Below are 40,780 nucleotides of genomic sequence, written 5' to 3' on the forward strand. Positions count from 1 at the left end.
GGGGGGGGGGGGGGGGGGGGGTTTCCCCCGCGAATGCGCTGAAGCCCCAAATTCAGCGTGGCAGTTTCCCCATCCTGTTTCCCCTTTTCATTCTGTGAATCCATGCAAAGCAGCAGCACCCTTTTTCCCGTGGCCCTGCTCAGTGCCGAGCGCCGTGGCGACCTCAGCGAAGATGTCTACCGAATCAAGGCCGGCAACAGCCCCGACGCCAGTGTCGAGCTGGCGCTGACCCGCCTCGGGCTGGCCGATCAGCCTTCCACTCCGGGCGTGCCGGTGATCCTCCTGCATGGCAGTTTCTCCAACCGCCGCTTCTGGTATTCGCCCAAGGGCATTGGCCTGGGGGCGTTCCTGGCGCGTGCCGGTTTCGATGTGTGGATCCCGGAAATGCGTGGCCACGGGCTGTCGCCGCGCAACCGCCAGTGGCGGCAGAACACCGTGGCGGACTATGCGCGTTTCGATCTGCCGGTGATCGGGGCCTTTGTCCAGGAAATGGCAGGGCAGGCACCGCACTGGATTGGCCATTCACTGGGTGGCACCACACTGGTGGCGGCGCTCGGCGGCGGCTACCTGGACAGTGTCGGTGTGGCCAGCGTGGCCTTGTTCGGCACTCAGGTCAGTCGTGTGTACTGGCCGCTGAAAGTGCCACCGGTTGCCTGGGGCGCACGTCTGCTGGTCAAGCGCTTCGCACAGCTCTCCGGGCCGCGCCTCAAGCGTGGGCCGGAAGACGAACCGATCGGGCTGGCGCTGGAAAGCCTGCGCTGGCATGGGCTGTTCGGGCGTTTCGGGGTCAAGGGCCAGGATTGGTGGGCTGGGCTGTCGCAGGTCGAGGCGCCGCTGCTGGCAGTGGCTGGCGCGGCAGATTTCCAGGATCCGGTATGGGCCTGTCGCAAACTGTTCGAACAGTGGGGCGGCGAGTGCAAGCAGTTCCTGCGCCTGGGCCGTGAAGAAGGCTTCGAGGCCTTTGGGCATGTCGACATGCTGGTGAGCAAGGCCGCGCAGGCGCAGGTCTGGCCGCTGGTGGCGCGCTGGTTGAGCGATCCCCAGGCGCCCGTCCAAGAAGGTTGAATGAGCGACCATTCGCGGGCAAGCCCGCTCCCACATGCTGTCAGTGGCCGGTTCTCCAGGGTTGTGGGAGGCCCGTAGGAGCGGGCTTGCCCGCGAATGCCGCACCACCGAACTCGCGGATGACTGCAACGGCCTTCAGGGTGTAGCCTTGCCCGATACCCGCTTTCGTTGTGACTGACAGGAGCTTCCCATGCAGCATTACGTAACGCCCGACCTGTGCGACGCCTACCCGGACCTGGTCCAGGTGCTGGAGCCGATGTTCAGCAATTTCGGCGGCCGCGACTCTTTCGGCGGCCAGATCGTCACCATCAAGTGCTTCGAAGACAATTCCCTGGTCAAGGAGCAGGTCGAGCTCGACGGCAAGGGCAAGGTCCTGGTGGTCGATGGCGGCGGATCGCTGCGCCGTGCGCTGCTGGGCGACATGCTCGCCGAGAAAGCAGCGAAGAATGGCTGGGAAGGCCTGGTGATCTACGGCTGTGTGCGTGACGTGGATGTTCTGGTGCAGACCGACGTCGGCGTGCAGGCCCTGGCCAGTCATCCGATGAAGACCGACAAGCGCGGCATTGGCGACCTCGATGTGGTGGTCAGCTTTGCCGGCGTCACTTTCCGTCCCGGCGAATACATCTACGCCGACAACAATGGCGTGATCGTCTCGCCAAGCCCCCTGAAGATGCCGGAGTGATGCGCCGCGCGCGCTGATGGAGCATTGATGTTCGAGGAAGACAACGCGCAGTGGGGGCTGGTCCATGCCCTGGTGCTCGACGGCAAGGGCGGCGCGCGCGCCATTGCCCGTACCGAGTTGGACAATCTGCAATTGCAGGCGCAAGAGAGCCTCTGGCTGCACTGGGATCGCAGTCATCCGCAAACCCGCACCTGGCTGCTGCACGACAGCGGCCTGAGCGAGTTCGCCTGCGATCTGCTGCTCGAGGAGAACACTCGCCCGCGCCTGCTGCCGCTGGCCAACGAGCAGTTGCTGCTGTTTTTGCGCGGGGTCAACCTCAACCCTGGCGCAGAGCCGGAAGACATGGTTTCGGTGCGCATCTTCGCCGAAGCGCGTCGCGTCATTTCGCTGCGCCTGAGGCCTTTGCGCGCGAGCGACGAGATCCTGCAGCAACTGGATGAGGGCAGGGGGCCGAAATCGGCCTCCGAGTTGCTGTTGCTGATGGGTGAACTGTTGACCGAAAAGGTCCAGGCACTGGTCAGCGACCTGTCCGAAGCGGTCGATCTCGAGGAAGAGAAGGTAGAATCCGACGAACGGTATAGTCCGGCCCAGGGCAATCTGCAGCAGATCCGCCGTCGTGCCGCCGGGCTGCGTCGCTTCCTGGCGCCACAGCGTGATATCTATGCCCAGCTTTCGCGCAACAAGTGGAGCTGGTTCGCCGACGCCGACGCCGATTACTGGAACGAGCTGAACAACAGCCTGATCCGTTATCTCGAGGAGCTGGAACTGGCGCGAGAGCGCGCTGCGCTGGTGCTGGAAGGCGAGGACCGGCGGCGCAGCGAGCGGATGAACCGGACCATGTACCGCTTCGGCATCATCACCTGCATCTTCCTGCCGATGAGCTTCATCACCGGCCTGCTCGGCATCAATGTCGGTGGTATTCCGGGGGCCGAGAACCCCTATGGCTTCCTGTTCGCCTGCCTGGTGGTGTTGGGCCTGGCCGCAGGGCAATGGTGGTTGTTGCGCAAGTTGCGCTGGGTCTGAGCGTCGAGCACGTATGTATTTTGAAACATTCGTCCCATATCCCTGTGTGACCCGTCGGCCAGAGCCCTCGTCTTTGACTGACATCACGCGAGGTGCCCATGCACGATCCGTTTGAAGAATCCCTGCGCGACCTGCTCAAGGCGTCGCCGTCCGGCCATGACCGAGACGACGACGCCTGCCTGGGGCGCGTGCTCAAAACCGCCAACCGTCAGGTTGGCGCGGGCGATCTGTTCAGCCTGCTGGGCCGCTGGAGCCAGGCGCTGCTGATCGCTGTCAACAATGGCTCGGCGCATGTCGCGCCGGTGCGCCGTACCCCTGCCGCAGGCAGACAGAAAGCTGATAAGGCCGATTGAATATGGAACTCGATCTCTGGACCCAGAGCCTGGTCACCGCCATGACTGCCCTTTGGACCAAGGTGGCGAACTTCATCCCCAACCTGTTCGGCGCGCTGGTCGTGGTGCTGCTCGGTTTCGTGGTGGCCAAGCTGCTCGACACACTGCTGTCCAAGCTGCTCGCCAAGTTCGGCCTCGACCGCCTGATGAGCGGGACTGGGCTGACCAAGATGCTCGGCCGGGTCGGTATCCAGGTACCGATCTCGACGCTGATCGGCAAGATCGTCTACTGGTTCATCCTGCTGATCTTCCTGGTTTCGGCCGCAGAATCGCTGGGCCTGGAGCGGGTCTCCGCCACCCTCGACATGCTTGCCCTGTACCTGCCCAAGGTGTTTGGCGCGGCGCTGGTACTGCTGGCCGGCGTATTGCTGGCACAGCTGGTCAACGGCCTGGTGCGCGGCGCTGCCGAAGGCATCGGCCTGGAGTACGCAGCGGGCGTCGGGCGCATCGCCCAGGGGCTGGTCATCATCATCGCGATCTCGGTGGCGATCAGCCAGCTCGAGGTCAAGACCGACCTGCTCAACCATGTGATCGTCATCGGGCTGATTACCGTTGGTCTGGCCGTGGCCCTGGCAATGGGCCTGGGCAGCCGGGAAATCGCCGGGCAGATCCTTGCCGGGATCTACGTGCGCGAGTTGTATCAGGTCGGCCAGCAGGTGCGGATTGGAGAGGTCGAAGGGCATATCGAAGAGATCGGAACGGTCAAGACGACGCTGCTGACCGATGATGGCGAACTGGTATCGCTGTCTAATCGAGTGCTGCTTGAGCAGCGTGTCAATAGCCGCTAACCGCACAAAAGCTGTTAATGTATGCCGCCGCAAAAATCGGCCCCAGGGGCTGAGCGGCGACATTGACCTGACTGTCGGCCAGATCCGTTTTGAATAAAGTCTATTCGCCGCCCATGCGTTACGACCCCCGCGAGCTCACCGACGAGGAGTTGGTGGCGCGTTCGCATGAGGAGCTGTTTCATGTTACCCGCGCCTATGAGGAGCTCATGCGGCGCTACCAACGGACCCTGTTCAACGTCTGTGCACGTTATCTGGGGAACGATCGGGATGCTGACGATGTCTGTCAGGAGGTCATGCTGAAAGTGTTGTACGGCCTGAAGAATTTCGAGGGCAAATCGAAGTTCAAGACCTGGCTCTACAGCATCACCTACAACGAATGTATCACCCAGTACCGCAAGGAGCGTCGCAAGAGAAGGTTGATGGATGCCCTGAGCCTGGACCCCGTCGAAGAGGCGTCCGAGGACAAGGCTCCGAAACCGGAAGAAAAAGGCGGGCTGGATAAATGGCTGGTGTATGTGAACCCGATCGACCGGGAAATTCTGGTGCTACGTTTTGTCGCAGAGCTGGAGTTTCAGGAGATCGCCGACATCATGCACATGGGCCTGAGCGCCACGAAAATGCGTTACAAGCGTGCGCTCGACAAGCTTCGTGAGAAATTTGCGGACTCGGCTGAAACTTAGTCCTACGCAAATGGCTCAAACGAATCGGCAAGGTCTGCTAGACTTGCCGTCGAGTTGTCCCCCGGTTTTTGGTGGGGCGGCTTAACTATCACCAGATGGGGATTTAACGGATGAAATTGAAAAACACCTTGGGCTTGGCCATTGGTTCGCTCGTAGCCGCCACCTCGATTGGCGCTATGGCACAAGGCCAAGGCGCCGTCGAAACCGAGATCTTCTACAAGAAGGAGTTCTTCGACAGCCAGCGCGACTTCAAGAACGACGGCAACCTGTTCGGCGGCTCGATCGGTTACTTCCTGACCGACGACGTTGAACTGCGTCTGGGCTACGACGAAGTTCACAACGCTCGTGGCGACGACGGCAAGAACATCAAGGGCTCGAACACTGCCCTGGATGCCGTTTACCACTTCAACAACCCATACGACGCTATCCGTCCGTACGTTTCGGCTGGTTTCTCCCACCAGTCGCTGGGCCAGACCGGCCGTGGCGGTCGTGACCACTCCACCTTCGCCAACGTTGGCGCTGGCGCCAAGTGGTACATCACCGACATGTTCTACGCCCGTGCCGGCGTTGAAGCCCAGTACAACATCGACAAAGGTGACACCGAGTGGGCACCGAGCGTCGGCGTTGGCCTGAACTTCGGCGGTAGCCCGAAGCAGTCCGCAGCTCCTGCTCCTGCTCCGGTTGCCGAAGTCTGCACCGACAGCGACAACGACGGCGTCTGCGACAACGTCGACAAGTGCCCTGACACCCCGGCCAACGTCACCGTTGACGCCGACGGCTGCCCGGCTGCCGCTGAAAACGTCCGCGTTGAGCTGGACGTGAAGTTCGACTTCGACAAGTCGGTCGTCAAGCCTAACAGCTACGGCGACATCAAGAACCTGGCTGACTTCATGAAGCAGTACCCACAAACCACCACCGTGGTTGAAGGTCACACTGACTCCGTAGGTCCAGACGCTTACAACCAGAAGCTGTCCGAGCGTCGTGCCAATGCTGTCAAGCAGGTTCTGACCCAGCAGTACGGCATCGAATCCAACCGTGTTGACTCGGTTGGCTACGGTGAGACCCGTCCAGTTGCTGATAACGCCACCGAAGCTGGCCGCGCCGTTAACCGTCGCGTAGAAGCTCAGGTAGAAGCCCAGGCCAAGTAATTGGTTTGATGCTTCACGAAAAACCCGGCCTCGGCCGGGTTTTTCTTTGCCTGGAATTTGGGTATGCCAAACGGGCCTGCATCTCGGTGCCCTGCATTTGCAGGAGCGGGCTTGCCCGCGAAGAATCCCGCCCAGGCTTACCCTTTAAGCACGATGTACAGCAGCACCAGGTTCAACACCATCGACAGCAGCGCCAAGGTTCGCCAGACTTTCAGCGGCTCGCGCTCCAGCAGGGGACGAGGGCGCATGGCCAACTCCTGGCGGTCACCGCGTTCGAGCAGCAGCAACCATTGTTCGGCGGTCTCGAAACGTTGTGCAGGGTCCACCGAGACAGCCTTTTCCAGGCTACGCTGCAACCATTCAGGCAAGTCGGGGCGATAGCGCGCAGCATTGACCGGCGTACTGAAGCGTGGGCGCTGGAACGCCTCGATTTCACCGTAGGGGTAGTGCCCGGTCAGCAGGTAGTAAAACGTCACGCCAGCGGCGTAGAGATCCTGGCGGGCTGTCGGCGGCTCGCCATCGAAGGCTTCCGGGGCAATGAACGAGGGGGTGCCGGGCAGATCGTGCGGCTGATCCTCTGACAGGCCCGGGCAGTACGCCAGGCCGAAATCCAGCACGCGTAGTTGGCCATCCGCCCCTAGATGCAGGTTTTCCGGCTTGATGTCGCGGTGCAGCAGGTTGCGCCGGTGCAGCACGCCCACTGCCTGCAGCAGTTGGCGTGTCAGCTCCAGCCATTGGGGCAGTGGCAAGGGCCCATGTTCGGCGAACAGGCTGGCAAGCGTCTGGCCCGGATACTGGCGCATGAGGTAGTACAGGTGCTGGCGCTGGCTGGCGGCATGCACCTCAGGGAAGTGTCGGCCAGCGACCCGGCGCAGAAACCACTCTTCGAGCAGCAGCCGCTGAGCAGCGCCCTGATCGGTTTCGCGCGCCGGTGGAAGGGTCTTGAGCAGCCATGCCTGGCCCTGGGTATCCTTGACCCGGTAGAGCAGTGATTGCCGGCTCTGGGCGAGCAGCCCTTCGACACACCAGCCATCGATGCGCTGGCCCGTACGCAGGGCGTTCGGTATCGGCCATTCCTGCAACTGCGCAAGGGTATCGCCCAGATTCGCCGAGCCCGGCTGTTCGACCCTGACCAGCAACGCGCTGGCGTTGTCCTGGCTGCCGCAAAGGTGCGCGCTGGCGACCAGGGTATCGGCGGCCACCTGCAGGTCAGGCTGCTCGCGCAGGATCGACTGGATCTGCTGATCGCTCAGGCTCGACCAGACACCATCGCTGAGCAGCACGAAGCACTCGCCCGGCTGCAGTTCGCCTTCCCGGTAATCGACCAACAGGTGCTGGTCCAGACCCAAGGCGCGCTTGAGCACATGATGCATTCCTGGCTGGTCCCAGACATGGTCATCGCTCAGGCACGACAGGCGACCGTCGTGCCAGCGGTAGGCGCGGCAGTCGCCGACATGGGCGAGGGTGAACCGCTTGCCGCGCAGCACCAGGGCGGTCAGCGTGGTCATCAGCGGCTGGCCGTTGCCCTGGGCGCGCAGCCAGCGGTTCTGCGCCAGCAGCAGGCGATCCAGGGCCTGGGCCACACACCAGGTGGCGGGAGTGGAATAGTAGTCCAGTGCCAAGGCCTGCAGGCTGGCCCTGGCCGCCAGGCCACCATCGGCGCACTGGCTGACGCCATCGGCGAGGGCGAACAGGTAGCCCTTGCTGGCGGCCAGCTCTGCAGCCGGGGTGACCAGGCGCAGAGCGTCCTGGTTTTCCGGGCGCGGGCCGGTGGCGCTGGCCTGGGCGAACGCCAGTTGCAAGCTCACGGGGTCAGACCCGCGCGGCCGTCACGGCAGCCGAACCCCAGGTGGTGCGCCAGCGACGCTTGACCCCATACAGGCCGAACCAGGCCAGCAACCCCAGGCTGGCGAACAGCCACAGGCCAAGTTGATAGTCGCCGGTGTGCTGCTTGATTGCACCCAGGCCTGCCGCCAGCAGGAAGCCGCCGATGCCACCGGCCATGCCGATCAGGCCGGTCATGACACCGATTTCCTGGCGGAAGCGTTGCGGCACCAACTGGAACACCGCGCCATTGCCAGCGCCCAGGCCAAGCATGGCGCTGACGAACAGGGCCAGGGCTGCTGCGGCGCTGGGCAGGTTGAAGCCGACTGCAGCGATGCACACCGCTGCCACACTGTACATCCCGAGCAAGGTGCGGATGCCACCGAAACGGTCGGCGAGGGCACCACCCAGCGGACGCATGAGGCTGCCGGCGAACACGCAGGCTGCCGTGTAGTAGCCTGCGGTGATCGGGCTCAGGCCATACTGGTCGCTGAAGTAGCCCGGCAGGGCGCTGGCCAGGCCGATGAATCCACCGAAGGTGACACTGTAGAAAAACATGAACCACCAGCTGTCACGGTCGCCCAAGGCCTTGAAATAGTCGGCCATGGCCTTGGGCTTGGGGCGCTGCGGGGCATTGCGTGCCAGCAGTGCAAAGGCCACGAGGGTGATCACCAGCGGGATGACGGCGAAACCGAACACGTTGTTCCAGCCAAAGCTTGCGGCCAGCACCGGGGCGAGCAGGGCGGCGAACACCGTCCCGGAGTTGCCCGCACCGGCGATGCCCATGGCCTTGCCTTGGTGCTGGGGCGGGTACCACTGCGACGCCAACGGTAGCGACACGGCGAACGAGGCGCCTGCAACGCCAAGGAACACGCCCAGCAGCAACGCTTGTTCGTAACTGTGAACGCCCATGAACCAGGCACAGGCCAGGGCGACGATCACGACCACCTGCCCAATCAGGCCGGCAGTCTTGGGTGACAGGCGGTCGACCAGCATGCCCATGATAAAGCGCAATACGGCACCGGCCAGAATGGGCGTTGCGACCATCAGGCCCCGTTGCTGCGCACTCAGTTGCAGGTCGGCGGAGATCTGCACCGCCAAGGGACCCAGCAGGTACCAGACCATGAAGCTCAGGTCGAAGTAGAGGAAGGCGGCAAACAGCGTAGGCACATGCCCGGATTTCCAGAAGCTCGTATTCATTGAACACCTCGCGCAGCTTGCAACGGTTGTCATGCCCTGCCTGGCAGGGCGGAAACGAAAAAGACGTCGCTACCCGATCCACCAGGGTGGAGGGGAGAGCGACGTCTTTGTCGGGATGATGTGGCAACCGCCGTTGGCTACCTGTGGTATTGGCTGAGCAAGAGCCGGGCCAACATCGACTCAGCCAAGCATTTCGGACATGGCGATGATCTGCTCTGCCACCTGAATCAACTTCTGCTGGCGGCTCATGGCCTGGCGACGCATCAGGGTGTAGGCCTGCTCTTCATTGCAGTCTTTCATCTTCATCAGCAGGCCCTTGGCCTGTTCGATGCGCTTGCGTTCGGCCAGTTGCTGGTCGCGAGCCAGCAGTTGCGCCTTGAGCGCCTGGTCGCTCTCGAAGCGAGCCATGGCCACGTCGAGAATCGGCTGCAGGCGCGCCGCATGGATGCCTTCGACGATGTAGGCGCTGACGCCGGCCTGGATCGCCTGGCGCATCACCCCCGGATCATGCTCGTCGGTAAACAGTACGATTGGCCGTGGCTGATCCCGGCTGACCAGCACCACCTGCTCCATCACATCGCGACCCGGTGACTCGGTATCGATCAGCACAACATCCGGACGCACCGTTTCGACGCAGCTGGGCAGGTCGATGGTCAGCCCCGGCGCCTCGATCACATCGAAGCCAGATTCGATCAAGGCAGCCTTGAGGCGGCCAACCTTCTTCTCGGTATCATCGATCAGCAGAACACGCAGCATGGTGGCCACCTTCACGAACCAACCCGCACGTGCGGGGCATCATCCAGAGCGTGCAGGCGGAAACTGCGGGCATAGGCATGGGGATCGCTGCCGTCCCAGCGGATGCCGTCGATCAGCAGGCTGCTGCGCATCGGTGCGTCGGCGCAGGACACGCCCACGGCCTGGGCTGCTTCGCGGTACAGCGTCAGTTGCTGTACGCGAGAGGCCACTGCCAGGTAGTCCGGGTCCTCGCGCAGCAGGCCCCAGCGGCGGAATTGGGTCATGAACCACATGCCGTCGGACAGATAGGGCAGGTTCGCCCGACCTTGGTCATGCACGCGCAGGGCGTGACGATCCTGCCATCGATTGCCCAGCCCGTCGTGGTAGTCGCCGAGCAGGCGCGGCTCGATGTTGCTGGCTGGCGTATCCAGGTAGGCCCTGCCGCTGAGCAGTTGCGCCGTGCCCCGGCGATTTTCCGGGCTTTGCTCGATGAAGCGGCTGGCGGCGAGTATCGCCTTGACCAGCGCGCGGGCGCTGTTGGGGTAGTGCTCGACGAAGGCGCGGGTGCTGGCCAGGACCTTTTCCGGATGGTCCGGCCAGATCGATTGACTGGTGGCCAGGGTGAAGCCCTGGTCCTGTGCCACGGCGTCTGCCGACCAGGGTTCGCCAGCACAGAAGCCGTCAATGCGCCCGGCCTGCAGGTGCGCGACCATCTGTGCCGGTGGCACCACCACGCTATCGACATCGTGCAGCGGGTGGATGCCCTGGCTGGCCAGCCAGTAGTACAGCCACATGGCATGGGTGCCAGTGGGAAACGTCTGGGCGAAGGTCAGGCGTGCGCCATGCTGGTGCACCAGTCGCGCCAGTGCTTCAGGGCTGGTCACGCCCTTGCGCTGCAACGCGGGGGAAAGGTTGATCGCCTGGGCATTCTGGTTCAGGCCCATGAGCACTGCCATATCGTTGGCCGCGACACCGCCCATGCCCAGGTGCATGGCGTAGACCAGCCCATACAGGCAGTGGGCAGCATCCAGTTCGCCGCTGGCGAGTTTGTCTCGGGTGCCGGCCCAGGAAGCCTGACGCTGCAGATTGAGGGTCAGACCCTGGAGTTGTGCGAAGCCCTGCGTGGCCGCGACCACCACCGAGGCGCAGTCGGTCAGGGCCATGAAACCGATGTTCAGGCTGGGTTTCTCGGGTGCATCGCTGCCGTTGACCCAGGCCAAGGGTGTTGTCGGAGGGGCTGTGTTCACGAAATATCCTCACCCGTACCGATCGGGTTGCCAGCGCTTCGAAGCAACCCATGTGCCAAGGCCCTGTCGCGCGGACGGCGCGCTGGCTATAATCGCATCCCTCACTCACCCCCGAGTCCTGCCTGCCCATGTATACCCTGGCCCGCCAGCTGCTGTTCAAGCTCTCCCCGGAAACCTCCCACGACCTGTCGCTCGACCTCATCGGCGCCGGTGGCCGCCTTGGTCTCAATGGCCTGCTGTGCAAGCGTCCGGCCTCGGTGCCGGTGACCGTCATGGGCTTGAACTTTGCCAACCCCGTGGGCCTTGCCGCAGGCCTGGACAAGAACGGCGCGGCCATCGATGGCTTCGCCCAGCTGGGCTTCGGCTTCGTCGAGATCGGCACTGTCACCCCGCGACCACAGCCTGGCAATCCGAAGCCACGGTTGTTCCGCCTGCCGGAAGCGACTGCGATCATCAACCGCATGGGCTTCAACAACCTGGGTGTGGATCACCTGCTGGAACGGGTGCGCGCGGCGCGTTATGACGGTGTGCTGGGCATCAACATCGGCAAGAATTTCGACACGCCGGTCGAGCGTGCCCAGGACGACTACCTGATCTGCCTCGAAAAAGTCTACACCCAGGCCAGCTACATCACGGTCAACGTCAGCTCGCCCAACACTCCCGGCCTGCGCAGCCTGCAATTTGGTGATTCGCTCAAGCAACTGCTCGACGCGCTGGCCGAGCGTCGCGAACAGCTGGCGAGCGAGCACGGCAAACGCGTGCCGCTGGCGATCAAGATTGCACCGGACATGAGCGATGAGGAAACCGCGCTGGTGGCGGCAGCCCTGGTCGAGTCGGGCATGGATGCGGTAATCGCGACCAATACCACTTTGGGGCGCGAAGGGGTCGAAGGGCTGCCGTTCGGGGGTGAGGCGGGTGGGCTTTCCGGGGCGCCGGTGCTGGAGAAGAGCACCCACATCGTCAAGGTGCTGGCTGCTGAACTGGGCGGCAAGTTGCCGATCATCGCGGCGGGCGGGATCACCGAAGGGCGCCATGCTGCCGAGAAGATCGCAGCCGGTGCGAGCCTGGTGCAGATCTATTCGGGCTTCATCTACAAAGGTCCGGCACTGATCCGCGAGGCAGTCGATGCGATTGCCGCGCTGCCCCGCTAACAAAGATGCGGCCCAATAAAAAGGGCCCCTTGAAGGGGCCCCTGGGCCTTAGCCCGCCGCCCGGATGGGGCGTGCATGGTGACTCGAATTCAGTGTCCTCGTTCAGCCAACGGCGTGATTTTCGTTGAGTCTCTGGATGCCAGCGGTGCCGGTCATGCCGTCCCAGTTGTCGCCGCGACCTTCACGCCAACCGTTGATCCATGCCTGGCGAACGGATGGCAGATTGAAGGGGCAAAGTTCGCGGGATTTGCCGGTTACCCCGTATTGGTAGCCACGTGAATATGCTCTTTCCAACGGATCACGCTTAAGTCTTCTCATAGGGTGTTGCCCTCACTTGTTGACTGTAATGTCCCGTCGGCCTCTCCGAGGCCGGGCAGAATCTTTCTGCCGGTTTGCGCTCGCTGCCGGCGTGGCGAGCTGAAAGTGCCGTCCCGTTGCGAGGCGGCCTGAGGTCAGTTCTAACCAATGCGAGTCTCAGTGTGAATGATCAATTTGTCATAAGGACGTAACCTTTCCAGGGGTGAGGGGATAAGTAAATAAATGCGACTCAACCTTGTTTAGGTTTTGTCCCGCTATGATGAGGGTTTGCTGGTGGTTGAAATCATTTGGCCATTGGCGCCATCGAACTGACGCAACATCTGGTAATGCGACGAAGGGTCACACCGATGCCTTCGTTAGACGAAATTTTCACACTGCCCGACGATCAAACCCTTTTGCGCCACCCGGCGTCGGTTGTCGATCGGGTGGCCGGGTTTGCCGAATGATCGGCACGCCACCCGGATACCTGCTGGAAGGGTATCCGGCAAACTCAGGCAACAGCGATGCGTCGCGTTGCCAGCACACAGCCCAGAGGCTCTGGAATCTACATGTCGGACTCATTCGAACTCTATCTCACCTGCCCCAAAGGCCTGGAAGGGCTGCTGGCGGAAGAAGCCCGCGGCCTGGGCCTGGCCGATGTGCGCGAGCATACCTCGGCAATCCGCGGCGCGGCCGACATGGAAACCGCCTACCGGCTGTGTCTCTGGTCACGCCTGGCCAACCGCGTGCTGTTGGTGGTCAAGCGCTTTGCCATGAAGAACGCTGACGACCTCTATGATGGCGTGCACGGTGTCGACTGGCAGGACCACCTGGCCGCCGACGGCACCCTGGCGGTCGAGTTCAGTGGCCATGGATCGGGTATCGACAACACTCACTTTGGCGCGCTCAAGGTCAAGGACGCGATTGTCGACAAGCTGCGCAACCGTGAAGGCCAGCGCCCGTCGGTGGACAAGATCGACCCCGACCTGCGTGTGCACCTGCGCCTGGACCGTGGCGAGGCCATCCTGTCCATCGACCTTTCCGGCCACAGCCTGCACCAGCGCGGCTATCGCCTGCAGCAAGGTGCTGCGCCGCTCAAGGAAAACCTGGCTGCTGCGGTGCTGATTCGCGCCGGTTGGCCGCGTATTGCCGCCGAGGGCGGCGCGTTGGCAGACCCTATGTGCGGTGTCGGGACCTTCCTCGTCGAAGCTGCAATGATTGCCGCCGATATTGCACCGAATCTCAAGCGCGAGCGTTGGGGCTTCAGTGCCTGGCAGGGCCATGTCCCGGCGCTGTGGCGCAAGGTGCACGACGAGGCCCAGGCCCGTGCTCAGGCGGGCCTGGCCAAGCCGCCGTTGTGGATTCGCGGCTATGAGGCCGACCCGCGGTTGATTCAGCCCGGACGCAACAACGTCGAGCGCGCAGGCCTGGGGGACTGGGTGAAGATCTACCAGGGCGAAGTCGCCAGCTTCGAGCCGCGCCCGGACCAGAACCAGAAAGGCCTGGTCATCAGCAACCCGCCCTATGGCGAGCGCCTGGGAGACGAGGCGAGCCTGCTGTACCTCTACCAGAACCTCGGCGAACGCCTGCGCCAGGCCTGCATGGGCTGGGAAGCGGCGGTGTTCACCGGCGCACCCGAGCTGGGCAAGCGCATGGGCATCCGCAGCCACAAGCAGTATGCGTTCTGGAACGGCGCGCTGCCGTGCAAGTTGTTGCTGTTCAAGGTCCAGCCCGACCAGTTCGTGACCGGCGAGCGTCGCCCGGCCGATGATCAAGCCGGCGACTCGCGTGCGGCACCGGCCGTGGCCCATGAACCGGCACGTCTTTCCGAAGGCGCGCAGATGTTCGCCAACCGCCTGCAGAAGAACCTCAAGCAACTGGGCAAGTGGGCTCGCCGCGAGCAGATTGACTGCTACCGTCTGTATGATGCCGACATGCCCGAGTATGCCCTGGCGGTCGACCTCTATCAGGATTGGGTACATGTCCAGGAATATGCGGCGCCGCGTTCGGTCGATCCGGACAAGGCCCAGGCCCGCCTGCTCGACGCTCTGGCGGCGATTCCCCAGGCCCTGGGTGTCGATCCTCAGCGCGTGGTGCTCAAGCGCCGCGAGCGCCAGGGCGGTACGCGCCAGTATGAGCGTCAGGCCACGGAAGGGCGCTTCCAGGAAGTCAGTGAAGGTGGCGTCAAGCTGCTGGTCAACCTGACTGACTACCTGGACACCGGCCTGTTCCTCGATCACCGCCCGATTCGCCTGCGTATCCAGCGCGAAGCGGCCGGCAAGCGCTTCCTCAACCTGTTCTGCTACACCGCAACCGCCACCGTGCATGCGGCCAAGGGCGGCGCGCGCAGTACCACCAGCGTCGACCTGTCGAAAACCTACCTGGACTGGGCGCGGCGCAACCTGTCGCTCAATGGCTTCTCCGAGCGCAACCGCCTGGAGCAGAGCGATGTGATGGCCTGGCTGGAAAATGCCCAGGACAGCTACGACCTGATCTTCATCGACCCACCGACTTTCTCCAACTCCAAACGCATGGAGGGGGTGTTCGACGTGCAGCGTGACCATGTGCGTCTTCTCGATCTGGCCATGGCGCGCCTGGCACCGGGGGGCGTGCTGTACTTCTCCAACAACTTCCGCAAGTTCCAGCTCGACGAGCACCTGGTCGAGCGCTATGCGGTGGAAGAGATCAGCGCACAGACCCTGGATCCGGATTTCGCCCGCAACAACCGTATCCACCGGGCCTGGCGCCTGCAGCTACGCTGAAGAGACGAAGTGCATTGCAGTGCTGATGGCTAATGGCTATAAATCAGCTCAGGGCCGAACGATTCGCAGGACGCTGACGTGATGAGAATGCTCTATGTCGAGGGTGCGTGCGAAGATGTTCGGCCTGATCAGCGAGGCGCTTTCGGCCTGGGCTGTCGCGCTGTTCGCGCTGGTGGCCGGCGGGTTGCTCACTGCTGCACTGGCCTTCGCCGCCCACGCCTTCTACAAGCAGCAGTTGCGTCAGCGCTTCGAACTACTGGCCAGTGAGCGCTACAGCCGTATCGCCGAACGTTTCGAGGATCAGGAGCAGCGCCTGGATGGTCTGAGGCGCTTCTTCAGCTACTCCAGTGAAATTTTCCCCGAGGAGTTCGACGGTTACGCCCGCCCCTTGTTGCACCGTACCCAGGCCTACTCCTGGGCACCACGGGTCGAGGCCGGTGAGCGCGATGTCTTCGAGCGCCGCGCCAGTGCCTGGCTGGGGCGCCCCTACCAGATCCGTGATCACGATGCCCAAGGCATCTGGCACCCATCGCCGCCACGGGCGTTCTACTACCCGGTGCTGTACACCCAGGCCACCCACCAGCACGACCAACCTTACGGGCTCGACCTGCGTAGCCAGCCCCAGCGCCAGGATGCGCTGGACCGCGCCACCACGCCCGGCAGCCTGGCGGTTTCCTCTCCACTGGACATGATCAACGTCGATCCGGCCTACACTCGCGGCCTGTTGATCGTCGCACCGGTGTTCGCCGAGTTGGCGCCGAACGGGCCACCTGCTGGCTATGTCATGGCTTTGTTGAGCATGCGCCAGTTGATCAGCGAGGGGCTGCCGACCGCCACGGACGACAATCTGGTGGTGCGCATCCTCGATCTGTCGGGCAGCCAGGGCCATGAGACGTTGTACGATTCGGGCAACCACAGCGCGCCGTTGCCGTTGACCAGCAGTCAACTGCTGCACCTGGCCGACCATCACTATCAGCTCGATATCCGCCCCAGCGAAGCCTTCCTCCGGGCCAACCGCTCGTCAGCGGTGTTCACCGTGACCCTGCTCGGTGGCCTGTTGAGCCTTTTGCTCAGCGCCTTGCTCTACAGCCTGTTCAGCCAGCGTCAGCGCGCCCTGATCCTGGTCGAGCAGCGCACGGCGGCATTGCGCGTGAGCGAGCAGTCGCTGCGGGAAACTCACAACCAGCTACGCAGCGTGCTGGATGCCGCGACCCAGGTGGCGATCATTGCCACCAGCCTGCGGGGCGTGATCAGCACCTTCAATGCGGGGGCGCAGCGCATGCTTGGGTATTCGGCCGACGAAGCGCTGGGGCACCTGGCGCTGGAGAATCTGGTCCAACCCGACGAACTGCGCCAGCGTGCCCATGCCTTGAGCCTGCGCTATGGGCGGGAGATCACGGCAGGCCAGGCGATGTTTGCCGAGACGGTGCAGGAGGGCACAGGGGAGCCCGCAGAGTGGACGTTGGTGCGCAAGGACGGCAGCCATTTGCTGGCCAACATGCTGGTCACTGCGGTGCTCGACGAGCAAGGCTTGTGGGTGGGTTACCTGGCCATCTGCATCGATGTCACCGAGCGTCGTCGTGTTCACGAAGCGTTGGCCGCCCGTGACCGGCTGCTGGAGAAGCTCAGTGCCGAGGTCCCGGGCGGCATCTACCAGTATCGTCTGGATGCCGACGGCCATTCGTGTTTTCCCTACGCCAGCGCCGGGCTGCTGGATATCTATGAAGTGGACCTGCAGTTGCTGCGCCATGACGCATCGACGGTGTTCGAGCGCATTCATCCGGACGACCTCGAGCGAGTGCGTCGCTCGGTGCGCGAGTCGGCCGAGCGCATGACGCCCTGGCGCGAGGAGTATCGCGTCTGCCTGCCCCGCGCCGGCCTGCGCTGGGTGCGTGGGGAGGCAACGCCGGAAATCGGGGAGGAGGGCTGCACCCTTTGGCATGGCTATCTGACGGACATCTCCGATCTCAAGCGGGTAGAGGAGGAGTTGCGTGCGCTGTCGGTCACCGATGTCCTTACCGGCATCCACAACCGGCGTTACTTCCAGGAGCGGCTCAAGGTCGAACTGGAGCGGGCCCAGCGAGATGAACTGGACCTGGCGGTGATCATGCTCGATATCGACCACTTCAAGTGCATCAACGATCAGTTTGGCCATGCCGTTGGCGATCACGTGTTGCGTAGCCTCTGCCAGCGCATTGGTCATCGGCTGCGGCGTACCGATGTGTTCTGTCGGCTGGGAGGCGAGGAGTTCATGGTGCTGTGCCCGGGCAGCAATGCCGAGCAGGCCCACAAGCTTGCGCTGGAGTTGTGGCAGGGCGTGCGCGGTGTGCCGGTCGAGGGGGTAGGCAGGGTGACGGCCAGTTTCGGCGTGGCGGGATGGCGTGTCGGTGAAGGGGCCGATGCCTTGTTGTTGCGAGCGGATGCGGGGGTCTATGTGGCCAAGCAGGCCGGGCGCGATCGCGTGGAGGCAGAGTTGCCCTGAGGTGGCCGGGGCTGCGTCACAGCCCCGGTTTGTCCGTTTCTGTCAGGGCACCACGCCGACAGTCCCGGTGCCGACCTTGGGTTGGCGGTAGAGCTCCAGCAACACCTGATCCAGCACCTGGGAGGCGCCCCAAGGTTTCGGATCATTGAGAATCGCCGACACGGCCCAGGTATGGCCGTTGCTGTCGCGACTGAAGCCTGCGATCGCGCGCACGGTGTTGAGGGTGCCGGTCTTGATGTGCGCCTCGCCGGTCATGGCGGTGCGCTTCAGGCGCTTGCGCATGGTGCCATCCATGCCCACCAATGGCATCGAACTGATGAACTCGGCCGCATAGGGGCTCTTCCAGGCGGCTTGCAGCAAGGCCGCCATTTCACGTGTGCTGACACGCTCGGCGCGTGACAGGCCAGAGCCGTTCTCCATCACCAGGTGCGGTGCGGTGATACCTTTCTTGGCCAGCCACTGGCGCACTACACGCTGTGCCGCGCGGGCATCGTCACCGTCGGCATCGGTGCGAAACTGCGCGCCCAGGCTGAGGAACAGTTGCTGGGCCATGGTGTTGTTGCTGTATTTGTTGATATCGCGAATCACCTCGACCAGGTCGGGCGAGAAGGCCCGGGCCAACAGGCGCGCGCTTTTGGGTACGTTTTCGATGCGGTCACGGCCCTGGATGCTGCCGCCGAGCTCGTTCCAGATCGCCCTGACCGCACCGGCCGCATAGGCGGGGTGGTCGAGCAGGGCCAGATAGGTTTGCGAGTTGCAGCCGTCGCCGAGCTGGCCACTGACCGTGACGCTCACGCCATCGGGTTGCACCACGGGGTTGTAGCGCACATCGCCGGTGCATTGCTTCGAGGCCACGGCCTTGACCTGATTGTCGATGCGGATGCTGGCGATGGGCGGCTCGACCGAAACCACGACTTTGCCACCATCGTTGCGGGCGACGAAACGCAGGGCTTTGAGGTTGACCAGCAGCGAGTCCGGCTTGACCAGGAAGGGCTTGTTGACATCGCCGCCATCATCGTCGAAATGTGGCAGGGTGGGTTGAACGAAATGACTGCGGTCCAGCACCAGGTCGCCGGTGACGGTGCGCACACCGTTGGCACGTAGATCACGCATCAGCAACCAGAGCTTTTCCATGTTCAGTTTCGGATCACCGCCACCCTTGAGGTAGAGGTTGCCGTTGAGCACGCCGTTGTTCAGGGTGCCATCGGTGTAGAACTCGGTCTTCCACTGAAAGGTCGGGCCAAGCAATTCGAGGGCGGCGTAGGTGGTCACCAGCTTCATGGTCGAGGCCGGGTTGACCGAGACGTCGGCATTGAAGATCGTCGGCGTGCCTGGTCCATCGAGTGGCAGCATCACCAGCGACAGGGCGTTGTCCTGCAGCTTGTTGGTCTTGAGGGCCTGCTGCACCTTCGGTGGCAGGCTGGTGTTGACGGCGGCAGCCTGGCTGGGCAAGGCGATGGGAAGGAGCAGGCCGGCGAAAAGCAGTGGGCGAAGCGTCTTGATCATGAGTGCTGTAACCCTGCGGGCGAGGGAAAAGGACGATGGGGCTGTAAGAGATGATGGCCCCTTGGCGAAATATAGTGCGCATTATGCCCCAAGCGTGCTGTTTGTGGGCAGGTTCGACACAAAAGCGCCGCTCTGGCGCGGAAACTGGTAAAGTGCCGCGCGTAATTACTCAAGAGGATTGTTTCAATGGCTACCAACCGTTCCCGTCGTCTGCGCAAGAAGCTGTGCGTGGATGAATTCCAGGAATTGGGTTTCGAACTGAACCTGGACTTCAAGGAAGACCTGTCCGACGAAGCCATCGATGCCTTCCTCGACGCCTTCCTGGCAGAGGCCATGGACGCCAACGGCCTGGACTATGTCGGTGGTGATGACTTCGGCCTGGTCTGCCTGGCCAAGCGTGGTTCGGTCAGCGAAGAGCAGCGCGCCACTGTCGAAGCGTGGCTCAAGGGCCGCAGCGAGCTCACCAAGATCGAGGTCAGCCCGCTGCTGGATGCCTGGTATCCGGACAAGCCGATCAACTCGGCTTCCTGATCCCGCGTCACTGTGTCTTGGCTGGTTGGCAACGCTGACCGGCCAAGGCCTTCTCTACGCGGCGCATCTGCCGCGCCAGCGCCTGGCGGCGCAATTTCAGTTGCGTCGACGACATCCCCTCTGTTTCCAGCGCCTGACAAGCCTCCATCAATCCCTTTGCATCCAGCATGCGCGCCACGCCAAGAATCTTGTGCGCCTGCTCGGCGATGGCTTGTGCGTCCTGCTCGGGGTCCAGGGTCATCAGCAGGGTCAGGTCCTGTTCCAGGCTCAGTTGCAGCGTGGTCAGCATTCGTGCGTGGTCTTCACGGCGGTCACCGATGATGTTCGTCAGCCCGTCGAGGTCGAAGGGCCCTTGTGAGCGCCGCCGACACGAGGGGCTCACACTGGCCAGATGCAATCCGAGGGTTTGCAGGCTGATGGGTTTGAGCAGGCAGTCGTCCATGCCGGCGTTCAGGCAGCGCTGGCGTACTTCCGGTTGGGCGTTGGCGGTGTAGCCCAGGATGGTGCAAGCTGCCTTGCCCCGTTGGCGTTCTTCGCTGCGCAGGACTTCTGCCAGTTGGTAGCCATTCATGCGTGGCATGTTGCAGTCGAGGATCAGTACGTCGAAGTCTCCGTGCCGCCATTTTTCCAGCCCTTCCTGACCGTCGCGGGCACTGTCGTGCCAGAGCCCCAGATACGTCAGCTGCTGGGCCATCAATAGCAGGTTGGCGGGATGGTCGTCGATCACCAGAACCCTGAGTCGCGTGTCGGGTGCCTCTATGTGTGGCGGCTGCACGACGCTGTCCGGGGGTGGTGCCACGCGCTGCAGCGGCATCAGCAGGCGCACCTGGGTGCCCACGCCCTGCAGGCTCTTGAGCGCCAGTTGGCCACCCATCATCTCGCACAGGGTACGACAGATCGCCAGGCCCAGCCCGGTACCGGCGCGGGCGCTTTCACTCTGTGGATTGATCTGTACGAAGGGGTTGAACAACCGTCGCAGGTCGTCATCGTGAATGCCGATTCCGCTGTCGCGCACTTCCAGTTCGAGCATGTCGCGTTCGCTGCCCTGTACCGAGGCTTTGATGCGTACATGGCCCTCGTCGGTGAATTTGATCGAGTTGCTGACCAGGTTGGAGAGCACCTGCTTGAAACGCAGTGGATCGAGCAGAGCGTAGCAGCGCGCCGAGGGTTCTATGAGCACCTCCAGCAGTAGGCCTTTTTCCCGGGCCTGGCCTTCGAACACCCGTCGCACCGATTCGATCAGGGCCGCCAGATCGATCGGCTCAGGGGTCAGGGACAAATGCCCGGACTCTATTCTGACGATGTCGAGAATATCGCCGATCAGTCCGAGCAGGTCCCTGGCCGAATGATAGGCGACCTCGATCGACGCGTTGTCCAACTGCCCCTGGTCGGCGCGCCTGACAGCGAGTTCGAGCATGCCTATCACGGCGTTCATCGGTGTGCGGATCTCATGGCTGATGGTCGCCAGGAAGGTGCTCTTGGCCCGGTTGGCATCGTCGGCCTGCTGTTTGGCGAGGCGTAGGTCCTGGATTAGCTTGCGGCGATCACTGATGTCGATCCAGCCACCGATGATGCCCTGTACTTCGCCCAGCGAGTCGCGGTAGGGAAGGATCCAGTGGTAGATGGTCAACTCGCGGTCTTTCAGGCGCAGCGGGCGGTCGATGATCAGCGGTGTGCCTGCTTCCATCACCTGCAGATAGTCGGTGTGGATTTGCCGGGTGTAATCGCAGTTGCTGAACAGACTTTCCTGGAGCAGTTTGCCCATGACGGCATCGGCACTTGCATCGACAGCCTCCAGGTAGCTGTCGTTACAACTTTGCAGCCGTCCTTCGCGGTCGCGTACGTACATCGGGTGAGGGGTCCCGTTGAGCAGGGCGCGCATGAATTCGAGCTGATCGTTCAGGGCGCGTTCTGCCTGGCGACGGTGCCGTATCTGGCGTCGCAGGTAGGCGTTCCAGGCCAGCGCCAGCAACAGCAGAACGCCGATCCCCAAGACGACCTGCAGCACCAGGCGCTGGTACTCGCGCCATTGGCCACCATCGTGCAACGCATAGCCGCGCCAGCGACTGTTTATGACTCCCAGCTCTTCTGGCGTGATGCTCAGCAAGGCCTTGTCGAGAATCGAAGCCAGGAGGCTGGCATCCTTGGCGCTGGCCATGGAGAAGGAGGCCGGGTCGTTGCCGATCGTGGTGCGGATCACCAGATCGTTGTTGGCGGCGGTGGCATGGTTGGCGTCCAGCAGCGTGGTGATGGTCGCATCCACCGCACCGCTGCTGAGCAGGGCCATGGAGTAGAAGGTGCTTTCGGTCTCGATCAGACGGATCTGCGGGTGCGTAGTCGCCAGCAGCATCGCAGGCGGGGTGTGCCGTGTGATGGCGACTCGGCGGCCATTCAGTTGCTCCAGTGACGTGAAGGGGCGGCCGCTGCGGGTAACCAGTACATAGGGGCTTTCGAGGTAGGGGCGACTGAGTTGCAGGGCTGCCTGGGCGGGTGCTGCGACGCTCAGCGCGGCAATCAGGTCGGCACTGCCCTGCGCGATCGACTGGATCATCTCTTCGATCCCGTTGGCGCGTTGGATTTCGAACTGCAAGCCGGTGCGCAAGCGGATCAGTTCCAGCAGGTCGGCGGTGATGCCGCGGAAATGGCCGTTGCCGTCGAAGAATGACAGGGGGGCGGAGGTATCGCTCACCACCACGCGCATGCTGGGATGCTCGCGCAACCATTGCTGTTCGCGCGAGGTCAGTTGCAGGCGGCGATCGGTGAGCAGCAGGTCGCTGCCTGCACTCCAGCGCTTGAAGATCGCACTCGACACGTTGGCTGGCTGGTTGTCGAGGATGGTGTTGATCAGGCTCATCAACAAGTGATCCTGGGCGCGCACAGCGAAGCTGAAGCCCACGGCTTCGTGCTTGCCAAAATTGGCCATGCGCAGGCGCGGCAGATGACCGCGGGTAAGCTGGAAGTGAGTCGAAATGGTATCGCCAAGAAATACGTCGGCTTGGCCAAACGCGACAGCGTTCAACGCTTCGGAGGTGGAACTGAAGGTTTTCAGCTGAGCTTGCGGGTAAAGCGTATGCACATCCTCGATTGGCAGGTAATGGTAGAGCGTGCTCAGGCGCAGGTCGGCGAGCCCCACGTCGAGGGGGCGTGTCTCGTCCTCGCGGGTGACCAGAACGGGGCGGTCTACCGCGTAGGGTCTTGACAGTGCCAAGCCCTCGACCGCGGCTTCATAGCTGTTTGCACTGCCAAGTAGATCGATGCGTCCGGCCTTGAGTGCCTCCACCGCGTCCTGGCGATGAGTAAATCGCAGGACTTTTATTTCGAGCCCCAGTGCGCTGCCGATCAGGGCGGCATACTCTGCTGTCAGGCCTTGGTACTCGTTGCCACTGGTGACGTCGAAGGGGGGATTGTTGGGCGCGGAGGTTCCCAGTGTCAGGCTGGTACGGTCGTGCAGCCACTGCCGCTGAGCGGCCGAGAAGGCTGGCACGGTTGCTTCGGCGGTGGAGCGGACCAGCAGTTCCAGCTTCTGGGGGGCGACCTCCTGCTTCGTTTGAGCATGGCAACCCAGACTGAGCAGGGTCAGCAGCACGCAGACGATGTACCTCGGCATGATTCACCTCAGACCAGCGCGTTGCGCTTGGCCACTTCGATCAGGTCGACCAAGGTATCGACCCTTAGCTTTTGCATCAGGCGCTTTTTGTAGGTGCTGACAGTCTTGTTGCTGAGGAACATGCCTTTGGCGATTTCCTTGTTGCTGCGCCCCTGTGCGAAGAGTTGAAGGACCATCAACTCTCTGTCGTTAACTTGTCGGAAAAGCTCTATGTCCTGATCGGATATTTCTTGATTGGGGTTTATTGCCTGGCTGGGGAAGTAGTTGTAACCGGAAAGTACTGCCTTGACTGCGCTGAGCAACTCGCTCAGGTCTTCCTGCTTGCACACAAAACCCGCAGCGCCCGAGTGCATGCAGCGGATCGCGAACAGCGTTGGCGACTGTGCCGTCAGCACCAGCACTTTCAGGGGCAGTCCCATGGTCTGGAAGCGCGCCAGGACCTCCAGGCCATCGAGCTTGGGGATGCTGATGTCGAGGATGACCAGGTCGGGAGGGGTTTCACGGATCATCTGCATGGCATCGACGCCATTGTCAGACTCGCCAATGACCTTGTAATTCTGATTTTCCAGCAACATGCGAATGGCCAGGCGAATCACAGGGTGGTCATCAACAATAAATATGGAGCTCATATCAACTTCCCAGTCGGCGAGTGTCAGATGCAAACAAAACCTTATCGCAGTTGACCGTCTTCGGGCATGAGAGGTTAGACGTAATGCCATATATGGGAAAAGACCTACATCCAAGTACTACGTGTGCCCTGGGTTTGTGTAGGCTCTGTAAGGAGTCAAGACGAGGGTGTGCTAATTCCAGAATTATTTTTTCTGGGTATTTAATGTTTCTGTGAGCATGTAGGAAGTTTCTCTCAAGAGGGACGGCAAGCTGCGGCTGACCGTCCCTCGTTGTCTGTCAGTGAGGGCTGGAGCGTCCTGTCATTTCTCCCGCCATTTCACTGGCGTAGCTGTCGGTCATGCCAGCGATGAAGTCGATCATGCGCAGGAAAGCGTTGTGCAGGGAGCCGTGTGGATCGGGGGCGTGGTTGCCGATCAGGTCCAGCACACGCCGACTCTTGAAGGATGGCGTGCGCCCACCGTGTTGTTCCAGCGCTGCCCCGCAGAACGCGTTGAGAAGAATCTCCAGCGTGGTATAGGCGCCGATTTCATGCAGCGTCTTGCGCTTGTCCTGGAAGATCTTCTTGCGCGCGATATCCTTGGCCTGCAGCACACAATGCTGGGCTGGGCCATGCATGTGTTCGACCAGGTCGCCTGCCAGATGCCCGGCCAGCAGCGCCTGTTGCTGCTCGACGAAGGCCTGGGCGGCGGCGTTGGTCAGATGCTCGATGGCCTTGCCGCGCAGAATGGCCAGCTTGCGCCGACGAGAGTCCGACGGACCCAGTTGTCGATAGGTGTCGGGCAGGTCGTCACCGACCAGGTCCAGCAGCAGCGCCTCGACCTCGGCATACTGCAGCAGCTCCATCTCCAGTCCGTCCTCCAGGTCGATCAGCGCGTAGCAGATGTCGTCCGCGGCCTCCATCAGGTACACCAGCGGGTGACGAGCCCAACGTTGTTCCTCGAGCTGCGGCAGGCCCAGTTTGTGGGCGATCTGCTGCAGCAGTGGCAGCTCGCTCTGGTAGCAGCCGAACTTGTGTTTCTTGTACCCCAGCGCGTCGGCATGACGGGCGCTCCATGGGTACTTGAGATAGGTGCCGAGGGTGGCGTAGGTCAGGCGGGTGCCGCCGTCGAACTGGTGGTATTCCAGCTGGGTGAGCACGCGAAAACCCTGGGCGTTACCTTCGAAGTTGAGGAAGTCGGCACGTTGGTCGTCGTTCATGTCGTCGAGCCAACCGCGTCCCGCTGCCTGCTGAAACCAGTGGCGGATGGCGTCTTCGCCGGAGTGGCCGAACGGCGGGTTGCCGATGTCGTGGGCCAGGCAGGCCGACTGCACGATCATGCCCAGGTCGCTTGGTGCACACCAGTCGGGCAGGCTGGCGCGCAGGGTCTCGCCAACCCTCATGCCCAGCGAGCGGCCCACGCAACTGACTTCGAGGGAGTGGGTGAGGCGGGTATGGATGTGGTCGTTGCTCGAAACCGGATGGACCTGGGTCTTGCGCCCCAGGCGGCGGAAGGCGCCGGAGAAGATGATGCGGTCATGGTCCTTGTGGAAGGGGCTGCGCCCCAGTTCTTCAGGGCTGTACAAGGCTTTGCCGAGGCGTTCGCGGTTTAGCAGGGTATGCCAGTCCAAGACTCGATCTCCGTCAGATGATGGCCATAGCTTCCCGTGTCATGGGCACCCGCGCAAGCCGCGGGCGCTTCGTTTCAGCGATGACGGCCATTCTGCAGGAACAGGCGCACCAGGGGCGCCAGGCTGCCACCCAGGCGCAGCAGGCGCGCCAGGTTGCCGCTGCGCACCCCCTTGCCGGTCAGGAAACCCAGGGCGACCACGACGCCCAGGCCCCACAGCGGAGCGTGCTTGATGCCAAGGCCGTCCTGGACCGATGCACCCATGCCGCGCAGGCGCTGAACCGGCTGGAGCAGTTGACCGGACTCGTGGCGAATTTCCTGGCGATGCATTTCCAGGCGCAGGCGCAGCAGTGCCTTGCGCAGCTCGCGGGGGTTACGGGTATTAGGCAGTTCAGGCAGGCTCATGGCAACAGGCGCTCCCGGTCCTTGGCGAGTTCTTCGAGGGTACTGCTGAACGGTGAGGATTCATCGAACACGGCGGCCTTCAGGCGCAGGCCGCAAAAGAGTGCGGCGATGCTGTAGAACACGCAAAGGCCGACGATGCCGGCCAATCGGTAGCTGTCCCACAGCAACACCAGGATCAACCCGGACAGCGCGGTCAACAGGAGCAGGGCAAAAACCAGAGCCAACCCTGCGAATAGCAGCAGGCGCAGGGTACGGCCTTTCTGCTCCTGCAATTCGATGCCGAACAGCTCGATGTGACTGTGCAGCAGCCCCAGGATGGCCGCGCCGAGGCGTTTGCCGGAAGCGCCGGCGCCGATGGCGTCGTTGTCCATGCGTCCTCCTCAGCGGCGGCTGGCGAGCAGGCCGACCAGTAGCCCGACACCGGCTGCGATGCCGATGGCCTGCCATGGGTTTTCCTGGACGTATTCTTCGGCACTGCCCAGCGCAGCCTGGCCACGCTCGCGTACCGACTCCTGGGTCAGTTGCAGGCTTTCGCGGGCTTGCTGCAGGCGGTCGTGGATCTGGCCACGCAGTTCGTCGGCCTGATCGCCCGCCAGATTGGCGGTGTCGGCGAGCAGTTTCTCGGTGTCGCGTACCAGTGCCTGGAAGTCAGCCATCAAGATCTCTTGTGCAGTCTTTGCCGATTTGCTGGCCATGGAGTCTCTCCCTGTCGATGTGTGTGGCTATTTCGAGTAATGAGTGTGGCGGAAGGTTCACCGCTTGTCGCTGGTACGGCGTTTGCTTTGTTCTGCCGTGTCACGGGGCGTCGATGCCAGGCGCTGCCCCGAATGCATGCGAGACCCTGGCGGACACCGATAAACCTTAACCCAATCCACGACAAACCCAAGAAAAAACCACGCCCTGCGTAGTCGGCCTCCCAAAATGGGGCGCACGGCAGGCACCGATCAGGTGCGCGAGCAAGGTTTATGAACTGTCCTGGTGCATTTTTCAGCAGGTCTGCCCACTCCATGGAAAACATGCATAGCGCGATGGACTCCCTCGTCCATGGCTCCAACACCCTGTTCATCCTCATGGGGGCCATTCTGGTCCTGGCCATGCACGCCGGTTTCGCCTTTCTCGAGGTCGGAACCGTGCGGCACAAGAACCAAGTCAATGCCCTGTGCAAGATTCTCAGCGACTTCGCCGTCTCGGCGCTGGTGTATTTCTTCATCGGCTACTGGATCGCCTACGGCGTCAGCTTCTTCCAGCCGGCGGCGGAGCTGGCCAGCGATCATGGCTATGCCTTGGTCAAGTGCTTCTTCCTGCTGACCTTTGCCGCGGCGATCCCGGCAATCATCTCCGGGGGTATCGCCGAGCGCGCGCGCTTTGCCCCGCAGTTGTGCGCCACCGCGCTGATCGTGGCGTTCGTCTACCCGTTTTTCGAAGGGATTGTGTGGAACGGCAACCTGGGCATCCAGGCCTGGTTACAAGCTCGGTTCGGCGCACCCTTCCATGACTTTGCCGGTTCGGTGGTGGTGCATGCCATGGGCGGCTGGCTGGCGCTGGCGGCCGTCATCCTGCTCGGTGCCCGTCGCGGGCGGTACCGTGATGGACGGCTGGTGGCTTTCGCACCTTCCAGTATCCCGTTCCTGGCGTTGGGCTCTTGGATCCTGATCATCGGCTGGTTCGGCTTCAACGTCATGAGCGCACAGACCCTGGAGGGTGTCAGCGGGCTGGTGGCGATCAATTCGCTGATGGCGATGGTGGGCGGCACGCTGTCGGCCTTGCTGGTCGGGCGCAATGACCCAGGCTTCCTGCACAATGGCCCGCTGGCCGGATTGGTGGCGGTGTGTGCCGGTTCCGATCTCATGCACCCGGTTGGCGCGCTGATGACCGGGCTGGTGGCGGGAGCGCTGTTCGTGTGGTGCTTCACTGCCTCGCAGAATCGCTGGAAAGTCGACGATGTGCTGGGCGTGTGGCCGTTGCACGGTGTGTGTGGCGTATGGGGCGGTCTGGCGTGCGGCATCTTCGGGCAGACGACGCTCGGGGGGCTGGGCGGTATCAGCCTGCTGAGCCAGTTGCTCGGCAGCCTGGCCGGCTTGCTGGTGGCCTTGGCCGGTGGCTTTGCCGTGTACGGCTTGGTCAGGGCGGTTCACGGGTTGCGCTTGAGCCATGAGCAGGAGTTCCAGGGCGCGGACCTGTCTGTGCACCGTATCGGCGCCACCAGCCAGGATTGAGCGGCAGATGCAGGCTGTTCCCGGCGAGCCTAGAATGAGCGTTTCTTCAGTGGACCCGGGAACTGACCATGCTGCCTGAATGCCAACTGTTCGGCACCTTGGGGTGTCATTTGTGTGAAGTGGCGGAAGCCGTGCTGATGCCGTTCGTCGAGCACGGTTTGTTGGTCGAACTGGTGGATATCGCCGACGACGAAGCCACGGTCGAGCGTTACGGCTTGATCATTCCTGTCTTGCGTCGCTGCGACAGTGGCACTGAACTGCCCTGGCCGTTCGATGCGCAGCAGGTGGTGGCCTTCCTCAGGTGACAGTGCGCAGGGGAGTGCTTCCTTCATCCCGTTCCTGTGGCCCTGGTCGATGATGTCGGCTCGACAAAACCGAGCACCAGGGAGGCATCATGTTCCTTACGCCGCACTTCACGCTCAAAGAGATGACGTTTTCGCAGGCCGCTGTCCGCAACGCCGTACCCAACGATCCCGATCCCGAGGCCTTGGCCAATCTGCGCTTGTTGTGCGAGGTGCTTGAACAAGTGCGGGCCTTGGTAGGCTCCCCGATCCTGATCACCAGCGCCTTTCGCAATGAAGCCGTGAACCAGCTTGTGGGCGGCGTGCATAACAGTGCGCACCGCACGGGCCTTGCTGCCGACATCTGTGCGAAAGCGATGACCGCCCGGCAACTGGCCGAATGCATCCGCGACAGCTCCATTGCGTTCGATCAACTGATCCTGGAGTTCGACAGCTGGGTTCACTTGGCCATTTCACTCGACAACCCAAGGCGCCAGGTAATGACCGTTCGCAAGGGAACCGGCTACTTGCCGGGCTTGCAATGAGTCGTTGCGCATTGACGGCAGGGATATCACATTCGTATGCTGTATAAAGATACAGTAAATGGGGTGAGGCGATGCACAATGTCGAGCAACTGAAGTACAGCGTCAACCGCATGCCCCCGGAAGCGGTGTGCGATGCGGTGCTCGAGCTGCGCATGGAGGGCTTGGTGACCGACGACCGTACCCCGTTCGGCAAGGTCCATTTCAATACCTGCTTTGCCGAGATCGAGGCGCTGTTCCAGCGAGCAGGTTTTCATCGCCCGCTGGATGTCGTCGGTTACGAGGGGGTGGTCTACGCCCTCTATGATGCCGGACGCTGGGAGGCGGTACAGGTGTTGCGTTGGCTCAAGTCACGCTGTGAGCAAGTTGGCGAGGCTGGTTGAGTGAGCGGGCATTGGCGATAATGCCCGCTCATTGATTACCGAGCCTGCCATGTCCACGCCGTTTGACCCTGCTCACCAGCAAGCCAGTACCGTTTGTCTGCCACCTGGCCATTGGGCCACGGTACTCGATTGCCTGTGCGATCACTTCAAGGGCATTGGCCGTGACCAATGGCTCGATCGCTTCAGTCGAGGGCGAGTGCTCGACGCCGAGGGCAGGGCAGTGGCGGCCGATCTGCCGTATCGGCGTGGCATGCGTCTGCACTACTTTCGTGAAGTCCCCAATGAAAAGCCCATTCCGTTCCAGGAAACGATCCTGCATTGCGATGAGCACCTGGTGGTGGCGGACAAACCGCATTTCCTGCCGGTCACGCCCACGGGCGAATATGTCGAGCATACCCTGCTGCGGCGCCTGATCCGTCGTCTGGACAATCCCCACCTGGTGCCGTTGCACCGCATCGACCGCCATACAGCGGGGCTGGTGCTGTTCTCGTCCAACCCGCAGTCGCGCAGCGCCTATCAGCGGCTGTTTCCCGAGCGGCGCATCGACAAACGCTACCAGGCCATCGCTGCACCGCTGCCGACGCAGGCATTTCCGTTGGTGCACCGTAGTCGGCTGGAGCATGGTGAGCCGTTCTTTCGCATGCGTGAGGTCGAAGGGATGGCCAACAGCGAGACCCTGGCCGAGGTCCTGGAGAAGAACGGTAACCTGTGGCGCTACGGACTCTCGCCCGTGACCGGCAAGACCCATCAGTTGAGGGTGCACATGGCGGCGCTGGGGGCCGGGATCAGCAACGACCCGTTCTACCCGACATTGCTCGAGGGTGAGGACGATTACGAGCGGCCGTTGAAGCTGCTGGCGCAAAGTCTGCGCTTCGAGGACCCGCTGACGGGTGAAATGCGGTATTTCCAGAGCCGATTGAGCCTGGACTGGTAAAAAAGGGCTGCCCGAGGCAGCCCTTTTTTTGTCGCTTAGCGGTTGAACCGCTCCACCAGCGAGTATTGCGTTCCCGCCGTACTGGTCAGCTCTTCACTGAGCAGTGCCGAATGCTGCGCCTGCTCTGCGGTCTGGTCGGCCAGGTCGGCAATGGTGCTGATGTTGCGGCTGATCTCGTCCGCCACTGCGGTCTGCTCCTCGGTGGCAGCAGCGATCTGGGTCGCCATGTCGGTGATGTTGGCCACCGCTTCGCTGATCCCCACCAGCGCCTGGTCGGCCTGCATCACCCGCTCCACGCCTTCCTCGGCCTGACGGTGGCCGGTCTCCATGGTTTGCACAGCGTTGCTGGCTGTCTGCTGGAGCTTGGCGATCAGGCCGTGGATCTGGCCGGTGGATTCGGCGGTACGTTGCGCCAACTGGCGCACTTCGTCGGCAACCACGGCGAAGCCCCGGCCCATTTCACCCGCGCGAGCCGCTTCGATGGCGGCATTGAGCGCCAGCAGGTTGGTCTGGTCGGCGATGCCCTTGATCACATCGACCACACCACCGATCTCGTCGCTGTCCTTGGCCAGCTGGGTGACGGTCTGGCCGGTTTCACCCACTGCTGCCGAGAGGCGTTCGATGGCTTCGCGGGTTTCCCCGGCGATCTGGCGCCCCTGGCTGGTCAGCCGATTGGCTTCCTGGGTGGCATCGGCGGTGCGCTGCACGTGGTTGGCCACTTCTTGCGTCGTGGCGGCCATCTGGTTGACGGCAGCGGCGACCTGCTCGGTCTCCACACGCTGGCGCTCCAGCCCCGACGAACTCTTGTGCGCCAGCACATCGGATTGGCGCGCCTGGTCGCTCAGGTGCTCGGCGCTGTCCTGCAGGCGGGTGAGGCAGGTCTTGAGGCGCGACTCCTGGCTGAGCATGGCCATTTCCAGGCGCGCCTGCACGCCACGGCTGTCGGTGAACATCTGCGCGATCAGCGGGTCGGAGGTGGTCTGTTCGGCCAGGCGCAACAGGCGCTTGAGGCCGCGCTGCTGCCAGGTCAGGCCAAGCAGGCCGAGAGGGACGGAAACGGCCGCGGCCAGGGCAAAGCCCCAGGAGTGGCCGAGCCAGTTGCCGATGAGGAAGCCGATCTGGCTGATGAGAATGAACGGCAGCCAGTCCTGCAGCACCGGCAACCACTTGTCACGGCGCGGCACCGCCGACTTGCCCTGGTTCAGGCGTTGGTACAGTGCTTCGGCACGGCGGATCTGCTCGGCGGTCGGCTTGATCCGAACGGATTCGAAGCCGACCACCTGGTTGTTCTCGAAGATCGGTGTGACGTAGGCGTTGACCCAGTAATGGTCGCCTGACTTGCAGCGGTTCTTGACGATCCCCATCCACGGCAGGCCCTGCTTGAGGGTCTGCCACATGTGGGCGAACACCGCCGAGGGCACGTCAGGGTGGCGTACCAGATTGTGTGGCGCACCCGTGAGTTCTTCGCGTGAGAAACCGCTGATTTCGATGAAGGCATCGTTGCAGTAGGTGATCACGCCTTTGGCGTTGGTGGTGGAAATCAACCGCTGCTGGGCAGGGAAAGTCCGTTCTCTCTGGGTAATCGGCTGGTTGTTACGCATTGGCTGTTCAATCCGCAAGGCTTTCCACAGGTATCGGCAAGCCCATGGTTTTATTGAATGATTATTTAACTTACTTGACCTGGGACAGTGGGTGGCTACGAGCCATCAGCTAGGGAGTCGGCTTGTTGCTTGCAGTTGCACCCAAGATGTCAGCATTTTTAACGATTTATGACGTTATGGTCCGATCATGACCCATTGCTCAGGCCGGGGCCAGCATCGGATAGGTAAACAGTGCGAAGTGGGTCAGGTTGACGGCGAAATGGCACAGCACCGCAGCGGGCAAGCCGCCGAGTCGATACGCCAGGCCGTAGCCGACGCCTGCAAGGCTTGCCAGGTAGAACCACTGCCAGCCGCTGGCCAGATGCGCCAGGCCGAACAACAGTGCGGCCGCGATCAGTGCAAGCCCCTGATGCCTGAACAGGCGTTGCAGCCCACCCTGGATATAGCCGCGGAACAGCAGCTCTTCGGTCAGGCTGACCAGCAACAGGTTGTTCAGGGCCCATATCCAGGTTTGTTCCGGCCATTTCGGCGCCCACCCCACCATTCCAAGCGACCAGGCGCCACCCAGGCAGGCCATCAGGGTCAGCGGCAGTACCAGCCCGACACTGGAAAGCACGCCGCGTCCGCGCAGGGTCAGGACCCATGGGCAGGCCAGCAGAAGCCAGAAGCCGATCAGTGGCTTGTCCAGGTTCAGGTACATGGAAAACGGTAGCGCGCCTTCGCTGAATACCACCCTGTCGATGACCTTCGCACTTGCGAAACCGGGCAACCAGTGCGACGCCAGGGCGCCGACCAGAATGATGAACAAGGTGTGCCCAAGGGCCCGCTGCCAGCCCGAGCGCTGTCGCACCAGCAGTGCGGTGCAACACAGGGCGAGCAAGGCGGGCAGGGCGGCCAGGCCCAAATGACCATGGAGCAGGGCCACGGCATAACCGAGACCAAGCAGGGCGAGGGCGATCCAGTGGGCAGGCGACATCTGTAATCCGGTTAGCGGCAAATCGATATGATGGTTTGACTCACCCCGAGGACGCCAGGACACGTCGCAGAGGCATCGCGAGCGAACCCGCGATGCCTTCCCTTCAACCGGCGATCAGTTGCCGCAGCACGTAGTGCAGAATCCCGCCCGACTTGAAGTACTCGACTTCATTGAGCGTGTCGATCCGGCACAGCACCTCGATCTCCTGCGGCTGGCCATCCTCGCGCAGGATGCGCAACTGCAGGGTCATGCCCGGGCGGATCTGCGCGCCGGTCAGCCCTAGTACGTCGATGCGCTCCTTGCCGGTCAGGCCCAGGCGCTTGCGATCATCCCCGGCCTTGAACTGCAAGGGCAGTACACCCATGCCCACCAGGTTGGAGCGGTGGATGCGCTCGAAGCTTTCGGCCAGCACGGCCTTGACCCCCAGCAGGTTAGTGCCCTTGGCAGCCCAGTCGCGGCTGGAGCCGGTGCCGTATTCCTGCCCGGCGATCACCACCAGCGGCGTGCCTTCTGCCTGGTAGCGCATGGCTGCATCGTAGATCGACAGTTTTTCGCCGCTGGGCACATGCAGTGTATTGCCGCCTTCCTCGCCGCCGAGCATTTCGTTGCGGATGCGGATGTTGGCAAAGGTGCCGCGCATCATCACTTCGTGGTTGCCGCGACGTGAGCCGTAGGAGTTGAAGTCACGCGGCTCTACGCCCTTGTCGCGCAGGTAGCGGCCGGCCGGGCTGTCGGCCTTGATGTTGCCTGCCGGGGAAATATGGTCGGTGGTCACCGAATCGCCGAGCAGCGCGAGGATGCGCGCCCCGTGCACGTCGCCGATGTCCGGCAGCGGGCCGCCGATATCGTCGAAGAAGGGCGGGTGCTGGATGTAGGTGGAGTCGTCCTGCCAGACGTAGGTGGCGGCCTGGGGCACTTCGATGGCCTGCCACTGGGCGTCACCGGCGAACACCTCGGCATACTCCTTGTGGAACATGGCGGTATCGACCTTGGCCACCGCGTCGGCAATTTCCTGCTGGCTGGGCCAGATATCGCGCAGGTACACCGGCTGGCCGTCCTTGCCAGTGCCCAGGGCATCCTGAGTGAGATCCACGCGCACGCTGCCGGCCAGGGCATAGGCGACTACCAGCGGTGGTGAGGCCAGCCAGTTGGTCTTGACCAGTGGGTGCACCCGGCCTTCGAAGTTACGGTTGCCCGACAGCACCGAGGCCACGGTCAGGTCAGCGCTGCCGATGGCTTTCTCGATGGCGTCGTCCAGTGGACCGGAGTTGCCGATGCAGGTGGTGCAGCCATAGCCGACCAGGTCGAAGCCCAACTGGTCCAGGTAGGGGGTAAGGCCGGCCGCCTTGAAGTAGTCGGTGACCACTTTCGAGCCTGGCGCCAGCGAACTCTTGACCCAGGGTTTGCGTGCCAGGCCTTTCTCGATGGCTTTCTTGGCGACCAGCCCGGCGGCCATCATCACGCTGGGGTTGGAGGTGTTGGTACAGGAGGTGATGGCCGCGATTACCACCGCGCCGTCGCGCAGTTTGTGGGTCTGGCCATTGTGCGTGTAGTCGATCTCGCCGGCTTGGTCGGCATTGCCCACGGCAACACCGCCACCTCCTTCGCTTTCCAGGCGTCCGACCTCTTTGGCCAGGGGTTTGGGTTGCAGTTCGATGAAGCCGTCGAAGGCCTGGCTGACCTTGGACAGCGCCACTCGGTCCTGCGGGCGCTTGGGCCCGGCGAGGCTGGCTTCGACCTCGTGCATGTCCAGCGCCAGGCTGTCGCTGAACAGCGGTTCCTGGCCCGGCTGGCGCCACAGGCCCTGGGCTTTGCAGTAGGCTTCGACCAGTTGCACGGTCTCGTCAGGGCGACCGGACAGGCGCAGGTAGTCGAGGGTGACGTCATCGACCGGGAAGAAGCCGCAGGTGGCGCCGTATTCCGGCGCCATGTTGGCGATGGTGGCGCGGTCGGCCAGGGGCAGGTCGGCCAGGCCGTCGCCATAGAATTCGACGAACTTTCCGACCACCCCCTTCTTGCGCAGCATCTGCGTGACCGTCAGCACCAGGTCGGTGGCGGTGATGCCTTCGCGCAGTTTGCCGGTGAGCTTGAAACCGATCACCTCGGGTATCAGCATCGACACCGGCTGGCCGAGCATCGCCGCCTCCGCCTCGATGCCGCCGACACCCCAGCCGAGCACGCCCAGGCCGTTGATCATGGTGGTGTGCGAGTCGGTGCCGACTAGGGTGTCGGGGAAGGCGTAGGTGCGCCCGTCTTCCTCGCGGGTCCACACGGTGCGGCCGAGGTACTCCAGGTTGACTTGATGGCAGATACCCGTGCCCGGCGGCACCACGCGGAAGTTATCGAAGGCACTCTGGCCCCAGCGCAGGAAGGCGTAGCGTTCGCCGTTGCGCTGCATCTCGATGTCGACGTTCTGTTCGAAGGCTTCGGCGGTGGCGTAGCGGTCGACCATCACCGAGTGGTCGATCACCAGGTCCACCGGCGACAGCGGGTTGATCCGCTGCGGATCGCCGCCAGCCTTGGCCATGGCCGCACGCATGGCGGCCAGGTCGACCACGGCGGGCACGCCGGTGAAGTCCTGCATCAGTACCCGCGCGGGGCGATACTGGATCTCGCGGTCGGAGCGCCGCTCTTTCAGCCAGCCGGCCAGCGCTCGCAAGTCGTCGCCGGTGACGGTTTTACCGTCTTCCCAGCGCAGCAGGTTTTCCAGCAGGACCTTGAGCGACATGGGCAGGCGTTGCAGGTCGCCCAACTGGCTGGCGGCCTCGGTGAGGCTGAAATAGTGGTAGGCGCGGTCGGCCACCTGGAGGGTCTTGAGGGTTTTCAGGCTATCGAGCGAGGGCATTGCCAACTCCTTGTGCTCCGGTGCCCGGCAGTCGTGGTTGCCGGTGTCACCGCTCTGTATCGGCCCGCACGGCACGGGCCAGGCTGAACAGTCAGGTTAGACCGCTTTGGCGGGCCTGACGTTGTTCTGGACCTGCGGGGCGTGTCGCAGGTTCCGAACTTCCTTTATCATTCGCCGCCCTGACGCTGTCTGCGCCAGAGATGTGGAGTAAGAGATGAATACCCTGTTCATGCATTGCCGGCCCGGCTTCGAGGGCGAGGTCTGCGCCGAAATCAGCGAACACGCCGCGCACCTGGGTGTGGCCGGCTATGCCAAGGGCAAGCCGCAGAGCGCCAGCGCCGAGTTCGTTTGCCTCGACGAGGGCGGCGCCGAACGTCTGATGCGTGAGCTGCGCTTCGACCGGCTGATCTTTCCGCGCCAATGGGCGCGCGGCGACTTCGTCGAGCTGCCGGAAACCGACCGGATCAGCGTGCTGCTCGAACACCTGGCGGGCCTGCCGGTGTGTGGCAGCCTGTGGCTGGAGGTGCTCGACAGCAACGATGGCAAGGAGCTGTCGACCTTCTGCCGCAAGTTCGAAGTGCCGCTGCGCAAGGCGCTGGAGAAAGCCGGGCGCCTGGTCGATGACGCCAGCAAACCACGTCTGCTGCTGACCTTCATCAGCGGTCGGCGGGTGTTTCTCGGCTTGGCCGAGGCGGGCAATTCGGCGCTTTGGCCGATGGGCATCCCACGCCTGAAGTTCCCGCGCGAGGCGCCGAGCCGCTCGACCCTCAAGCTTGAAGAAGCCTGGCATCAGTTCATTCCGCGCGATCAATGGGACCAACGCCTGAACGACGACATGACCGGCGTCGACCTGGGCGCCTCGCCGGGCGGTTGGACCTACCAACTGGTCAAGCGCGGCATGCTGGTCACCGCCATCGACAACGGTCCGATGGCCGAAAGCCTGATGGACACCGGGCTGGTGCAGCACCTGATGGCCGACGGCTTTACCTGGAAGCCCAAGCAGACCGTTGACTGGATGGTCTGCGACATCGTCGAGAAGCCCGCACGCACGGCCTCGCTGATCGAAACCTGGCTGGGCGAGGGGTTGTGCCGCGAGGCCGTGGTCAATCTCAAACTGCCAATGAAGCAGCGTCACGCCGAAGTGCGCAAGTTGCTCGATCGCATCGAGGCGTCGTTCAAGGCGCGCAAGGTCAAGGTGTCGATCGCCTGCAAGCAGCTGTACCACGACCGTGAAGAGGTCACTTGCCACCTTCGCCGGCTCGACCTCAAGCCGCGCTGAAGCGATCGGGGCCGTGCTGCGGCCCCTGTTTGACCTGCACGCGGTTTGCGCGACAATACCCCTCAATTTGCGGAGCCCACCATGACCGACTTCACCCCAGACGCGACCCTCGACGCCACCGGCCTGAACTGTCCGGAGCCGGTGATGATGCTGCATCAGCACGTGCGCAACCTCGCTGCCGGCGGCCTGCTCAAGGTCATCGCCACCGACCCCTCGACCCGCCGCGACATCCCCAAGTTCTGCACCTTCCTCGGCCATGAACTGGTGCAACAGCAGGAAGACGCCGGCACCTACCTGTACTGGATACGCAAGAAGGCCGACTGAGCTGGATCGCGTCGGCCACAGCGCCTACACTGCGCTCCCCTGACAGGAGAGCACCCATGCTGATCGTTGCCGACGAAAATATCCCGCTGCTCGATGCCTTCTTCGCTGGATTCGGCGAAATCCGCCGTTACCCCGGCCGGGCCATCGATGCCGCCTGCGTCAGGGATGCCGATCTGCTGCTGGTGCGCTCGGTCACCCGCGTCGACCGGCAACTGCTCGAAGGCAGCAAGGTGCGCTTCGTCGGCACTTGCACCATCGGCACCGACCACCTCGATCTCGACTACTTCGCCCTGGCCGGTATCCACTGGAGCAGCGCGCCTGGCTGCAACGCCCGCGGCGTGGTGGACTACGTGCTGGGCAGCCTGCTGACCCTGGCCGAGCTCGATGGCGTGGAGCTGCCCAAGCGGGTGTATGGCGTGGTCGGAGCCGGTGAGGTGGGCGGGCGTCTGGTCCGTGTACTGCGGGGCCTGGGCTGGCGGGTGCTGGTGTGCGATCCCCTGCGCGCAGCCAGCGAAGAGGGCGATTTCGTCAGCCTGGACACGTTGCTTGAGCAGTGTGACACCATCAGCCTGCATACCCCGCTGCAACGCGGCGGCGAACATCCGACCTGGCATCTGCTCGGTGCGCAGCAACTGGCCCGCCTGCGCCCAGGGGCCTGGCTGATCAATGCCAGCCGCGGGCCGGTGGTGGACAACGACGCCCTGCGCGAGCTGCTGCTGCACCGCGAGGATGTCCACGCGGTGCTGGATGTTTGGGAGGGCGAGCCGCAGGTCGACCTGGCGCTGGCCGACCTGTGCACCCTGGCCACGCCGCATATCGCTGGCTACAGCCTCGATGGCAAGCAGCGCGGGACCGCGCAGATCTACCAGGCTTTCTGCCGTTCGCAAGGTTTGCCGGAGCAGGTGCAACTGGCCGACCTGCTGCCGTCGCCAGCTCTGGCACGCCTGGACTTCGATGCCAGCGCCGACCCGGCCTGGGCGCTGGCAACCCTGTGCCGTGCGGTCTACGACCCGCGTCGCGACGATGCGGATTTTCGTCGCAGCCTGAGCGAGGATCCCACCGAGCAACGTGCGGCTTTCGACCTGCTGCGCAAGCAGTATCCGGTCCGTCGCGAGATCGAAGGGCTGGCGGTACGGGTACAGGGTGACGCGCCACAGCTGGTGCAGGCCATCAATGCTTTGGGCGCGGTGCTGGTCTAGCCCGCCTCGGGTACGGGTGTCTGCCAGTCGGGTTTACGGGCAATCTGTAAATTTCGTAAATAAGATTTAAACCTATTTGAGAATCGTTATATTCACCATCCCTGACGGACCCGCCTTTTGCCGGGCCGGTGGGCGAGGGGCCCGCCGACCGGGGCGTGGCTTGCTTCTCGCACACGATTTCAGGAGATGTACCGATGCACACCCGATCTTCCTCGCACCGCCTGGCCCTGGCCATCGTCGCCCTGGCCGCGCCTGTGGCAGCGACTTCAGCATTCGCCGAGCAGGCGCTGGTAATCGAGGATACGCTGGTGACCGCCGAGCGCGAAGCGCGCCAGGCGCTGGGATCGTCGGTCATCACCGAAGAGGACATCAAGCGCCGCCCGCCGGCCAATGACCTGTCCGACATCATCCGCCGCGAACCGGGGGTCAACCTCACCGGTAACAGTGCCAGTGGCGCCCGTGGCAACAACCGGCAGATCGACCTGCGCGGCATGGGCCCGGAAAACACCCTGATCCTGATCGATGGCAAGCCATCGAGTGCACGCAACGCGGTGCGCTATGGCTGGAACGGCGACCGCGATACCCGCGGCGAAACCAACTGGGTGCCAGCCGAAGCGGTCGAGCGCATCGAGATCTTGCGTGGCCCTGCGGCGGCGCGCTATGGCTCGGGTGCGATGGGCGGGGTGGTCAACATCATCACCAAGCGCCCCAGCGAAGCACTCAAGGGCAATGTCAGCCTGTACACCCTGATGCCGGAGGACAGCGCCGAGGGCGCCAGCCGCCGGGCCAACTTCAACCTCGGTGGCGGCCTGACCGACACGCTTGGTTTTCGTCTCTACGGCGGCCTGGCCAAGACCGACGCCGACGATCTGGACATCAACGCCGCACACGCCGGCAGCTCGACCGTGGCGGGGCGCGAGGGTGTGCGCAACAAGGATATCAACGGCCTGCTGAGCTGGAAGCTCAACGACGAGCATCGCCTGGAAATGAGCGCAGGCTACAGCCGCCAGGGCAATATCTACGCTGGCGACACCATGAACAGCAACGGCGGTGGCAACCCGGAACTGATCTCCAGCCTGTATGGCCACGAGACCAACGTGATGCAGCGCAACACCTACGACCTGACCCACCTGGGTGATTTCACCTGGGGCACCAGCAAGACCGTGCTGGCCTATGAATACGTGCGCAACTGGCGCTTGAATGAGGGCATGGCCGGGCGTACCGAAGGGGCGATCAACGGCAACGATGCGGCATTCTCGCGCTTGCGCAACACGCGCCTGTCGAGCGAGGTCAACCTGCCGTTCGCAATGGGTGCCACGGAGCACGTGCTGACCGTCGGCGGCGAGTACCTCTATGAAACCCTCAACGACCAGGGCTCGCTTCGTCCGCAAAGCTCCGACCCAACAGGTACTGGCAATAACGCGATCGAAGGCTTCGACCGCAGCGATTCGAAGATGCAGGCACGCAGCCATGCCTTTTTCGTCGAGGACAACATCATCATCGGCGCAACCACCGTCACTCCTGGCCTGCGTTTCGATCACCACGAGACGTTCGGCGACAACTTCAGCCCCAGCTTGAACCTGTCGCACAAGATCACCGACGAACTGACCTTCAAGGGCGGCATCGCCCGTGCCTACAAGACGCCGAACCTGTACCAGTCCAACCCCAACTACCTGCTCTACAGCCGCGGCAATGGCTGCAGCGTGCGGCAGACCAACTCCGGCGGCTGTTACCTGCAGGGCAACGCCGACCTCAAGCCTGAGATCAGCGTCAACAAGGAGATCGGCCTGCTGTATGACCGCGGCACCTGGCGCACCAGCGCGACCTATTTCCGCAACGACTACCAGAACAAGATCATCGGCGGCACCGATGTGGTCTACGCGATCAATGGCGGCAGCCGTGTGACCCAGTGGGAAAACGCCGGCAAGGCGCGGGTGGAAGGTCTCGAGGGCAACCTGTTCATCGAGCTGACCCCGAGCCTGGACTGGAACACCAACCTGACCTGGATGCTCGACAACGACAACCGTGAAACTGGCGAGCCGCTGTCGGTGATCCCCGAGTACACGGTCAACACCACCCTGGACTGGCGCGCGACCGACAAGCTGTCGCTGCAGTTGGCGGGCACCTGGTTCGGCAAGCAGAAGTCGCCGACCTGGAACTATCGCACCCAGGAGCGCTATGACGATGCGGCGCAGAAGGACGTCGAGGCCTATGGGCTGGTGGATGTCAGTGCCGGGTACAGGTTCAACGCCAACTACGATGTACGGGTGGGGGTGAACAACCTGTTCGACAAGCAGATCCTGCGCGGCGGCAATGCCAGCAGCGCAGGTGCCAACACCTACAACCAGCCGGGCAGGGCGCTGTTTGCGGCGTTGAATATTTCGTTCTGATATGTGTAGGAGCGGGCTCGTCCCGCGATCGGGCGCGAAGCGGCCGTA

At 63.1% G+C, this 40,780-nt stretch carries 35 protein-coding genes; 20 read left to right on the plus strand and 15 right to left on the minus strand.

What is annotated here, in order from left to right; all coding sequences use genetic code 11:
* Window positions 1-102 precede the first annotated feature (102 nt).
* The 7 genes from HU729_RS10775 to HU729_RS10805 all read left to right on the plus strand — a co-directional run bounded on the left by HU729_RS10775 (window position 103) and on the right by HU729_RS10805 (window position 5,778).
* A complete protein-coding gene (locus tag HU729_RS10775; protein WP_186709920.1) occupies window positions 103-1,065 on the plus strand; it encodes an alpha/beta fold hydrolase in 963 nt (320 codons plus the stop codon).
* A 190-nt stretch (window positions 1,066-1,255) separates the two neighbouring features.
* The gene (gene rraA, locus HU729_RS10780) at window positions 1,256-1,747 is read left to right on the plus strand and encodes a ribonuclease E activity regulator RraA (protein WP_054892472.1); all 492 of its coding nucleotides are present in this window, start codon (window positions 1,256-1,258) and stop codon (window positions 1,745-1,747) included.
* Between the two features lie 27 nt (window positions 1,748-1,774).
* On the plus strand, window positions 1,775-2,770 hold the full coding sequence (locus HU729_RS10785; protein WP_186666713.1) for a zinc transporter ZntB: 996 nt from the start codon (window positions 1,775-1,777) through the stop codon (window positions 2,768-2,770).
* A gap of 98 nt (window positions 2,771-2,868) precedes the next feature.
* Window positions 2,869-3,123 (plus strand): hypothetical protein, encoded by a 255-nt coding sequence (locus HU729_RS10790; RefSeq protein WP_054892470.1) that lies wholly within the window; start codon window positions 2,869-2,871, stop codon window positions 3,121-3,123.
* A gap of 2 nt (window positions 3,124-3,125) precedes the next feature.
* Complete coding sequence (locus HU729_RS10795; protein ID WP_054892469.1) at window positions 3,126-3,950, plus strand: mechanosensitive ion channel domain-containing protein; 825 nt, start codon at window positions 3,126-3,128, stop codon at window positions 3,948-3,950.
* A gap of 113 nt (window positions 3,951-4,063) precedes the next feature.
* Window positions 4,064-4,630 (plus strand): RNA polymerase sigma factor SigX, encoded by a 567-nt coding sequence (sigX, locus tag HU729_RS10800; protein ID WP_054892468.1) that lies wholly within the window; start codon window positions 4,064-4,066, stop codon window positions 4,628-4,630.
* A gap of 110 nt (window positions 4,631-4,740) precedes the next feature.
* Window positions 4,741-5,778, plus strand: a complete 1,038-nt coding sequence (locus tag HU729_RS10805) for an OmpA family protein (protein ID WP_186666711.1) — start codon at window positions 4,741-4,743, stop codon at window positions 5,776-5,778.
* Between the two features lie 137 nt (window positions 5,779-5,915).
* On the opposite strand, the gene HU729_RS10810 is transcribed toward HU729_RS10805, so the two are convergent.
* The 4 genes from HU729_RS10810 to HU729_RS10825 form a co-directional block, all read right to left on the minus strand.
* Window positions 5,916-7,586 carry a protein kinase gene (locus HU729_RS10810; protein WP_186709922.1) on the minus strand — a complete coding sequence of 557 codons (1,671 nt, stop codon included), beginning with the start codon at window positions 7,584-7,586 and terminating at the stop codon, window positions 5,916-5,918.
* A gap of 4 nt (window positions 7,587-7,590) precedes the next feature.
* Window positions 7,591-8,802, minus strand: coding sequence for a nitrate/nitrite transporter (locus HU729_RS10815; protein WP_186666709.1), 1,212 nt, complete (start codon window positions 8,800-8,802; stop codon window positions 7,591-7,593).
* Window positions 8,803-8,982: 180 nt separating this feature from the next.
* The gene (locus HU729_RS10820; RefSeq protein ID WP_186666708.1) at window positions 8,983-9,558 is read right to left on the minus strand and encodes an ANTAR domain-containing protein; all 576 of its coding nucleotides are present in this window, start codon (window positions 9,556-9,558) and stop codon (window positions 8,983-8,985) included.
* 11 nt (window positions 9,559-9,569) lie between these two features.
* Window positions 9,570-10,784, minus strand: a complete 1,215-nt coding sequence (locus HU729_RS10825) for a CmpA/NrtA family ABC transporter substrate-binding protein (protein ID WP_186666707.1) — start codon at window positions 10,782-10,784, stop codon at window positions 9,570-9,572.
* Window positions 10,785-10,912: 128 nt separating this feature from the next.
* Here HU729_RS10825 and HU729_RS10830 point away from each other — a divergent pair, with 128 nt between their 5' ends.
* Window positions 10,913-11,935, plus strand: coding sequence for a quinone-dependent dihydroorotate dehydrogenase (locus tag HU729_RS10830; protein ID WP_063543995.1), 1,023 nt, complete (start codon window positions 10,913-10,915; stop codon window positions 11,933-11,935).
* A gap of 102 nt (window positions 11,936-12,037) precedes the next feature.
* Here the strand turns inward: HU729_RS10830 and HU729_RS10835 are convergent, their stop codons facing one another.
* Window positions 12,038-12,253 (minus strand): ribosome modulation factor, encoded by a 216-nt coding sequence (locus HU729_RS10835; RefSeq protein ID WP_080642046.1) that lies wholly within the window; start codon window positions 12,251-12,253, stop codon window positions 12,038-12,040.
* A 548-nt stretch (window positions 12,254-12,801) separates the two neighbouring features.
* Here HU729_RS10835 and rlmKL point away from each other — a divergent pair.
* Window positions 12,802-14,994, plus strand: coding sequence for a bifunctional 23S rRNA (guanine(2069)-N(7))-methyltransferase RlmK/23S rRNA (guanine(2445)-N(2))-methyltransferase RlmL (rlmKL, locus tag HU729_RS10840; protein WP_186666706.1), 2,193 nt, complete (start codon window positions 12,802-12,804; stop codon window positions 14,992-14,994).
* A 94-nt stretch (window positions 14,995-15,088) separates the two neighbouring features.
* Window positions 15,089-17,476: a diguanylate cyclase gene (locus tag HU729_RS10845; protein WP_186709929.1), complete on the plus strand. Its 2,388-nt coding sequence runs from the start codon at window positions 15,089-15,091 to the stop codon at window positions 17,474-17,476.
* Window positions 17,477-17,518: 42 nt separating this feature from the next.
* Here HU729_RS10845 and dacB read toward each other — a convergent pair whose 3' ends face one another.
* A complete protein-coding gene (gene dacB / locus HU729_RS10850; RefSeq protein WP_054892460.1) occupies window positions 17,519-18,982 on the minus strand; it encodes a D-alanyl-D-alanine carboxypeptidase/D-alanyl-D-alanine-endopeptidase in 1,464 nt (487 codons plus the stop codon).
* A 186-nt stretch (window positions 18,983-19,168) separates the two neighbouring features.
* On the opposite strand from dacB, the gene HU729_RS10855 reads away from it, so the two are divergent.
* Window positions 19,169-19,513, plus strand: coding sequence for a YggL family protein (locus HU729_RS10855; RefSeq protein ID WP_054892459.1), 345 nt, complete (start codon window positions 19,169-19,171; stop codon window positions 19,511-19,513).
* A gap of 7 nt (window positions 19,514-19,520) precedes the next feature.
* On the opposite strand, the gene HU729_RS10860 is transcribed toward HU729_RS10855, so the two are convergent.
* The 6 genes from HU729_RS10860 to HU729_RS10885 form a co-directional block, all read right to left on the minus strand.
* Complete coding sequence (locus HU729_RS10860) at window positions 19,521-23,120, minus strand: transporter substrate-binding domain-containing protein (protein ID WP_186709932.1); 3,600 nt, start codon at window positions 23,118-23,120, stop codon at window positions 19,521-19,523.
* A gap of 8 nt (window positions 23,121-23,128) precedes the next feature.
* Window positions 23,129-23,749: a response regulator transcription factor gene (locus HU729_RS10865; protein WP_186666999.1), complete on the minus strand. Its 621-nt coding sequence runs from the start codon at window positions 23,747-23,749 to the stop codon at window positions 23,129-23,131.
* Between the two features lie 277 nt (window positions 23,750-24,026).
* Window positions 24,027-25,358 (minus strand): deoxyguanosinetriphosphate triphosphohydrolase, encoded by a 1,332-nt coding sequence (locus HU729_RS10870; RefSeq protein ID WP_186666703.1) that lies wholly within the window; start codon window positions 25,356-25,358, stop codon window positions 24,027-24,029.
* Between the two features lie 74 nt (window positions 25,359-25,432).
* On the minus strand, window positions 25,433-25,762 hold the full coding sequence (locus HU729_RS10875) for a hypothetical protein (protein WP_186666702.1): 330 nt from the start codon (window positions 25,760-25,762) through the stop codon (window positions 25,433-25,435).
* Window positions 25,759-26,133, minus strand: coding sequence for a phage holin family protein (locus HU729_RS10880; protein WP_186666701.1), 375 nt, complete (start codon window positions 26,131-26,133; stop codon window positions 25,759-25,761). Before HU729_RS10880 ends, HU729_RS10875 begins: the two co-directional genes overlap by 4 nt.
* 9 nt (window positions 26,134-26,142) lie before the next feature.
* On the minus strand, window positions 26,143-26,457 hold the full coding sequence (locus tag HU729_RS10885; protein ID WP_186666700.1) for a YqjD family protein: 315 nt from the start codon (window positions 26,455-26,457) through the stop codon (window positions 26,143-26,145).
* 312 nt (window positions 26,458-26,769) lie between these two features.
* Between HU729_RS10885 and HU729_RS10890 the strand changes: the two genes are divergently transcribed.
* From HU729_RS10890 to HU729_RS10910, 5 genes are all read left to right on the plus strand, one after another.
* Window positions 26,770-27,978, plus strand: a complete 1,209-nt coding sequence (locus HU729_RS10890; protein WP_186666699.1) for an ammonium transporter — start codon at window positions 26,770-26,772, stop codon at window positions 27,976-27,978.
* A gap of 68 nt (window positions 27,979-28,046) precedes the next feature.
* The gene (locus tag HU729_RS10895) at window positions 28,047-28,283 is read left to right on the plus strand and encodes a glutaredoxin family protein (protein WP_186709934.1); all 237 of its coding nucleotides are present in this window, start codon (window positions 28,047-28,049) and stop codon (window positions 28,281-28,283) included.
* A gap of 89 nt (window positions 28,284-28,372) precedes the next feature.
* Complete coding sequence (locus HU729_RS10900) at window positions 28,373-28,804, plus strand: D-Ala-D-Ala carboxypeptidase family metallohydrolase (RefSeq protein ID WP_186666697.1); 432 nt, start codon at window positions 28,373-28,375, stop codon at window positions 28,802-28,804.
* Window positions 28,805-28,875: 71 nt separating this feature from the next.
* The gene (locus tag HU729_RS10905; RefSeq protein ID WP_054892451.1) at window positions 28,876-29,184 is read left to right on the plus strand and encodes a hypothetical protein; all 309 of its coding nucleotides are present in this window, start codon (window positions 28,876-28,878) and stop codon (window positions 29,182-29,184) included.
* Window positions 29,185-29,233: 49 nt separating this feature from the next.
* On the plus strand, window positions 29,234-30,118 hold the full coding sequence (locus HU729_RS10910; protein WP_186666696.1) for a pseudouridine synthase: 885 nt from the start codon (window positions 29,234-29,236) through the stop codon (window positions 30,116-30,118).
* Between the two features lie 35 nt (window positions 30,119-30,153).
* On the opposite strand, the gene HU729_RS10915 is transcribed toward HU729_RS10910, so the two are convergent.
* The 3 genes from HU729_RS10915 to acnA form a co-directional block, all read right to left on the minus strand.
* A complete protein-coding gene (locus HU729_RS10915) occupies window positions 30,154-31,719 on the minus strand; it encodes a PAS domain-containing methyl-accepting chemotaxis protein (RefSeq protein WP_186666695.1) in 1,566 nt (521 codons plus the stop codon).
* Between the two features lie 199 nt (window positions 31,720-31,918).
* Window positions 31,919-32,695, minus strand: coding sequence for a CPBP family intramembrane glutamic endopeptidase (locus tag HU729_RS10920; protein ID WP_186709936.1), 777 nt, complete (start codon window positions 32,693-32,695; stop codon window positions 31,919-31,921).
* A gap of 103 nt (window positions 32,696-32,798) precedes the next feature.
* Entirely contained in the window at window positions 32,799-35,540 is a 2,742-nt protein-coding gene (gene acnA, locus HU729_RS10925) for an aconitate hydratase AcnA (protein WP_186709937.1), read from the minus strand.
* A gap of 214 nt (window positions 35,541-35,754) precedes the next feature.
* On the opposite strand from acnA, the gene rlmM reads away from it, so the two are divergent.
* The 4 genes from rlmM to HU729_RS10945 all read left to right on the plus strand — a co-directional run bounded on the left by rlmM (window position 35,755) and on the right by HU729_RS10945 (window position 40,732).
* Window positions 35,755-36,819, plus strand: coding sequence for a 23S rRNA (cytidine(2498)-2'-O)-methyltransferase RlmM (rlmM, locus tag HU729_RS10930; RefSeq protein ID WP_186709939.1), 1,065 nt, complete (start codon window positions 35,755-35,757; stop codon window positions 36,817-36,819).
* A gap of 81 nt (window positions 36,820-36,900) precedes the next feature.
* Entirely contained in the window at window positions 36,901-37,143 is a 243-nt protein-coding gene (gene tusA, locus HU729_RS10935; RefSeq protein ID WP_054892445.1) for a sulfurtransferase TusA, read from the plus strand.
* 56 nt (window positions 37,144-37,199) lie between these two features.
* Window positions 37,200-38,342, plus strand: coding sequence for a 4-phosphoerythronate dehydrogenase PdxB (gene pdxB, locus HU729_RS10940; RefSeq protein WP_186709941.1), 1,143 nt, complete (start codon window positions 37,200-37,202; stop codon window positions 38,340-38,342).
* Between the two features lie 194 nt (window positions 38,343-38,536).
* Window positions 38,537-40,732: a TonB-dependent siderophore receptor gene (locus tag HU729_RS10945; RefSeq protein ID WP_186709944.1), complete on the plus strand. Its 2,196-nt coding sequence runs from the start codon at window positions 38,537-38,539 to the stop codon at window positions 40,730-40,732.
* Window positions 40,733-40,780: the final 48 nt, after the last annotated feature.

Source organism: Pseudomonas sp. RW10S2, from assembly GCF_014268985.1.
Classification (GTDB): domain Bacteria; phylum Pseudomonadota; class Gammaproteobacteria; order Pseudomonadales; family Pseudomonadaceae; genus Aquipseudomonas; species Aquipseudomonas wayambapalatensis.

Excerpts from the sequence above, each read along its gene's own strand:
- HU729_RS10775 (WP_186709920.1), top strand. The coding sequence starts at position 103 with ATGCAAAGCAGCAGCACCCTTTTTCCCGTGGCCCTGCTCAGTGCCGAG.
- rraA (WP_054892472.1), top strand. The coding sequence starts at position 1,256 with ATGCAGCATTACGTAACGCCCGACCTGTGCGACGCCTACCCGGACCTG.
- HU729_RS10785 (WP_186666713.1), top strand. The coding sequence starts at position 1,775 with ATGTTCGAGGAAGACAACGCGCAGTGGGGGCTGGTCCATGCCCTGGTG.
- HU729_RS10790 (WP_054892470.1), top strand. The coding sequence starts at position 2,869 with ATGCACGATCCGTTTGAAGAATCCCTGCGCGACCTGCTCAAGGCGTCG.
- HU729_RS10795 (WP_054892469.1), top strand. The coding sequence starts at position 3,126 with ATGGAACTCGATCTCTGGACCCAGAGCCTGGTCACCGCCATGACTGCC.
- sigX (WP_054892468.1), top strand. The coding sequence starts at position 4,064 with ATGCGTTACGACCCCCGCGAGCTCACCGACGAGGAGTTGGTGGCGCGT.
- HU729_RS10805 (WP_186666711.1), top strand. The coding sequence starts at position 4,741 with ATGAAATTGAAAAACACCTTGGGCTTGGCCATTGGTTCGCTCGTAGCC.
- HU729_RS10815 (WP_186666709.1), bottom strand. The coding sequence starts at position 8,802 with ATGAATACGAGCTTCTGGAAATCCGGGCATGTGCCTACGCTGTTTGCC.
- HU729_RS10820 (WP_186666708.1), bottom strand. The coding sequence starts at position 9,558 with ATGCTGCGTGTTCTGCTGATCGATGATACCGAGAAGAAGGTTGGCCGC.
- HU729_RS10830 (WP_063543995.1), top strand. The coding sequence starts at position 10,913 with ATGTATACCCTGGCCCGCCAGCTGCTGTTCAAGCTCTCCCCGGAAACC.
- HU729_RS10835 (WP_080642046.1), bottom strand. The coding sequence starts at position 12,253 with ATGAGAAGACTTAAGCGTGATCCGTTGGAAAGAGCATATTCACGTGGC.
- rlmKL (WP_186666706.1), top strand. The coding sequence starts at position 12,802 with ATGTCGGACTCATTCGAACTCTATCTCACCTGCCCCAAAGGCCTGGAA.
- HU729_RS10845 (WP_186709929.1), top strand. The coding sequence starts at position 15,089 with ATGTCGAGGGTGCGTGCGAAGATGTTCGGCCTGATCAGCGAGGCGCTT.
- dacB (WP_054892460.1), bottom strand. The coding sequence starts at position 18,982 with ATGATCAAGACGCTTCGCCCACTGCTTTTCGCCGGCCTGCTCCTTCCC.
- HU729_RS10855 (WP_054892459.1), top strand. The coding sequence starts at position 19,169 with ATGGCTACCAACCGTTCCCGTCGTCTGCGCAAGAAGCTGTGCGTGGAT.
- HU729_RS10860 (WP_186709932.1), bottom strand. The coding sequence starts at position 23,120 with ATGCCGAGGTACATCGTCTGCGTGCTGCTGACCCTGCTCAGTCTGGGT.
- HU729_RS10865 (WP_186666999.1), bottom strand. The coding sequence starts at position 23,749 with ATGAGCTCCATATTTATTGTTGATGACCACCCTGTGATTCGCCTGGCC.
- HU729_RS10875 (WP_186666702.1), bottom strand. The coding sequence starts at position 25,762 with ATGAGCCTGCCTGAACTGCCTAATACCCGTAACCCCCGCGAGCTGCGC.
- HU729_RS10880 (WP_186666701.1), bottom strand. The coding sequence starts at position 26,133 with ATGGACAACGACGCCATCGGCGCCGGCGCTTCCGGCAAACGCCTCGGC.
- HU729_RS10885 (WP_186666700.1), bottom strand. The coding sequence starts at position 26,457 with ATGGCCAGCAAATCGGCAAAGACTGCACAAGAGATCTTGATGGCTGAC.
- HU729_RS10890 (WP_186666699.1), top strand. The coding sequence starts at position 26,770 with ATGGAAAACATGCATAGCGCGATGGACTCCCTCGTCCATGGCTCCAAC.
- HU729_RS10895 (WP_186709934.1), top strand. The coding sequence starts at position 28,047 with ATGCTGCCTGAATGCCAACTGTTCGGCACCTTGGGGTGTCATTTGTGT.
- HU729_RS10900 (WP_186666697.1), top strand. The coding sequence starts at position 28,373 with ATGTTCCTTACGCCGCACTTCACGCTCAAAGAGATGACGTTTTCGCAG.
- HU729_RS10905 (WP_054892451.1), top strand. The coding sequence starts at position 28,876 with ATGCACAATGTCGAGCAACTGAAGTACAGCGTCAACCGCATGCCCCCG.
- HU729_RS10910 (WP_186666696.1), top strand. The coding sequence starts at position 29,234 with ATGTCCACGCCGTTTGACCCTGCTCACCAGCAAGCCAGTACCGTTTGT.
- HU729_RS10915 (WP_186666695.1), bottom strand. The coding sequence starts at position 31,719 with ATGCGTAACAACCAGCCGATTACCCAGAGAGAACGGACTTTCCCTGCC.
- HU729_RS10920 (WP_186709936.1), bottom strand. The coding sequence starts at position 32,695 with ATGTCGCCTGCCCACTGGATCGCCCTCGCCCTGCTTGGTCTCGGTTAT.
- acnA (WP_186709937.1), bottom strand. The coding sequence starts at position 35,540 with ATGCCCTCGCTCGATAGCCTGAAAACCCTCAAGACCCTCCAGGTGGCC.
- rlmM (WP_186709939.1), top strand. The coding sequence starts at position 35,755 with ATGAATACCCTGTTCATGCATTGCCGGCCCGGCTTCGAGGGCGAGGTC.
- tusA (WP_054892445.1), top strand. The coding sequence starts at position 36,901 with ATGACCGACTTCACCCCAGACGCGACCCTCGACGCCACCGGCCTGAAC.
- pdxB (WP_186709941.1), top strand. The coding sequence starts at position 37,200 with ATGCTGATCGTTGCCGACGAAAATATCCCGCTGCTCGATGCCTTCTTC.
- HU729_RS10945 (WP_186709944.1), top strand. The coding sequence starts at position 38,537 with ATGCACACCCGATCTTCCTCGCACCGCCTGGCCCTGGCCATCGTCGCC.